General features: G+C 47.6%; 57 protein-coding genes, 2 tRNA genes and 2 pseudogenes (2 of these 61 running past the window's edge). 30 read left to right on the top strand and 31 right to left on the bottom strand.

All coding sequences use genetic code 11. The features are described 5' to 3' along the window. The 6 genes from sbcD to MJO57_RS29475 all read right to left on the bottom strand — a co-directional run. A protein-coding gene (gene sbcD, locus MJO57_RS29500) for an exonuclease subunit SbcD (RefSeq protein ID WP_252020874.1) crosses the window boundary here: on the bottom strand, positions 1–796 show its 5' portion. It extends 518 nt beyond the left edge of the window; only the first 796 of its 1314 coding nucleotides appear in the window; its start codon is at positions 794–796; its stop codon lies off the left edge, out of view. Then, on the bottom strand, positions 774–1151 hold the full coding sequence (locus tag MJO57_RS29495; RefSeq protein ID WP_252020873.1) for a RidA family protein: 378 nt from the start codon (positions 1149–1151) through the stop codon (positions 774–776). Before MJO57_RS29495 ends, sbcD begins: the two co-directional genes overlap by 23 nt. Positions 1152–1286: 135 nt before the next feature. Next, positions 1287–1661: a DUF5329 domain-containing protein gene (locus MJO57_RS29490; protein ID WP_252020872.1), complete on the bottom strand. Its 375-nt coding sequence runs from the start codon at positions 1659–1661 to the stop codon at positions 1287–1289. Between the two features lie 53 nt (positions 1662–1714). Continuing rightward, positions 1715–2194 carry a CreA family protein gene (locus MJO57_RS29485; protein WP_252020871.1) on the bottom strand — a complete coding sequence of 160 codons (480 nt, stop codon included), beginning with the start codon at positions 2192–2194 and terminating at the stop codon, positions 1715–1717. 58 nt (positions 2195–2252) lie between these two features. Further along, a complete protein-coding gene (gene serA, locus MJO57_RS29480) occupies positions 2253–3482 on the bottom strand; it encodes a phosphoglycerate dehydrogenase (protein ID WP_252020870.1) in 1230 nt (409 codons plus the stop codon). Between the two features lie 278 nt (positions 3483–3760). Then, positions 3761–4021, bottom strand: coding sequence for a DUF4404 family protein (locus tag MJO57_RS29475; protein WP_252020869.1), 261 nt, complete (start codon positions 4019–4021; stop codon positions 3761–3763). A gap of 241 nt (positions 4022–4262) precedes the next feature. Between MJO57_RS29475 and MJO57_RS29470 the strand changes: the two genes are divergently transcribed. Beyond that, positions 4263–4925 carry a fumarylacetoacetate hydrolase family protein gene (locus MJO57_RS29470; protein ID WP_252020868.1) on the top strand — a complete coding sequence of 221 codons (663 nt, stop codon included), beginning with the start codon at positions 4263–4265 and terminating at the stop codon, positions 4923–4925. Between the two features lie 91 nt (positions 4926–5016). On the opposite strand, the gene MJO57_RS29465 is transcribed toward MJO57_RS29470, so the two are convergent. Further along, complete coding sequence (locus MJO57_RS29465; RefSeq protein ID WP_252020867.1) at positions 5017–5370, bottom strand: acyl-CoA thioesterase; 354 nt, start codon at positions 5368–5370, stop codon at positions 5017–5019. A gap of 232 nt (positions 5371–5602) precedes the next feature. On the opposite strand from MJO57_RS29465, the gene MJO57_RS29460 reads away from it, so the two are divergent. Next, positions 5603–6559, top strand: a complete 957-nt coding sequence (locus MJO57_RS29460) for an IS1595 family transposase (protein WP_252017306.1) — start codon at positions 5603–5605, stop codon at positions 6557–6559. 399 nt (positions 6560–6958) lie between these two features. After that, a complete protein-coding gene (locus MJO57_RS29455) occupies positions 6959–8845 on the top strand; it encodes a hypothetical protein (RefSeq protein ID WP_252020865.1) in 1887 nt (628 codons plus the stop codon). 94 nt (positions 8846–8939) lie between these two features. Here MJO57_RS29455 and MJO57_RS29450 read toward each other — a convergent pair whose 3' ends face one another. Further along, positions 8940–9245 (bottom strand): hypothetical protein, encoded by a 306-nt coding sequence (locus MJO57_RS29450; RefSeq protein WP_256493394.1) that lies wholly within the window; start codon positions 9243–9245, stop codon positions 8940–8942. 213 nt (positions 9246–9458) lie between these two features. Here MJO57_RS29450 and MJO57_RS29445 point away from each other — a divergent pair, with 213 nt between their 5' ends. After that, on the top strand, positions 9459–10418 hold the full coding sequence (locus MJO57_RS29445; RefSeq protein WP_252020861.1) for a transposase: 960 nt from the start codon (positions 9459–9461) through the stop codon (positions 10416–10418). A 100-nt stretch (positions 10419–10518) separates the two neighbouring features. On the opposite strand, the gene MJO57_RS29440 is transcribed toward MJO57_RS29445, so the two are convergent. The 9 genes from MJO57_RS29440 to MJO57_RS29400 all read right to left on the bottom strand — a co-directional run bounded on the left by MJO57_RS29440 (position 10519) and on the right by MJO57_RS29400 (position 20441). Further along, entirely contained in the window at positions 10519–11823 is a 1305-nt protein-coding gene (locus tag MJO57_RS29440) for a leucyl aminopeptidase (protein WP_252020859.1), read from the bottom strand. Positions 11824–11905: 82 nt separating this feature from the next. After that, positions 11906–12913 (bottom strand): ABC transporter ATP-binding protein, encoded by a 1008-nt coding sequence (locus MJO57_RS29435; protein WP_252020857.1) that lies wholly within the window; start codon positions 12911–12913, stop codon positions 11906–11908. Next, a complete protein-coding gene (locus MJO57_RS29430; RefSeq protein WP_252020855.1) occupies positions 12910–13953 on the bottom strand; it encodes an ABC transporter ATP-binding protein in 1044 nt (347 codons plus the stop codon). The genes MJO57_RS29435 and MJO57_RS29430 overlap by 4 nt, the downstream gene beginning before the upstream one ends. After that, the gene (locus tag MJO57_RS29425) at positions 13928–14854 is read right to left on the bottom strand and encodes an ABC transporter permease subunit (RefSeq protein ID WP_371924712.1); all 927 of its coding nucleotides are present in this window, start codon (positions 14852–14854) and stop codon (positions 13928–13930) included. The genes MJO57_RS29430 and MJO57_RS29425 overlap by 26 nt, the downstream gene beginning before the upstream one ends. Next, a complete protein-coding gene (gene oppB / locus MJO57_RS29420; protein ID WP_252020853.1) occupies positions 14851–15777 on the bottom strand; it encodes an oligopeptide ABC transporter permease OppB in 927 nt (308 codons plus the stop codon). The genes MJO57_RS29425 and oppB overlap by 4 nt, the downstream gene beginning before the upstream one ends. 37 nt (positions 15778–15814) lie before the next feature. Further along, the gene (locus MJO57_RS29415; RefSeq protein ID WP_252020851.1) at positions 15815–16123 is read right to left on the bottom strand and encodes a transposase; all 309 of its coding nucleotides are present in this window, start codon (positions 16121–16123) and stop codon (positions 15815–15817) included. After that, on the bottom strand, positions 16071–17117 hold the full coding sequence (locus MJO57_RS29410; RefSeq protein WP_252020849.1) for an IS66 family transposase: 1047 nt from the start codon (positions 17115–17117) through the stop codon (positions 16071–16073). The genes MJO57_RS29415 and MJO57_RS29410 overlap by 53 nt, the downstream gene beginning before the upstream one ends. 82 nt (positions 17118–17199) lie before the next feature. Next, positions 17200–18627: an IS4 family transposase gene (locus MJO57_RS29405; RefSeq protein WP_252017676.1), complete on the bottom strand. Its 1428-nt coding sequence runs from the start codon at positions 18625–18627 to the stop codon at positions 17200–17202. A gap of 194 nt (positions 18628–18821) precedes the next feature. Next, positions 18822–20441, bottom strand: a complete 1620-nt coding sequence (locus MJO57_RS29400) for a peptide ABC transporter substrate-binding protein (RefSeq protein ID WP_252020847.1) — start codon at positions 20439–20441, stop codon at positions 18822–18824. Between the two features lie 275 nt (positions 20442–20716). Here MJO57_RS29400 and MJO57_RS29395 point away from each other — a divergent pair, with 275 nt between their 5' ends. The 7 genes from MJO57_RS29395 (at position 20717) to MJO57_RS29365 (ending at position 27249) form a co-directional block, all read left to right on the top strand. Next, positions 20717–21151 (top strand): host attachment protein, encoded by a 435-nt coding sequence (locus tag MJO57_RS29395; protein ID WP_252020846.1) that lies wholly within the window; start codon positions 20717–20719, stop codon positions 21149–21151. A 37-nt stretch (positions 21152–21188) separates the two neighbouring features. Then, positions 21189–21404, top strand: coding sequence for a hypothetical protein (locus tag MJO57_RS29390; RefSeq protein ID WP_252020844.1), 216 nt, complete (start codon positions 21189–21191; stop codon positions 21402–21404). Positions 21405–21725: 321 nt separating this feature from the next. After that, a complete protein-coding gene (locus tag MJO57_RS29385) occupies positions 21726–23087 on the top strand; it encodes an ISNCY family transposase (protein ID WP_252017318.1) in 1362 nt (453 codons plus the stop codon). Positions 23088–23201: 114 nt separating this feature from the next. Further along, complete coding sequence (locus tag MJO57_RS29380) at positions 23202–24716, top strand: IS66 family transposase (protein WP_252017330.1); 1515 nt, start codon at positions 23202–23204, stop codon at positions 24714–24716. After that, entirely contained in the window at positions 24706–25497 is a 792-nt protein-coding gene (locus MJO57_RS29375) for a DUF4136 domain-containing protein (protein ID WP_252020842.1), read from the top strand. Before MJO57_RS29380 ends, MJO57_RS29375 begins: the two co-directional genes overlap by 11 nt. A 112-nt stretch (positions 25498–25609) precedes the next feature. Beyond that, positions 25610–27037: an IS4 family transposase gene (locus MJO57_RS29370; protein WP_252017676.1), complete on the top strand. Its 1428-nt coding sequence runs from the start codon at positions 25610–25612 to the stop codon at positions 27035–27037. Beyond that, positions 27034–27249, top strand: a complete 216-nt coding sequence (locus MJO57_RS29365; protein WP_252020840.1) for a hypothetical protein — start codon at positions 27034–27036, stop codon at positions 27247–27249. Before MJO57_RS29370 ends, MJO57_RS29365 begins: the two co-directional genes overlap by 4 nt. A 161-nt stretch (positions 27250–27410) precedes the next feature. Here MJO57_RS29365 and MJO57_RS29360 read toward each other — a convergent pair whose 3' ends face one another. The 3 genes from MJO57_RS29360 to MJO57_RS29350 all read right to left on the bottom strand — a co-directional run bounded on the left by MJO57_RS29360 (position 27411) and on the right by MJO57_RS29350 (position 30809). Then, a complete protein-coding gene (locus tag MJO57_RS29360) occupies positions 27411–28841 on the bottom strand; it encodes a tyrosine-protein phosphatase (RefSeq protein WP_252020838.1) in 1431 nt (476 codons plus the stop codon). A gap of 338 nt (positions 28842–29179) precedes the next feature. Continuing rightward, the gene (locus MJO57_RS29355; RefSeq protein WP_252020836.1) at positions 29180–29707 is read right to left on the bottom strand and encodes a lipocalin family protein; all 528 of its coding nucleotides are present in this window, start codon (positions 29705–29707) and stop codon (positions 29180–29182) included. A gap of 43 nt (positions 29708–29750) precedes the next feature. Continuing rightward, positions 29751–30809, bottom strand: coding sequence for a transposase (locus MJO57_RS29350; protein ID WP_252017920.1), 1059 nt, complete (start codon positions 30807–30809; stop codon positions 29751–29753). Positions 30810–31070: 261 nt separating this feature from the next. Between MJO57_RS29350 and MJO57_RS29345 the strand changes: the two are divergent. After that, a pseudogene (locus MJO57_RS29345) lies at positions 31071–31370 on the top strand (deoxyribodipyrimidine photo-lyase); the annotation flags it as partial. Between the two features lie 44 nt (positions 31371–31414). On the opposite strand, the gene MJO57_RS32960 reads toward MJO57_RS29345, so the two are convergent. Then, positions 31415–31540, bottom strand: a complete 126-nt coding sequence (locus MJO57_RS32960; protein ID WP_256493403.1) for a hypothetical protein — start codon at positions 31538–31540, stop codon at positions 31415–31417. On the opposite strand from MJO57_RS32960, the pseudogene MJO57_RS29340 reads away from it, so the two are divergent. Continuing rightward, positions 31539–33005 (top strand): annotated as a pseudogene (locus MJO57_RS29340) (IS66 family transposase); the annotation flags it as partial. The gene MJO57_RS32960 and the pseudogene MJO57_RS29340 sit on opposite strands and share 2 nt — an antisense overlap. Before the next feature lie 34 nt (positions 33006–33039). Here the strand turns inward: MJO57_RS29340 and MJO57_RS29335 are convergent. Both MJO57_RS29335 and MJO57_RS29330 read right to left on the bottom strand, forming a co-directional pair. Further along, entirely contained in the window at positions 33040–34071 is a 1032-nt protein-coding gene (locus MJO57_RS29335) for an IS66 family transposase (RefSeq protein ID WP_252020834.1), read from the bottom strand. Between the two features lie 175 nt (positions 34072–34246). After that, positions 34247–35584: a transposase gene (locus MJO57_RS29330; RefSeq protein ID WP_252017304.1), complete on the bottom strand. Its 1338-nt coding sequence runs from the start codon at positions 35582–35584 to the stop codon at positions 34247–34249. An 896-nt stretch (positions 35585–36480) separates the two neighbouring features. On the opposite strand from MJO57_RS29330, the gene ltrA reads away from it, so the two are divergent. The 4 genes from ltrA (at position 36481) to MJO57_RS29305 (ending at position 39767) form a co-directional block, all read left to right on the top strand. Next, on the top strand, positions 36481–37743 hold the full coding sequence (ltrA, locus tag MJO57_RS29320; RefSeq protein WP_252017357.1) for a group II intron reverse transcriptase/maturase: 1263 nt from the start codon (positions 36481–36483) through the stop codon (positions 37741–37743). Continuing rightward, complete coding sequence (locus MJO57_RS29315) at positions 37740–38474, top strand: IS4 family transposase (RefSeq protein ID WP_252020832.1); 735 nt, start codon at positions 37740–37742, stop codon at positions 38472–38474. Before ltrA ends, MJO57_RS29315 begins: the two co-directional genes overlap by 4 nt. 159 nt (positions 38475–38633) lie before the next feature. Then, entirely contained in the window at positions 38634–39323 is a 690-nt protein-coding gene (locus MJO57_RS29310; RefSeq protein ID WP_252020830.1) for an IS4 family transposase, read from the top strand. 24 nt (positions 39324–39347) lie between these two features. Beyond that, positions 39348–39767 (top strand): FAD-binding domain-containing protein, encoded by a 420-nt coding sequence (locus tag MJO57_RS29305; protein WP_371924928.1) that lies wholly within the window; start codon positions 39348–39350, stop codon positions 39765–39767. On the opposite strand, the gene MJO57_RS29300 is transcribed toward MJO57_RS29305, so the two are convergent. Next, positions 39768–40592: a 23S rRNA (adenine(2030)-N(6))-methyltransferase RlmJ gene (locus MJO57_RS29300; protein ID WP_252020828.1), complete on the bottom strand. Its 825-nt coding sequence runs from the start codon at positions 40590–40592 to the stop codon at positions 39768–39770. 114 nt (positions 40593–40706) lie between these two features. Between MJO57_RS29300 and MJO57_RS29295 the strand changes: the two genes are divergently transcribed. From MJO57_RS29295 to MJO57_RS29270, 6 genes are all read left to right on the top strand, one after another. Then, positions 40707–42449, top strand: a complete 1743-nt coding sequence (locus MJO57_RS29295) for an ankyrin repeat domain-containing protein (RefSeq protein WP_252020826.1) — start codon at positions 40707–40709, stop codon at positions 42447–42449. A 90-nt stretch (positions 42450–42539) separates the two neighbouring features. Next, the gene (locus MJO57_RS29290) at positions 42540–42731 is read left to right on the top strand and encodes a hypothetical protein (protein WP_252020824.1); all 192 of its coding nucleotides are present in this window, start codon (positions 42540–42542) and stop codon (positions 42729–42731) included. A 56-nt stretch (positions 42732–42787) separates the two neighbouring features. Next, positions 42788–44446, top strand: coding sequence for a transposase (locus tag MJO57_RS29285; RefSeq protein ID WP_252017470.1), 1659 nt, complete (start codon positions 42788–42790; stop codon positions 44444–44446). A 107-nt stretch (positions 44447–44553) separates the two neighbouring features. After that, positions 44554–45594: an IS1595 family transposase gene (locus MJO57_RS29280; protein WP_252017335.1), complete on the top strand. Its 1041-nt coding sequence runs from the start codon at positions 44554–44556 to the stop codon at positions 45592–45594. A 199-nt stretch (positions 45595–45793) separates the two neighbouring features. Beyond that, positions 45794–47071 carry an IS4 family transposase gene (locus MJO57_RS29275; protein WP_256491693.1) on the top strand — a complete coding sequence of 426 codons (1278 nt, stop codon included), beginning with the start codon at positions 45794–45796 and terminating at the stop codon, positions 47069–47071. 78 nt (positions 47072–47149) lie between these two features. Then, positions 47150–47470, top strand: a complete 321-nt coding sequence (locus tag MJO57_RS29270) for a hypothetical protein (protein ID WP_252020822.1) — start codon at positions 47150–47152, stop codon at positions 47468–47470. Positions 47471–47474: 4 nt separating this feature from the next. Here MJO57_RS29270 and MJO57_RS29265 read toward each other — a convergent pair whose 3' ends face one another. Further along, a complete protein-coding gene (locus MJO57_RS29265; RefSeq protein WP_252017470.1) occupies positions 47475–49133 on the bottom strand; it encodes a transposase in 1659 nt (552 codons plus the stop codon). Positions 49134–49181: 48 nt separating this feature from the next. Here MJO57_RS29265 and MJO57_RS29260 point away from each other — a divergent pair, with 48 nt between their 5' ends. From MJO57_RS29260 to MJO57_RS29250, 3 genes are all read left to right on the top strand, one after another. Beyond that, positions 49182–49391, top strand: a complete 210-nt coding sequence (locus tag MJO57_RS29260; RefSeq protein ID WP_252020820.1) for a hypothetical protein — start codon at positions 49182–49184, stop codon at positions 49389–49391. Between the two features lie 438 nt (positions 49392–49829). Beyond that, positions 49830–50015 (top strand): DUF2256 domain-containing protein, encoded by a 186-nt coding sequence (locus tag MJO57_RS29255; protein WP_252020818.1) that lies wholly within the window; start codon positions 49830–49832, stop codon positions 50013–50015. Then, positions 50002–51588, top strand: a complete 1587-nt coding sequence (locus MJO57_RS29250) for a cryptochrome/photolyase family protein (protein ID WP_252020816.1) — start codon at positions 50002–50004, stop codon at positions 51586–51588. The genes MJO57_RS29255 and MJO57_RS29250 overlap by 14 nt, the downstream gene beginning before the upstream one ends. 102 nt (positions 51589–51690) lie before the next feature. On the opposite strand, the gene MJO57_RS29245 is transcribed toward MJO57_RS29250, so the two are convergent. From MJO57_RS29245 to MJO57_RS29230, 4 genes are all read right to left on the bottom strand, one after another. Further along, positions 51691–51963, bottom strand: coding sequence for a hypothetical protein (locus MJO57_RS29245; RefSeq protein ID WP_252020814.1), 273 nt, complete (start codon positions 51961–51963; stop codon positions 51691–51693). Between the two features lie 114 nt (positions 51964–52077). Next, the gene (locus MJO57_RS29240) at positions 52078–52419 is read right to left on the bottom strand and encodes a high-potential iron-sulfur protein (protein ID WP_252020811.1); all 342 of its coding nucleotides are present in this window, start codon (positions 52417–52419) and stop codon (positions 52078–52080) included. A gap of 104 nt (positions 52420–52523) precedes the next feature. Continuing rightward, a complete protein-coding gene (locus tag MJO57_RS29235; protein WP_252020809.1) occupies positions 52524–52676 on the bottom strand; it encodes a EutP/PduV family microcompartment system protein in 153 nt (50 codons plus the stop codon). Further along, entirely contained in the window at positions 52673–53824 is a 1152-nt protein-coding gene (locus tag MJO57_RS29230; RefSeq protein WP_252020806.1) for a serpin family protein, read from the bottom strand. The genes MJO57_RS29235 and MJO57_RS29230 overlap by 4 nt, the downstream gene beginning before the upstream one ends. Positions 53825–54128: 304 nt before the next feature. On the opposite strand from MJO57_RS29230, the gene MJO57_RS29225 reads away from it, so the two are divergent. From MJO57_RS29225 to MJO57_RS29210, 4 genes are all read left to right on the top strand, one after another. Further along, positions 54129–55094: an MBL fold metallo-hydrolase gene (locus MJO57_RS29225; protein ID WP_252020803.1), complete on the top strand. Its 966-nt coding sequence runs from the start codon at positions 54129–54131 to the stop codon at positions 55092–55094. A 195-nt stretch (positions 55095–55289) separates the two neighbouring features. Further along, positions 55290–55365, top strand: a tRNA-Phe gene (locus MJO57_RS29220). Between the two features lie 49 nt (positions 55366–55414). Beyond that, positions 55415–55490, top strand: a tRNA-Phe gene (locus MJO57_RS29215). Between the two features lie 193 nt (positions 55491–55683). Continuing rightward, entirely contained in the window at positions 55684–56475 is a 792-nt protein-coding gene (locus MJO57_RS29210; RefSeq protein ID WP_252020801.1) for a DUF1810 family protein, read from the top strand. Positions 56476–56598: 123 nt separating this feature from the next. Here MJO57_RS29210 and MJO57_RS29205 read toward each other — a convergent pair whose 3' ends face one another. Beyond that, positions 56599–56877: an oxidative damage protection protein gene (locus MJO57_RS29205; RefSeq protein ID WP_252020799.1), complete on the bottom strand. Its 279-nt coding sequence runs from the start codon at positions 56875–56877 to the stop codon at positions 56599–56601. Between the two features lie 57 nt (positions 56878–56934). Then, on the bottom strand, positions 56935–57671 hold the 3' portion of the coding sequence (locus tag MJO57_RS29200; RefSeq protein WP_252020797.1) for a YdiU family protein. Its footprint extends 757 nt past the window's final position; only the last 737 of its 1494 coding nucleotides appear in the window; its start codon lies off the right edge, out of view — the gene reads right to left on this strand; it ends in the stop codon at positions 56935–56937.

Here is a 57671-nt window from a genome sequence, read left to right as displayed (position 1 = left end):
CCTTGAAGTCCACAATAATGACTTGCTTATCGGACCCGGCTTCATCAAAACTCAGGGGGATTGGTGAACCTGAGTAGCGGATATGTTCCTGCTTCGCCACCACCTGTGGCCGGTGCAGGTGGCCGAGGGCAATGTAGTGGGCTTCAGGGAATGCGGCTACCGGGAATGCTGACAGAGTCCCGATATAAATCTCACGCACGGATTCGCTCAGTTGTCCGCCAACTGTCGTTAAATGACCGGTGGCAATAATGGGCAGACGTTCCCCTGCCAGCTTTTCAGCTTCTGTGTAAATGGTCTGATAGTGGGCAGCAATCGCCTGTTGCAATGCCTGTTGTTTACCCTCACCGGTCTCTCCCGCCTGACTTTCCAGAACATCCCTTGGACGGACAAAAGGAATGGCGCAGATGACTGCACCGGGATCACCCTGACCATTGTTCAACACCAGAACCTGTTCCCGGGCGTCTTTACTGACGCCACCCACCACAAAGGTATTCAGGCAGGCCAGCAGCTCTTTCGACTCATTCAGTGTCGCTACTGAGTCGTGGTTGCCACCAATCACGATAAGCTGTTGGCAGTGGGTATTGCGCAGGCTGACAATAAAACGGCTGTACAGTCCCCTGGCATAGCTCGGTGGTGTGCCGGTATCAAAGATATCACCGGCAATAATCAGGGCATCAATGCGCTGCTCTTGCACCAGCTCGATCAGCCAGTCCAGAAAGGCCTGGTGTTCTGCTTCCCGGCTTTTGCCCATAAAGTGCTGGCCAAGGTGCCAGTCAGATGTGTGAAGAATGCGCATAATGTTCACCGGCTGCGACGACAAAAGCCATTTCTACCAGATATTCCGGGTCTGCCAGTTCGGCTTTTACACATGCCCTGCTTGGCGCACATCCTTCAGGGAACCATGCGTCCCAGACTTCATTCAATGCTGGCAAATTGGCAAAGTCAGTAAGATAGATGGTTACGGACAATATGCGTGACCGGTCGCTGTCAATTTTTTTCAGGGCCTGCTCGGCCTGATTAAAAATTTGATTGACCTGCCCTGTTATAGCTTCAGTGGTGTCCGTGTCGGCAACTTCAACAAAATGAGCGATACCATTGAAGACCGTAATATCTGACCAGCGTTTACAAGGATTAATACGGTGAATTTTCACGACTTATTGCCTTTTCAGAAACTGAACCCGGTAGAATAAAGAGCTGCTTAGCCAGCAGGGACTCTGCAGATGAAGGGATTATAGAGTGAGAACCGGGTTTTAAGAATGGCTCTATGACAGGCACAGTGACTCATATCAATGGTGGGTGGCAGTTTTGACCTCCTGCCGGTATCGCTGTAGCTCTTCGAGCAGCCATTCACGGGACTGTTGCTCTTTTGTTCCGGGGCACTTTATCCAGTAGGGTTCTCCGGAGAGGGTACTCTTACTGGCACTGAATTCGATAAATTCTTCTGCACTGTTAATCCGCTTACTGAAGTACCGGTACTTCTTGGTCATATGCTCCACTGCCTCAGATGCGGGGTGACTACTGTCGTTTCTGATAAAGCTGCACCCGGAAGCCGAGACATAGGCGATAAGATGGTCAATTTCGCTGGAGACTGAATCGGCAGAAACGGAGTTTATGCTGTTAAAGGAGACAAGTAGCGCAAAAAGGAGGCTGATAATTTTCATTGAGCAGTGACTGTTAAAAATGATGAAAACTAACCGGAAAATGAAGGTACCGGTTATTGAGGTGTGTCAGGTTGGTTTAATTGATCCCAGACAGGGTTTCCCCAAAGGGGTACGGTGGTCATGGAATGTTTTGCACTGCCGGCAGTCTCTTTTGTTGAGTAGCTCAGATAGATCAGTGTTTTGTTTTTCTCATTCCAGATACGCCGTATTTTCAGGTGTTTCCAGAGGATGCTTTTCGATGTCTTAAACACCACTTCGCCACTTTTGGACATATTGATGTTGTTGATCATGTCCAGCGTAATCGGACCTGTCTGTCGGCAGGAAATGCCCATATCGGAGGGATCAGAGAGATCAAGATTCCCCTTTACGTGTGAGATATGGCAGGTGACACCGGTGACCACCGGATCGCTGAAGGTCTCGATCTTGATATCCTTGGTGGTGAAAAGCCCCAGGCTGACATCGCCTACCTCATTGTCTGAGCAGCCGGTGAGCAGAAGCGGTGTGATCAATAAGGTGAAGGCTAATGTACGCATGATGTTAACCGTCAGGTAGCGGGCTCAGCCTGGGAGGCTGAGCATTTGCAGATGCCAATCAGTAAAGAACGCGGCAGCGGATGGTGCCTTCAATCTCTCTTATCTTCTGCATGGCCATATCACTGTGTTCAGCATCAACATCGATCACCACATAACCCACGGACTCATTGGTCTGCAGGTACTGACCGCTGATGTTGATACGGTTTTCAGACAGTATCTGGTTAATCTGGCCCAGAATACCGGGAATATTCTGGTGGATATGAAGCAGGCGGTGCTTACCGGGGTGAGCAGGCAGGGCGACTTCCGGGAAGTTTACAGACGACAGGGTTGTACCGATATCGCTGTACATAACGAACTTCTCAGCAACCTCCCGGCCAATATTTTCCTGTGCTTCCTGGGTACTGCCACCAATATGGGGCGTCAGGATGACATTATTCATGCCACGCAGGGGGCTGATGAATTCATCATCGTTACCCCGAGGTTCTTCCGGGAATACGTCAACGGCTGCACCGAGCAGCTTGCCGTTCTTCAGGTACTCAGCCAGTGCTTCAATAACCACCACAGAGCCCCGGGAAGCATTGATCAGAATGCTGTTGTCCTTCATGGCGGCAAACTGTGCTTCACCGAACATCCACTGGGTATCACGGGTTTCCGGTACATGCAGACTGACAATGTCACACATGCCCAGCAGGGTATTCAGATCATTGATCTGGGTAGCATTGCCCATGGAAAGCCGGGTCACGACATCGTAGAAATAGACTTCCATGCCCAGGGATTCTGCCATGATGCTGAGCTGGCTGCCGATATTGCCATAACCAATAATACCCAGCTTTTTACCGCGAATTTCACGGGAATTCCCTGCTGTTTTCTGCCAGCCCCCCTGATGTGCAAGCGCATTTTTCTCGGGAATTCCACGCAGCAGGAGAATCGCTTCAGCCAGAACCAGCTCAGCCACTGAGCGGGTGTTGGAATAGGGCGCGTTGAAAACAGGAATCCCCCGCCGTGTAGCCGCAGACAGTTCCACCTGATTGGTGCCAATGCAGAAACAGCCAACCGCACAGAGCTTTTTTGCCGCCGCAAAAATTTCATCGGTCAGTTGTGTCCGGGAGCGGATGCCCACAAAACGTGCATCAGCAATACGTTCCTTGAGCTCTTCCGGCAGCAGGGACGTGGTGACATAGTCGATATTGGTATAGCCCGACGCTTTCAGAATATCGACAGCAGACGGGTGGACACCTTCTAACAGGAGAAAACGAATCTTGCTCTTATCCAGGGATATTTCAGGCATGTCAGTCTCTTAATGGGTTAGCTCATGGCTGTTATTTATTTGTTAATCGTTTTCATGTCGCACTTTTAATGTCGCACTTTTCATGTCGCACCACAGGGTCAGTCCCGGCTGCGTCAGGCGGCACATCATAGCATAGGCTGTGTGCGAAGGTACTTGCTAAAAGGCGGTGAACGGGTAATTACCGACAGTGCAGTCGGCTACAGACAGTAAACCGACTGGATGTATCGGCGTGCAAGCTGTATCACGGGGCGGTCACCATGCTGTCCTAACGACAGTGTTTAAATACCCATGCTGGAGAGGGTGATCATTAGTTGCCGGATGGCTTGTGTCAGGGCCGGGTGGTCTTCACTGAAGCGAATGGCCTCCTGCTCCAGCTGATCGTTGTAGCCCTGAATGGGAATATCGCCTTCTGCCTGGGCAACGGCAATTTTAATCTCTTCAGTTATCTGCCTTAAGGCGCCTGCTGTACATTCATCGACGGGTGAGTCTTCCAGAATATCATGAAGGCTCTGGATATTGAGTTGCAGCTCTTCTGACATACGATGCTCCTTCCACTGTGCGGCCAGTGTTAATAATAGTACTACAGTATCTTGAAAGTGAGATGCTTTAACTGTGACTTTAGCCGTGGGACAATAGCTGCCCCAAGGGATGATAGGCTTGAAAATAATCACCCCGGCAAGGTTTCCGGTTCAGTAGAATTGAATAATAAAGATCCGATGATGATGATGGCGTGTATTGTATGCTCTATTTTTTATCACCGGAGTTAATAAGGGATGCACTATGAAGTACAGGCACCACTGGATCAGTGGCGATCGCATTGACCTTCCTGCTGGCAAGGTGGTTTGTGTCGGGCGGAATTATGCGGCACACGTTCAGGAACTGAATAATCCCCTGCCTGATGATCCGGTCCTGTTTATTAAACCCGGTACCGCCATGGTTAACCTTGAGCAGCCAGTGCAATTACCCCGTAATCGTGGGGTCGTTCATCATGAGACAGAAGTGAGCCTGCTGATCAGGGAGCCGCTGACCAATGCCAGTGAACATGAGGCCAACCGGGCTATCATGGCTATTGGCCTTGGGCTGGATTTGACGCTCCGGGATCTGCAAAATCGGCAAAAGTCAAAAGGGCTGCCCTGGGAAGTCGCCAAGGCCTTTGATAACAGCTGCCCACTCTCTGGTTTTGTGGCCGTTGAACATATCAGGGACCCCGCCAATCTTGAGTTTTCTCTGACGGTCAATGGAGAGCCGAGACAGAAAGGGACAACGGCACATATGTTGACCTCCATTCCCGGGCTTTTGAGCCATATCAGCAGGCATTTCACATTACTCCCGGGAGATATCGTGCTGACCGGGACTCCGGAAGGTGTCGGTCCTCTGCAACCGGGTGATACTTTAGAGCTTTCCATGAACGGGACTTTTACGACCCGGACGCGGTGTATCTGAAGGTACGTCTTACGGGATATTCCCGGGTTAGTAGCGGCTTTTGTTATAGTCCCGGGAACCATTTCAGATTAGGGCGGCTCCTGATCCTCTGCTAGATGTTCCTGATCCGCTGGGTTCGTCCACCCCGATCAATGGCAACAAACACCATCGTCGTTTCCGTCAATTTCTCCCAGCCATGGTGGTTTTCTATCCAACCTTCAACGACAACCTTAATCGATGTTTTGCCGATTTCTGTCACCCGGGTAAAGAACCCGATCAGGTCGCCGGTCTGAACGGGCCGGAGAAAGCTCATACTGCCAATACTGACCGTCACGACTCTGGCCCCATTGGAGGCTTTACGGGCGCTGACCTCCCCTGCCTGATCCAGATGCATGGCCACCCAGCCGGCAAATACATCACCACTGCTGTTGACGGAACGATGATCCGCCAGAACCTTCAATGTCATTTCCCCTTGAGGAGTAGGGACACTGTCAAGATTTTCATTTCTGGGACTCATGGAAGACTCCAAACTATTTTTATTGTTTTGTCCGGTTCGTTTGATACTGTAAGTATTCTATCGTTTTTACGATCTAATTCATATTAAAAGTATTTTTGGTTTCCTGATTACCACCGACCCTACGTCGTGAGCCAACTGCTATAATAAACGTCGATAGTCATGTGTTTTGGAGGTAAAACTGATGTGTAAAAACACCATTCAGTTCCAAAAAGGCCTTGGCATTATGCAATTTCTGGCTAATTACGGCAGTGAAGAGCAGTGTGAGAACGCGCTGTCCTCTTGGCGCTGGCCAGATGGCTTCCAATGCCCGAAGTGTGGCTCCCGCAGTTTCTGCAAGCTTCACCGGAAAGCTGAATTCCAGTGCAATTGCTGCCGTTGCCAAACCTCGCTTACCAGTAACACTATCTTTGACTCAACAAAGCTGCCTCTAGCTACCTGGTTTCTGGGTATCTATCTCGTCACCCAGAATAAAGCGGGGATTTCTTGCCTGACGCTTCATCGACAACTTGGCATTTCCTACAATGCCGCATTGCGCATGAAACACAAACTCATGCAGGTCATGATGGAAAGAGATAACAGCTGGCAGTTGAGTGGTTTTGTTCAGATTGATGACGCCTATTGGGGCGGAGAGCGCCACGGAGGCCGCCGGGGCAGAGGCTCAGAGAACAAAGCCCCCTTCGTGGCCGCAGTTCAGACAGATGCTGATAACCACCCTATCTACATGAAGTTCAATGCCGTTGATAACTTCCGGCGAAAAACCATTCAGGAGTGGGCAGAACATGCCCTGAAAAAGGGTGTCCGGGCCGTCAGCGATGGCTTGTCCTGTTTCCGGGGTATTGAAGATGCCGGATGCCAGCACACAGCCATCATTACCGGTGGTGGGCATGCATCCATGGAGAATGAGTTGTTCACCTGGGTAAATACCATGCTGGGAAACGTGAAAACAGCGATTACCGGTACTTACCATAAGCTCGACCCCAAGCATCTGGGCCGTTATCTATCAGAGTTCAACTATCGGTTTAACCGGCGTTTTGATATGCCTTCAATGATCTCAAGGCTAGGTCGGGCTGCAGTCAATACAGCACCGATGCCGGATCGACTTCTCAAACTGCCAGACGTCCAGTGGAAACCGGGTTAGCCATCAACCGATAATTGAAAGTCAGTTGACGTATTAATATCATTATTTCGAATGATGATGTGGGTCTTTGCTTGTTCGGAGCGGTTATGAAACCGAATTTAGTTGATAATCTGGAGAACAAGCCGTCATGATGCCTGCTCCACCGGTAATACTGGAGAGGTTCTATTATTTCTTTACCGGGTTATAGACATAAAGAATGAAAAGCTGCACGTATATTCTTAAATTATCTTTCCCTGTGTCATGACGTACGATCAGTGGTAATCAGGTTTGGTTTTGCCTTACATTGGTTTGTAATAATTAATCAAAATAGTTTTATTAAGTTCGAATTTATATAAAACTATTCAGTAAATATTATTCTGTGGCCAGTATAAGTTTCAAAGGTAGTCTTGGGAGGCTGCAATGAAAATAGCAGGGCGTGATACTGGTATTCCATCACATGATGACGGTTATGACGGTTATGGCGGTGAGGGGGACAGTAAAAATTTGAAAGAGACAACATTTGCCGGTATTCCCGTATCAAAAAATTGCAAAGTCGTTAACAATCATTCTGAGGTAGAAAGACTAAATGATTACCATGGAAAAAAATCACCTGAAAATATAAACGAGTGGCGTATTTCGATCGCTTCTGATGATTCAGGCTATATGTCCGATCTTGAAGAAGGTGATGGATGTTTACAGGAAAATAGCAGGCAAAAGTTAGTGAAGGAGGGAGTTTCTGTCCGGGAATGTATTGAATCATTTGAAGAAAAGACTGGCCTCGACAAAAGAGAAGAATTGAAAAGTGCACCCGGTTATGAAAGTGATTATAAAGTTTCAGTTACCAGGTTGGTTGATCAGTTTGAAAAACAAAATTTTATCCCATTTACCCCTTTTGATAGAAAAGCAGTGGTACGAACGGCTATTCGAAAAAAGAAAAATCGAGAAGTTGATTTATCCGCAATACATTCCAGACAAACCCAATCAGCCCTTGAAACAATAAATCCAGAGAAAAAAATTCAACATCAGTTAGCGCAAATATTCTCATTCAGAGCTGTTCTGAGCGGTCGGGCAACAAGATTCCATGACGTGGAGCCATATCAAAATGGTGCGCTTGACCCCGTGTTCGTCATGAGGGCTATTACGGACATACAGTCCTTTGTCAGGCTGTCTGATCCTTACAATTTGATCAGAGACGCGAATATGGATCTGGAGCAGGTTCCAGATGTGATGAGACTGGTTCTTGGGGAGGCTGGCTTTAAAACGCTGAGAGGAGAGACCCGGCGAGATGCTGTCTGGCCTGCGATTGCGGAAAACTTCTGGAAATTCCTTGATGAGTGTAACTCGCTGGAAAGCATGGCAAAAAGGAAACCTGGTTTTCAGAAGTGTGAGCATTATTTTCCATTAGCGTTTACCAAGGCTATTGCTAAATTCAATTTGGCATTTGGGCTTACTGAAAAAGGGGTGCAACGATATTACCTTAACAGCACCCTTACGGCAGAGGAAAAAGGTGCAGTCCTTGAGCTTCTCAATATGGCTGGTCATTTACAGAATAAGTTTTCAGAGTTTTATTATCATTATGAGCAACTTCCTGAAGGCTCTGTTAAGACCGTTTTGAAAACCGTGCTTGGTGATGTTCTGGCTGATGATGGCGCTATTAAAAGCAGGAAAATAGCAGAAATATATAAAGGGATTTTGAAACTATTAACAATTGCCGATCCCTCCTTTACTCCTGATGCTGAAGGATTATCACCTGTTAGCCCAAGTCAGGATCAGGGAAGTTTGGGTTTTTCAGTAAAATTGGCATTTGAAAAGCTGCGCTCAGGTCTGCAGGAAAAAGATCCGCTGATATTTTATCGACAGTTGGTTCGTCAGATTGTGAATTATCGTAAAGAGAAAGAAGGATTTCCCGGAGTCAGGGAAGTCAGGGAAAAAGTAGCCTTACCTGTGGATACAATAGTAACGTCCGACGCTCAGTGTGAGAAGCTGAGAAAATTCTATGAAAAGGTGATGATGGACTTGTATGACCAGATAGATTCAATTCTGGACACTATTTCCGATGATGAGCTTAAAATAATCTATAAAACAACCTTTGACTGTATCTGGCAGGAAATTGAGCCTGATTTGTCACAACCGGTAATATCAAAAGACAATGGTTGTTTTTTTGGATTTAAGACAAAAAAGCAAAGGCTCAAAGACGAGCGACAAAAAATACAGGAAGTGGCTAAAACAGAGTTTTCTCTGGTTGCATCCCCCATGGCGGTTAAAATTGCCAGTATGCAACTCAGGAAGCAAAACCAATCCAGATAAATAAGGGTATGGGCCGTTAGCATGTGCAGAGTGATCTTTGGGTGTCGATACGCCCCAACCGGAGGACGTATCTACACCGGGGACTGTTACATAACTATTGCTCAAAATAATCCTGAACCATCCGATCCAGTAACCTGACACCAAAGGCAGTAGCGCCTTTTGGTTTGGTTGGAAATGCTTCTTCTGTCCAAGCGGTACCGGCAATATCCATATGGACCCATGGCGTATCATTCTCAATAAAATTATGCAGAAACTGTGCTGCAACACCTGAGCCACCCAGCCTTGGCTTATTGCCATTATTGCGCATATCGGCAATATCACTGCTTGTATGTTTAACCTGTCTCTGATTACTTGTATAAGTACAGAGACGGGGTGAGGGGCATCGACTGCTTACTTGTATGTTTAACCTGTCTCTGATTACTTGTATAAGTACAGAGACGGGGTGAGGGGCATCGACTGCTTACTGCCTTCAGGACAGACTGACTGAGAAGTCCCCACCCACAAGCATGAGCGACGATTAGGAGCGTTACTGCCCTGCAGCAGACAATTTTCGCAAGCTAACGCCAGCCTGTGGTCACCCCATCCGCATAAAGATTACATCAGGGACTGTACTATGGAAATGGTAACTAACTTCGTTGGTGTGGATGTGGCTTCTCGATGGTTAGACATTTGTCTGCACAATGGTTCTGTTGAACGCATTGACAACTCACTCACCGCAATTACAGAGTGGGTCGCTTCTTTGCCTCGGGCAACAGCTATTGCCATGGAAGCAACGGGTCGTTACCACTCATTACTGGCTTCTGTTGCATTCCAGCATGGTCATACCGTTTATGTACTTAACCCAAGGGCTGTGTATCATTACGCAGCCGGAATAGGTCGTCGGCAAAAGAGCGATAAGGCAGATGCTGCAATTATTCGACGTTATCTGAGCAATGAACATGACAGTCTAAAGCCCTGGAGGCCAGCCACAGCCAACCAGGAACTGATTAAAATGCTAACGAACCATCGTGCGTCAGTAGTCAGGCATCGTCAGGCTATTTCAATGACGTGTAAGTCAATGCCTGTTGAGCTAACAATGCTCAATGATGCCCTGGAGGCCCTGAAAAAATTGATCGATGAGCTGGAAAAAAAGATCATGGAAACCATGAAAAACGAAGATCCGGAGCAACAGGAAGGCTTTAAGGCGATGAAGAGTATTCCGGGCTTTGGTGCATTGAGTTCGGCCTTTTTTTCCAACGAAATGGCCAGAGGAGACTTCAAATCTGGAGATCAATTCATTGCCTTTTTTGGACTTGATCTGCAGTTTAAAGACTCTGGCACGAAACGCGGTCGCCGCAGACTGAGCAAGCAAGGTTCAAGCGAAGGTCGCCGTTTGTTGTACAACGTAGCGATGTCAGCTTGCCGTGGCGCATTTAAACCAATGTATGAGCACTACACGTCCAGAATGAGTTGTACTCAGGCTTTGGTGGCGGTGATGCGCAAACTGCTGCGAATTGCGTTCAGCGTATGGCGTAGTAAGAAAGCATTTGATATGGCTATGTATCGTTCCCCTGTAATGCAAAGTGCTTTATAGGCTTATCACTGGGCCATCAAGGACCTGAGATAATGCAGGGAGGACCTTGAAACTGCTAACGGCTAGGGTTCTTGGCAGTGGTTTCGTTTTGTTTAAAGTTTCAACAAGGCTCTAAAATTTCCACTGATAATTGTTGAAAATTATGTTGACAAGAAACATAGAGCCTCAGTCGTTTACTGAAGTAACTGCCCATGGGCATACGCCAGACGGGTTCTGCAACCGCATCACCGGCTGCCGTTAATCTGGCAACCAGCTCATCATTATTGGAGAAAACACCGGCGATTTCTTCACCCAGGGCGATGGCAATGGCACTGGTTAACGTGGCGATGTCGATCATGGCTTTCGGTTTAAGGTGGCGCTGGGTATAAGTCAGCGCATCACACAACACCAGACGACCTTCTGCATCGGTATTCATGACCTCTACTGTCTGGCCTGACATGGTTCTTACCACATCACCCGGGCGTTGTGCCTTGCTGTCCGGCATATTTTCTACCAGGCCTAAAACACCCACCGCATTGACTTTGGCCCTGCGTTTAGCCAGAGCCAGCATCAAACCGGTAACGGTCGCTGCACCGCCCATATCCTGTTTCATGGTTTCCATAGAGGCAGAGGCTTTCAGGGACAGACCACCGGTATCGAAGGTGACACCTTTACCAATAAAGGCAATGGGTGCTTCGCGGCTATCCGCACCGTTATGTTTCAGAATAACCAATTGACTCTCTTTATCGGACCCCCGACCAACACCCAGAAGGGCGCCCATGCCCAGCTCCCTCATGGCTTCTTCACCGAGTATCTCCACCTCAAGTCCTTCGCATGTCAGAGAGCGGCAGAAATGAGCGTAGGATTCCGGATTCATAGCATTCGCCGGCTCCCAGATCAGATCCCGGGTAGTGTAAATGCCTTCGGCAACCGCCAGCAGAGGGCGAAAATAGTGTTCAGCCTGCCCCGGTTTTTCAGACCCCATGAGCAACTCAGTAAGCACAGCAGGGCATTTCTCGTTGGTTCGATACTTGTCAAAACGGTAACCACCCAGCATCACGCCATAAGCAAAATGGGCTGCCTGTTCATCAGTATCGAGCAGAATAGTGGCGGTATTAATGGCGAGATTGGCCGCTTTCACCGCAAACAGGCCGCCAGCATTTTCTACCGCAAGATGTGACGGGTTATCTTTATTGCCAAGACCAAACAGAACAATGCGCTCCAGCTCCGTGTTGGCCGGTGCCACCATATTCAGCAGTTGTTCGCTGTCGCCATTGAATCGGTCAGCTTGCAGAGCACGGCTTATGGAACCATTGCTGAGCTTATCCAGCGCCTGTGCGGCAGACGACAGTTCTCCTCCAGCGTAAATGCCCGCTGCAACGGTGCCACTGACAGGGATGGTCAGGTCAGTAAATGAAATATGCATGAATAACACCTGTACATGTAATATTGCCGGATCACTCCGGTTTTTTATGCTTTGTTACAACGCCATCCGCGCAGGCACGGGATCAGTTCTGGTTGATCTCAGCCTGTTTATGGCATGCCACCTGATGTTTACCCTTTGCTGTTGGTCCACCCAGTGTTGTTAATGGTGGTTTTTCCTGTTCACACTGATGGTCTGCATACCAACAGCGGGTTCTGAAAACACAGCCTGAGGGTGGATTGATAGGCGACGGTAGATCGCCTTTCAGCACAATCCGTTTTTTATGGGCTTCCTTGTCCGGATCAGGCACTGGTACTGCTGAAATAAGTGCCTGGGTATAAGGGTGCCGGGGAGCGTTATAGAGCTCGTCTTTCTCCGCCAGCTCCATGACATTGCCAAGATAGAGAACCATGACCCGATGGCTGATATGACGAACAATCGAGAGGTCATGGCTGATGAACAGCAACGAAAGGCCAAATTTTTTCTGCAGTTCGCCCAGCAGGTTAATGATCTGTGCCTGGATGGAGACGTCAAGAGCGGAGACAGGTTCATCACAGACAATCACTTTTGGCTGAAGGATCATCGCTCTGGCAATACCGATGCGCTGGCATTGGCCACCGGAAAACTCATGGGGGTATCGGTTGATCATTCTTGGTAGCAGGCCAACGATATCCATCATCTCTCTGACCCGGTTTTTTACCTGATCTTTTGGCATCTGCGGGTTATGGGTTACCAGCGGCTCTGCAATAATTTCACCAATGGTCATGCGTGGGTCCAGGCTGGCCAGAGGGTCCTGAAAGATGATCTGCATCTCCCTGCGCAGTGGCTGCATGGCTTTGACCGAATGACCCGTGATGTTTTCCCCCATCCAGACCACCTGACCTTCGGTATTGTGCAGCAGCTGCAGTACGGCCCGACCGAGAGTGGATTTACCACAGCCCGATTCTCCTACTACCGACAGTGTTTCCCCCTCATGCAGCTCAAAACTGACGCCATCGACGGCTTTCAGTGTTGCCTTTTTCGAGAAGAAGTTACCCACGTCGACCGGAAAGTGCACCTTGAGGTCATCTACCTTGAGAATGGCTTCGCTCATAATGCAATCTCCCGGTTCGCTACCTGTTCCTGGTTAAGTTTAATGATCTCAGTCACCCTGTGGCAGGCTACACGGCGTTGGCTGGCAAATTTCACGGTGTCTGGTTGTTCTGTACGACACTGGTCATTGGCATACTGGCAACGTGGCTGAAAGGCACAACCACTGGGTAAGGCCTGAAGGTTAGGAGGTTGACCCGGTATGGCATAGAGATCTTCACTATGGTCACCATCAATTCTTGGCATGGATTGCAGCAACCCCAGGGTATAAGGATGTCTGGCATCGCTGAAGATGTCATGAACCGTGCCGGTTTCCACCACGCGCCCGCCATACATGACCATGACCTGGTCACACATGCCGGCAATGACCCCCAGGTCGTGGGTGATCATGACGATGGACATGCCCATCTCTTCTTTCAGGTGATGCAGCAGATCCAGAATCTGTGCCTGAATGGTCACGTCCAGTGCGGTGGTGGGTTCATCCGCAATCAGCAGGTCCGGTTCACAGAGCAGGGCAATCGCTATCATCACCCGTTGTCGCATACCACCGGAAAACTCATGAGGATACATATGTACCCGCTTGCGGGCTTCAGGAATACCAACCATTTCCAGCATGCGGATTGAGCGCTCAAGGGCTTCTCTCTTATCCATGCTGTGATGCTCAATCAGTACTTCAGTCATCTGTCGTGAGACTTTCAGATAGGGATTCAATGACGTCATCGGGTCCTGAAAGATCATCGACAGTGAAACGCCCCGCACCTTGTTCAGCTCTGCTACTGGCAGTTCCAACAGATTCTGCCCGTTAAAGATAGCCTGTCCGGAGGTTCTGCCATTTTTCGCCAGCAGACCCATGATGGCCATGAATATCTGGGTCTTTCCTGAACCGGATTCACCCACGACGCCGAGGCTTTGGCCTTTTTTCAGCGTGAAATTGATATTGTTGGCCGCAGAAACTTCACCTTCCGGTGTATCAAAGCGGGTATTCAGGTTTTGTACGTCAAGAATGATGCTCATGGTGTTATCGATCCTTGGGGTCCAGTGCATCACGCAGACCGTCGCCAATAAAGTTAAAACAGAACAGGGTGACTGCCAGGAACGTGGCAGGAAAAGCCAGCATCCAGGGAGCGCTTTCCATGACTTTGGCACCTTCGGAAATCAATACGCCCCAGCTGGTCAGCGGCTCCTGGACACCCAGCCCGAGAAAGGAGAGAAAACTTTCCGTGAGAATGACCTGGGGAATGGTCAGGGTCATATAGACGATAACAGGCCCGAGAATATTGGGGACAATATGGCGGAAGATGATTTTCGCCGTTGAGACACCGCTGGCGTGTGCCGCTTCAATAAACTCTTTTTTCTTGATGGCCATGGTCTGGCCCCGGACGATACGGGCCATGGTAAGCCATTCAACGGCACCCAAGGCGACAAAAATCAAGAAGATATGACGGCCAAAAATAACCATCAGAATGATCACAAAAAACATGAATGGCAGGGAGTAGAGAATATCCACAAGCCGCATCATCAGGTTGTCGACCCGGCCTCCGATATAACCGGCAACGGCGCCATAGGTCACCCCGATAATGAGCGATACCGTGGTTGCGACCAGGCCAACCATCAGGGAGACTCTGGCACCATAAAGTGTGCGCACGAACAGATCCCGGCCATTTTCGTCAGTACCAAACCAGAAACCCTCGGAAAAGTCGGGGGCAACCTGAATAAAGTCCCAGTACACTTCGTCGAATGGGTGAGGGGAAAGCCAGGGGGCAAAAATAGCCAACAGGGTAATCATGGCAAGAATCACCATGGAGACAACCGCTGCCTTGTTGCGCATCAGACGGATACGGGCATCCTGCCAGAGTGAACGGCCAGCGACGTCTTCCATATCCACGTCTTGCTGCTGATCGGGAACAGCCGCCATTCTGTCATTGGGGTTGGCCAGAAGACTCATCCATTCACCCTCAGTTTTGGATCAAGGAAGCTGTAAATTACGTCCACTATCAGGTTCATGATGATGATCAGTGTTGCGTAAAAGATGACGACGCCCATTACTAACGGGTAGTCGCGGTTCAATGCGGCATTGACGAAGTAACGACCGACGCCCGGAATGTCGTATATGGATTCAATAACCACAGAACCTGTGGTGACGGCCGCAGCAGCCGGTCCCAGATAGGAGACAACGGGAAGAAGCGCACCTTTGATGGCGTGACGTATGACCACCAGGCGTTCACGAAGTCCTTTGGCCCGGGCAGTCCGAATATAGTTGGAGTGCAGGACTTCGACCATGGAGCCACGGGTCAGTCGGGCAATATAGGCGATCTGGGGCAATGCCAGCGAGATTACCGGCAGCACCAGATTTCTGGCAGAGCCATCTCCCCACCCTGCTACCGGTAGCCAGGAAAGATAAACACCAAAAATCAGGGACATGATGGGAGCCACAACAAAGTTCGGGATGGCAATGCCGGTCATGGCTACCCCCATGATGGCATAGTCGGTTTTCTGGTTCTGATACAGCGCGGCCAGAGTGCCCAGACTGATACCAATAAGCGCGGCAATGAAAATGGCCATACCGCCAATCTGCATACTGGCTGGTAAACCAGTGAGGATCAGCTCAGTGACGCTGAAGTCACGGAACTTGTAGGAGGGACCAAAATCAAAACGAAGGAGATTACCTACGTATATAAAGTACTGTTGATAAAGGGGTTTATCGAGGTCATAGGCTTTGAGGATATTGGCTTCAATTTCAGGCGGCAATTGTCGTTCAGCATCGAACGGTCCACCCGGTGCAATACGCATCATAAAGAATGCGATGGTGATAATGATCAACAGCGTTGGAATGGCTGCGAGCAGGCGCTTGGTTATATAGGTGAACATGGGAAACGGCGCTCTTTCCGTAAATCTTTCCTTGTAACTATTCAGCACTGAGCAAAGGCATATTACAGTAATTCCGAACAGCTCTATGAAGTGATTGATATATGTCCATTCCCTGTTTTCTGGCAGACGACAAATAGCTGCGAATCCGTGCAAACATAGAACCACCGTCTGCACTCCTGAAGCAGCCTGAGATTTTCTGCTTTAACTTGGCCATTCGAACATCCCGCTCACTGCCATTGTTATCGAAGGGAATGGTAAAATCTGACATGAAGCGCAGTGTCTCAGCCTTGAACTCAGTGAGTCGTTTGAAGAGATTGTAAGCGATTGCTGTCCCTATCAACAACACCCAAAAGCTCCCTCAGGTGATGGGCATTGCAAAGTACGTGAGTTGCCGCATATGCAAAATAGGATTTCCAATGATCATGAACCAGAACGCCTGCAAATGTTAGCAGTATGCCCATCGTGTCCATGGCCTCACGACCTCGCTTTTCAGACAAGTAGTAGAGCGTCCATTGTTCATCCCGCATAACGTGTAGCCAGTGCAAAGAGCCCTCGGCCCGCATACCCGTTTCATCGGCTCCGGCAACAGACGATTCCCGCAAGGCGTCACGAATAACCTCTTCAGTAGAAGCCAGATTTTCATAGGTTCTGGCCACAAAATTGGCGACAGTGCCTGCACTTACACTCATTTTATAGAGAGTATTAAAATACTCTGACACGCGCTTAAAAGGCAGGAAATGGTATTGGTTAAGATAGACGGCCATAGCCTGTGTGGCTGAGCCATATTGTGCGGCAGCGGTAACACCTTCCGGGAATTCAGCCTGATTCCGACAACCACAAGTGCAGATTTTTACTTCAGCTCTATGGGCCGTTACTTCAAATTCACCCGGTCTCCCTGGTTCAAACACCTGTCGTTCAATATATTTGACCGGCTCACTATCAAGAAGAGACGCCTGACATTTATTGCATTCTTTAACCGGAAGGTACTCAATATAGTCAGGGATATCGACCTGTTTAAGACAAGTGCCCTGATGCCCTTTCTTTCCACCGGCTTTATTACCAGAAGACTGTCTCAGACTTTTAGGATTGGGTTTTTCATCCGATGGATCGGTACCTTTATCTGCGGAAAGGTCGTCAGAATGATCTGGAGAATTACTGTTTTTACAAGGTTTTTGATAACCATCAGACGATGGCGGCTTGCTGCTGTTTTGACTGTTCTTGCCAACCTTTTCTTCCAATTCTCGACATCGCTCTTCCAGACAGGCAACTCTCATCCGCAGCTCTGCATTCTCTTTCAAGAGAATCTCAGCCGACATAGTTGCGGGTAGTTCTGGAATCATGCTGGCGAATATTGTGGAAAAATGGTGCTTAAGAGGATGGTATAAAAATCAGAAAATTCCAGATTTATGTGCTGACTCTTGATCACATCTCTCCAGCGCTGAACTGCCGGGCTATCTGCCAGGTTTTTACCCGATCCTGCAATTTCGCCCAGCCTTCCCATACCACTAACCAGCCGGGCTGCCCTGTATGCTTTGAATCACCCCAACCACCAAGCCGAGCAATCGTTTGAAGCAGCCAAGTGACTGTTGGCGGCTTATCGGGCAACGCTTTTTTTTCATAGGTTAGCCAGAGAACCTGCCATTCATCATCACTGACCACCTCATTCGCGAGTGTTTTTTCACTCCAAAGCTTTCTGTCTTTGTGCTGCCTGTCATTCGGTAACATTAATGCTTCACGGATTTGCATTAGTCTGACAGCGACAAACATTAATATGACCGCAAGTCGTTCAATGTTATCCGGAGATTGCAGACGAAGCCTTTCTACTCCTGCTCCCGATTTCCAAGCCTTATGGAACTCTTCTATTCGCCATCGGAGCTCGTAAAATCGAATGATAGAGCGACAGTCTTCGAATGTTTCAATATCTTCAGTTGTCAATAGTACCCAGTGCAAACGGTCTTCGGAGTCATTGCCAATCTCTTCAGCCGACACAATATTCATAGTTACCGGTTCCGGCCTGCCGCCTGGCCTTTGCGGCGCCTGTATTGTCATCTTCTTTCTTTTGACCTGCAGCGTTGCCTTTCGCTTCTTTCTACCTCCTTTTTGAGGAACCACTATCGTATATTTCCCCAACACTTCAGTCTGAGCTAAGGAATCAAATAATAAGAGTTCGCCATCCACCAGGATTCTGTTTTGTGTAGCTCTTACAACAAACCGCTGTCGGTTATCCAGTTTGTAGTGCATATATTCGTATATATCCGCCTCCCGGTCGCAAACACTGATGATGTCAGGCATTTTACCCCCCATCCTTTGTTCTGTGTTTTCAGAGGCTCTTTGCCACTTAAAGCTTTCCTTTCCCTCGTAAGGTAGCTGACGACGTTGGTTCTTTTTCCCCCGCTGAACGTCCTCTCTAACCCATCGTTCTTGATCAATAAGCCCAATGCTTCGCTCTGTATCCGCATCAACCAAGAAGACAGAGTGGACGTGGAATCCTCTGGTTTTAGAGCCTTCAGGACCTCCAAGATCACCAAGCTCGGATCTGACAGCATGTTTATAACCCAGGGTTGTTGTATCTTCGAGAGCCAGAAGTAGGCGAGACTGTCTCGCTATTTTGGCAGTTGCCTGAAAGCCTGCCTCAGCTATTGCTTCAGGCTTTACGGCCTCATTCTCAATCAGCCGGTAAGCTCCAGTTACCAGTGCGGTATAACCTTCGCATGAAGATGACAAAGAATTACCGGTATGAGCTGAAAGCTCGGCAGCAACTTTGACAAGTCGTTTTGTACGTCGAGTATCGCCCAAATCAGCACATCCAAAAGTTAGTTCTGACCATGGTTTAGGAGAAAGTGGAAGCATGACCTGTTTTATCAGTGAGAAATGATAGAACAAGGTAGCTATTTGTGATCAAGAGACAGATTTATGTGGGGGTGCTGAACAGTTACTCTTTCCTTAAAAAGTCCCTCTCTGTTATGGCTCATGGCCAACCCTGGCGCATGCATTCCCACGCAGGGCGTGGGAATGTGAGTAAGGCCATTAAAGGATGTGCAATCTCACTCAGTGATGGACAGATAGCGGGCACGATGAATATCGGAGGGATTGTCAATCCAGCCTTTTACTTTTGGGTTTACCAGGTTTTTGGAAACGTAATAAAAAATAGGGATGTTGGGCAGTTCGTCCATGGCAATTAATTCAGCCTGACGCATGAAGTCGTTGCGTTTGACCGAGTCAGCTTCCATCTCAGCCTGTTTCATTAATTGATTAAACGACGCATTATTATAATCGCTGTAGTTCTGGGAGGTATTGCGGGATTCCATCAGGTTCAGAAAGTTCTGTGGATCATTATAGTCGGCAATCCAGCCAGCACGGGCAGCCTGAAAATCACGGGTTTTCAGGCTGGCATAGTGAACTTTAACCTCTGAGTTATAAAGCTCGGTCTTCACACCCAGCGCTTTTTTCCACATGGCAGCAATGGCAATAGCAACCTTTTTGTGATTTTCAGAAGTGTTGTAGCTCAGCTTCAATGTGGGCGGATTCGCTTTGCTGTAACCGGCAGCCTCCAGCAGTTTCCTGGCTTCGGCAATTCGCTCTGCCTGTGACAGCTCTTTCCAGCTGACTTCAGCTGGTTTGCCATAGTTGCCAGTGCCGGGAGGAACGAAGCTGTAAGCTGGCAGCTCACCGGATTTCAATACCTTATCGGTGAGTATTTTCCGGTCAATAGTCATTGCCAGGGCCTGTCGTACCCGCTTGTCTTGTAATACTTCGTCGTTCAGGTTCAGAGGATAATAGTAAATGCCCAGATAAGGTGCGATACGCACGTAGTCAGGCATATTTTTTTCCAGCCATTTCAAATCAGAGGAGGCAAAGTCGGTCTGGATATCCACTTCACCTGCCCTGACCCGCTTCAGCACCGCAGAGCGATCTTCCTGGGGGTAATAAACCAGTTCGTCCAGAGAGACATTGCCAGCGTCGTAAAACTCAGTATTTTTCACCAGACGGATTCGCGAATTAGGCGTCCACTCTTCCAGTACAAAAGCACCGTTGCTGACCATGCCTTTGGTTTTAGCCCAGTCCTTGCCAAGTTCCCGGATCTTATGGGTAGGGACGGGGTAAGCTGTGTAGTGGGCCAATTGGGCGATGAAGTAAGGGGCAGGGCCGTTCAGGGTGATTTTCAGGGTATTGTCATTTAGTGCGCTAACCGCCAGAGTTTCAGGACCTGATTTGCCGGTATTGATCTGTTCTGCACCCTTGATAGTGTAGAGCAAAGAGGCATAACCAGCAGCGGTTTCCGGCTTCAGGATACGCTGCAGCGAATAGACAAAGTCCTGTGCCGTAACTGGCTCACCATCCGACCACTTGTGGTTACGCAGTGTGAAAGTATAAACAAGACCATCGTCTGATACTGTCCAGCTTTCTGCAGCACCGGGGATGATCGATCCATCCGCAGCTTCCGTAGTCAGCCCCAGAAAGAGATTTCCAACGATGCCACTTTCCCAGGTACCGGATATAAAGTGCGGGTCCAGAGATGCCGGCTCTCCCATGTTGCCAATCCGCAGTGTTCCGGCAGCCAGTGCGTTATTGTCAGGTGTTGTGTAGAGCATACCGGTAAGTGCAACTGACACGGCCAGGATGCCAACCTTAAGTCGTTTGGAAAGTTGAAATTTCACAGACATTGTTACCCTGTTTTTTACTGCTGGCTTTCCTTGTTACTTGTTATGCTGGAAACAGCAGTTTGGTGTGAATTTATACTTGTAACTGAGTTTTTTATCATTTCTGAGAAGAATAGCGACGACAATAAAATCATCTTTATCGTGCAAACGCAATGAATTATACAGACCTGTATTTACCGTAAGCTCAGTGTTAATAGACAGAAACAGGCAATTCCTGAATTGTTGAACTATCTTTGGACAGTTATCGTACTTCGCGAGCCGTTTAGAGGTGCATACTCATGGCTTCATCCTGGGTACTGGTTGCTGATAACAGCCAAGCCAAGGTCTATCGTTTTGACCGACATAAGAGAGTGCTTGATCTGGTGGACCAGATTGATCATGAAGAAGGCAGATGGAAACGGCATGAGTTCGTGACGTCAGGTCCCGGCCAGTCAGTCACTTCATCTGTGGGCGGTAATGTGCGGATGGTGGGGACGGATAACTCGCCCAAAGTCAATGAGTCTGTCAACTTTGCCCATATGCTGGCCAGGTCGATTAATCATGCCCACGACCTGCATCAGTTTGAGATTCTGCGCGTTTGTGCTCCCCCGAAACTACTGGGTGAAATATTGCCTCTGGTAGAAAAACATATACCGCTGGGAGACCACATCAATAAAGACCTGATTCATGAGAGTCCGGAACAGTTGCTTGAGCGCCTTACTGAGCTGCATTGACAATGTGGGTGGGTCATCGTTAATCGTCGGGGTTGTTATGAATCGGTACAGAGAACTGGAAGAGCTGGATATTGAGTTTCAAGAGGCCGAAAGCGCCTGGCTGGAAGCAAAAGATGATGACAGTCTTTCAGAGCAGGATAAACAGGAGTATTTGAGCAAGTTGCATCACTGTCTCGAAAAGCGCAAAGCGCATATCACCAAGCACTGGCATGACCCGGCATACTATGACAAGGGACATTTAACAGTTGACTAACACGTCATTTCAATGGGTTTGATGTTTATGATCTCTGTTTACCCAGAGCGGAGTCGACGGGTGATTGGCACAGTCTTTTTTCAGGGTATGGATTTTACGTCTTTCGATTCCGCTCAGGATGAACGGTGTGGGTCTTAAGGCTTCTCTGCACTGGTGTTTCTTCATCCCATATTATTGTTAACCAGTTCTCGTCCAAAAACACAACCAATTGAAAACTGTAGATTTTATCCTGAAAAATTAAGTGGAGCCCTACTGCTATCTGGCGACTAAACTTCCCAAGAGCAAGAAACATAAGGGATTGCCAAAAACAGAGGACTCCAAATGCGCAAAAAACGCAACCCGCAGTGTAGTATGGAACTCCATTACGTACCTCATGAAATCTGCTCCCAGCTTTCCGGTATCTCGCAATGGCTTGACGCCCATCCACAGTTCAATGACTGGATTTATGAGGACTTAAGTTCTGGTGATAAACAGAACACTGGGCGGAACGGACTATCAGCAGAATCCGTTCTTCGTGCGGCACTCCTGAAACAGTATTTGAATTGTGATTATGACTACTTGTCGTTTGTTTTGATGGACTCCATGCTCTTTCGAGACTTTTGTCGCCTCGAACCAAACCAGCGCCCCAGTCGCTCCAGTTTGCATGGGCTCATCAGCCTTCTTACTGCATCTACATGGGAACGGATTAATAACTGTCAGCTAATGACCGCTAAAGATCAGGGTATTGAAAAAGGGCGCACTGTGGCTATTGACAGCACAGTCACCGAATCGGATATCAAACCTCCTTGCGACAGTGATCTTTTAGCCAGTTCCGTTAAAGAAATTTGTCGGCTGCTGGAACGGGGACAAACACTGACAGCGACACCGCTTTATGAATATACCCATCACAACCGAGCCGTAAAAGATGCGGCCAGAAAATGCATCTACGCTGGCAAAGAAGAGCGGCATCAGCATTATAAAAAACTGCTGCAGTTGACCCGAAAATCCCGGAAGGTACTTATCGAAGCTACTGTCACGCTAGCAAACGCCCGTCAGCAGGGGCAGTGTCTCCTGGCTGATGATGCCGACAAGTGGCAGGCCGATGTGGATCACCTGTTACCCCTGGTGGATGCAATAGTCTCCCAGACAGAGCGCAGGGTCTTTAAGGGTGAAAAGGTGCCAGCCCAGGAAAAAGTGGTTAGCCTGTATGAACCCCATACGGATATCATCGTAAAAGACAGGCGGCAAGTACAGTATGGCCATAAACTGAACCTGGTTCAGGGAAAAAGTCGATTGATCCTGGACCTGGTTATTGAGGAAGGTAACCCAGCGGATTCGGACCAATTCATTCCGATGATGGAAAGACAAAAAGAAATTTATGGTCGTGTACCTCGCCAGACAAGCGGTGACGGCGGATACGCGTGTCGCGCTAATTTGGAAAAAGCCAAGGCCATGGGAATCAGCGATGTAGCTTTTAATAAGAAGCGCGGACTTGAAGTCGAAGAGATGACTAAAAGTCAGTATGTGTATAAAACGCTCTTTCGCTTCCGGGCAGGTATTGAAGCGGGAATTTCGTGGCTAAAGAGATGTTTTGGGCTATCACGTTGCCACTGCAAGGGTTCTGAGCGTTTTGATTCTCATTGCTGGTTATCGGTGGTCTGTTACAACCTGGTGATTCTGGCCAGACACCCGGCACCATCCTGATAGCCACCTCCACGCTACATGAAAGGTAACTGTTCAGCACCCCCACATAAATCTGGAATTTTCTGATTTTTATACCATCCTCTTAAGCACCATTTTTCCACAATATTCGCCAGCATGATTCCAGAACTACCCGCAACTATGTCGGCTGAGATTCTCTTGAAAGAGAATGCAGAGCTGCGGATGAGAGTTGCCTGTCTGGAAGAGCGATGTCGAGAATTGGAAGAAAAGGTTGGCAAGAACAGTCAAAACAGCAGCAAGCCGCCATCGTCTGATGGTTATCAAAAACCTTGTAAAAACAGTAATTCTCCAGATCATTCTGACGACCTTTCCGCAGATAAAGGTACCGATCCATCGGATGAAAAACCCAATCCTAAAAGTCTGAGACAGTCTTCTGGTAATAAAGCCGGTGGAAAGAAAGGGCATCAGGGCACTTGTCTTAAACAGGTCGATATCCCTGACTATATTGAGTACCTTCCGGTTAAAGAATGCAATAAATGTCAGGCGTCTCTTCTTGATAGTGAGCCGGTCAAATATATTGAACGACAGGTGTTTGAACCAGGGAGACCGGGTGAATTTGAAGTAACGGCCCATAGAGCTGAAGTAAAAATCTGCACTTGTGGTTGTCGGAATCAGGCTGAATTCCCGGAAGGTGTTACCGCTGCCGCACAATATGGCTCAGCCACACAGGCTATGGCCGTCTATCTTAACCAATACCATTTCCTGCCTTTTAAGCGCGTGTCAGAGTATTTTAATACTCTCTATAAAATGAGTGTAAGTGCAGGCACTGTCGCCAATTTTGTGGCCAGAACCTATGAAAATCTGGCTTCTACTGAAGAGGTTATTCGTGACGCCTTGCGGGAATCGTCTGTTGCCGGAGCCGATGAAACGGGTATGCGGGCCGAGGGCTCTTTGCACTGGCTACACGTTATGCGGGATGAACAATGGACGCTCTACTACTTGTCTGAAAAGCGAGGTCGTGAGGCCATGGACACGATGGGCATACTGCTAACATTTGCAGGCGTTCTGGTTCATGATCATTGGAAATCCTATTTTGCATATGCGGCAACTCACGTACTTTGCAATGCCCATCACCTGAGGGAGCTTTTGGGTGTTGTTGATAGGGACAGCAATCAACTGGCGTTGCGATTGATGAAGCTACTGAGGCTTTCCTGGCATTACTGCAAGGGCTTTAAGACCATAGGTATGCTACAGATGCCAAGTGTTGTCTGTGAACGAATCGAGAAGATTTATGACCGGTTGCTTCAGCGGGCTCTAATGAAAGAAGTCGTCTATATGGAGAAGCAACGAGAGGAGCTTAAGCGCAAGAAAGTCAAGAATACTAAAGCTTACAATCTCTTCAAACGACTCACTGAGTTCAAGGCTGAGACACTGCGCTTCATGTCAGATTTTACCATTCCCTTCGATAACAATGGCAGTGAGCGGGATGTTCGAATGGCCAAGTTAAAGCAGAAAATCTCAGGCTGCTTCAGGAGTGCAGACGGTGGTTCTATGTTTGCACGGATTCGCAGCTATTTGTCGTCTGCCAGAAAACAGGGAATGGACATATATCAATCACTTCATAGAGCTGTTCGGAATTACTGTAATATGCCTTTGCTCAGTGCTGAATAGTTACCATGAAAGTACCTTTCCAGCATGGTGGGAGGATGTTTTCTGCCTGCTTTTCGCGTTTTTCTCCAATATCCGTCCCAGATTAGAGAAAAAAAGGGAAGAGTTTTTGCGGCTCTCTGGAATTTCAGGAAATATCAAAACGAACGTACAATCTAATTATGATTGCCTGATGCGTTTTTGGACGAGAACTAACCAGGAGAGTGAAATGAGGCGGTACCTTATCCCATTTGTTCTGTTAACCATGTTCCTGGCAGGCTGTGCTGCCAAACCTGAAGTGAGCTGGGATTACAACCCACAGATTGACTGGCCAGCCATGACAACATGGGCATGGTTCCAACCGGAAAGGGATAATAATAACCAGATCATAAGCCTGATGGCGCAAAGAGTTCATCTGCAGGTTTTGCAGGATCTCGCCACCAAAGGGTTGCAGGAGGTGCCAGCGCAACAGGCCAGTATGTGGTTAAGTTGGGGATTTACTGAGAAGTCCAAGCTGGAAGGCACGGCGTACAACACTTTTTATAACGGAGGCTTTTACTATGGTCCATGGATGATGACCAACTGGCCCTCACAAGTTGTTGTCAACAGTTATGAGGTAGGACACCTGACATTGAATGTTATTGATCCGGCCAATAATCGTGTCATCTGGCAGGGAATTGCCAGTCAACGACTGACGTCGGATATGTCACCAGAAGAGCAGAGAGAGTACATTACCAAGTCGGTTAACAGTCTTCTGGAAAAGTTCCCGCCACCAGTCAATTACATTCCGCAGAGCACGCAGTAACCGGTTTGCTCCATCGAATAACGGGTATGCATTCCCACGCGGAGCGTGGGAACCTGTCTCTTGATCACAAATAGCTACCTTGTTCTATCATTTCTCACTGATAAAACAGGTCATGCTTCCACTTTCTCCTAAACCATGGTCAGAACTAACTTTTGGATGTGCTGATTTGGGCGATACTCGACGTACAAAACGACTTGTCAAAGTTGCTGCCGAGCTTTCAGCTCATACCGGTAATTCTTTGTCATCTTCATGCGAAGGTTATACCGCACTGGTAACTGGAGCTTACCGGCTGATTGAGAATGAGGCCGTAAAGCCTGAAGCAATAGCTGAGGCAGGCTTTCAGGCAACTGCCAAAATAGCGAGACAGTCTCGCCTACTTCTGGCTCTCGAAGATACAACAACCCTGGGTTATAAACATGCTGTCAGATCCGAGCTTGGTGATCTTGGAGGTCCTGAAGGCTCTAAAACCAGAGGATTCCACGTCCACTCTGTCTTCTTGGTTGATGCGGATACAGAGCGAAGCATTGGGCTTATTGATCAAGAACGATGGGTTAGAGAGGACGTTCAGCGGGGGAAAAAGAACCAACGTCGTCAGCTACCTTACGAGGGAAAGGAAAGCTTTAAGTGGCAAAGAGCCTCTGAAAACACAGAACAAAGGATGGGGGGTAAAATGCCTGACATCATCAGTGTTTGCGACCGGGAGGCGGATATATACGAATATATGCACTACAAACTGGATAACCGACAGCGGTTTGTTGTAAGAGCTACACAAAACAGAATCCTGGTAGATGGCGAACTCTTATTATTTGATTCCTTAGCTCAGACTGAAGTGTTGGGGAAATATACGATAGTGGTTCCTCAAAAAGGAGGTAGAAAGAAGCGAAAGGCAACGCTGCAGGTCAAAAGAAAGAAGATGACAATACAGGCGCCGCAAAGGCCAGGCGGCAGGCCGGAACCGGTAACTATGAATATTGTGTCGGCTGAAGAGATTGGCAATGACTCCGAAGACCGTTTGCACTGGGTACTATTGACAACTGAAGATATTGAAACATTCGAAGACTGTCGCTCTATCATTCGATTTTACGAGCTCCGATGGCGAATAGAAGAGTTCCACAAGGCTTGGAAATCGGGAGCAGGAGTAGAAAGGCTTCGTCTGCAATCTCCGGATAACATTGAACGACTTGCGGTCATATTAATGTTTGTCGCTGTCAGACTAATGCAAATCCGTGAAGCATTAATGTTACCGAATGACAGGCAGCACAAAGACAGAAAGCTTTGGAGTGAAAAAACACTCGCGAATGAGGTGGTCAGTGATGATGAATGGCAGGTTCTCTGGCTAACCTATGAAAAAAAAGCGTTGCCCGATAAGCCGCCAACAGTCACTTGGCTGCTTCAAACGATTGCTCGGCTTGGTGGTTGGGGTGATTCAAAGCATACAGGGCAGCCCGGCTGGTTAGTGGTATGGGAAGGCTGGGCGAAATTGCAGGATCGGGTAAAAACCTGGCAGATAGCCCGGCAGTTCAGCGCTGGAGAGATGTGATCAAGAGTCAGCGTGGGAACGAGGGCATGACTCATGACGTACGATCAGTGGTAATCAGGTATCCATTTACCGATAAGCATGGTCAGGAATTTGCAGCGCTGGGTCTTGCTGCCAGAACCCGACTGGTGGATGGTGAAATGTTTTGCTGGACGGGCAGCCGACTCAGGCTGGCTGCCGATTATTTCCGGATGCTGGTGGATGAGGCGAAGTGAGCCTCAAGCAGCGACGTTAATGCACTGTGCACCGGGCCTTGTGAAACTGGGCCTTGTGAAAGAGCTTTGGCTGGATGATATCAATCGTATTGAGCCACCCTTGTGGCTCAAATTGGGTTTTCTGACAGACACTATATACGTCACCAACCATAAGGCGCTTGTTACTTGATCCGGGGTATAATGTTCTCTCCCCTGCTCCGTTGATCCTGCCATGTATGAACGGTATCCATGATAAACTGGATTTGATCATCGGATTGAACAAAGGCGGGTCCCCGGTCTATTCTTCCTTGTTGAATAGCTTTGAATACTGCTTGATCCAGTTCCTTCCTATTTTGATATTTTCCGGACAGTATGTCCCGGTAGATTTCATTTAACACAATAAGTGTTCCGGTTCTGCCAACGCCTGCCAGGCAATGCACCATTGTGTTGTCTGAATACTCTTTCTTATTTTCCTGATGAGTGCGCAGTGCTTCTATAAACTTGAGCAGAGAGTCTTTACCCTTTGTTCCATTGGGTACTCCGTGATCCGGCCAGTCAGTATAATGATATCTTCGTATCAGGTGGGTTTTGCCAGTAAGGGGATCAGTCACCTCATATCTTATTTTTGCATACCCATCTGCTTGTAGTTTTGACTGGCATTTCACTTTAATCCCATTATCAAATACGATTTCTCTGTCGATTTTTTTGTCTACTTTGGAAATTTCTCCGGTTGGGTAATACGAATCAATAGGTCCTCCCTTCCCTACCCCGAGCTTGTCTTTTTCTCCGGTCAGATCACAAATTACACTGCACCCCGAGTCAAGGGCTGCTCGCCAGATATCACCTCTACAATTTCCTGCTTGAGGTGCCTGAATGGCGACATACCCGGTATTGGTCAACTGGATTTTATTGGCGGGAATATGTTTTTCATCAATTGATAAGGCTGTTTTTTTCGGCAAAGGTACATATCCTGTTTTCTCATCGCTAAAGGGAAATCTCTTCCATCGTGTTTTGGCTTTAGTAATATGTTGACCTTTTATGGCCGCCAGACTCTCATTACGCATTTGAATATGTGCGCCTCGATAATTTTCTTTGTCAATTAATTCAGCAACTTTTTCTGATAAAGGCGAAGTTGTTTTATCCCGGGGGAAATCTTCATCAGTGTTTAGGGATTCCGTGCTGCCATAAACACTGCTGTAGCCACTATCGAGACTGGTTGTTGACCCCGAGTCAGAATGCAATGTATTGGATGAACTTCTGCTCTCTTTAACGCTATCAGCGACGTGTTCCCTAAGGAAGGTAATATCCCTCATGTCGACGAAGATTACATCTTCCGGTGCTGTTCTTTTATGGGCCTGAATGAGCTTGTTTGCTAATGCGGGTGAGACTTTCCGATCCTTTAAACCCAGAGTTTGTACCGCTAAATCAGAACCTTTCACAGGTTTTTCCTGATTGGCATCAGAGCCGGCCCTTGGTCTGATAGCAGTAAACGTAATTTCCTTACCGTTGAATTGAGCCACCAGTACATCTTTTTCGGAACCTTGATTGGATGCTAATTGGTTGATTTGATTGATTTGTGATGTGGTAAGCGAACCTAATCCGTTGCTGCTCATAATAATCTTCCGTGATCTTTAAATGATCTGAAAATTATAGCATCGTGCCGGTTAGTAATTTTGACTGGAAAATGAACAGGGGCTCATGGAGACTCTGTTATTGACAAATAAATGTTATATCAAAGGGCATTTTCAAAGATCTGAAGTGGTTAGGGCATGGCTCTCACTCCGCCAGAACAAAATCAGGTATGGTCTAGAATGTGACTTGCCAGGATAATGATCCACCTCAGTGAGGGTCAGTGTCAGAGGCAGTACGGACCAGAGTATATGACAATAAAAAGAGGGGGATTGCATTCCGTAGATATACCCTGATTATCGACGGAATGCGGGGAGAAAGCCTATTTGAGAGGACTGCTCTGATCAACAAAGATCAATTGCTCGGTATCAAATCCAAGTGCTTTGGCTTTGTTGATGAACTGTGATTTAACCTGATCACTGACAGTGGGCGTCCTGGCCAGCAACCAGAGATAGTCTTTATCGTTTCCTGAAATAAAGGCGTACTCATAGCCTTGCTGGTCAAGCTCAAAAATGATGTATGAACCGTAGAAGGGGCCAAAAAAGGAAACCTTAAGATAGCCTTCGTCATCGTCTCTGACGAATTTCGCTTTGCCCTCGGCCTGCTTACGCTCACCTGCCTCAGTGGAGTATCCTGAGTTGATGACACGAATACTGCCATCAGGGTTACTTGAGTATTCTGCGGTGATATGAGAAAGACCCCGTTCAAAGCGATGATCCAGTCGGGCTATTTCATACCATTTACCGGTATAGCGGTTTACCTCAAATGGCTTTACCGGTGTAATGCCTTCAGGAATCCCTGTGCAACCGGTCAGCAGTGCTATCAGTGAAATAATTTTAATGATTCTCACGGTAATTTACCCTTATCAGGTTTGCGGTATTTAATAACTGAAGTTACGCAGCTAACAGCTCTCTCAGCTGCCCCAACGAAGCTTTCAGCCCTGCCATATAGATTTTGGCTCTGAGCTGAAAGTGATTCAGATTTACTTTCAATGACAATACTTCCAACCTGAAGGCTGAGTAAATTGAAAGAAAGATATGATTACTCTGTGTTCTCACAGTATGCGCCGGTGACTTGGCCATTGACGCATTCGATTTCAGCGTTTTATGGAAGACCTCGACTTTCCACCGTTTCTCGTAGATTGCCTTGAGAGTCTCGGCATCACAGTCAAGATCGCTGCAAACCAGATAGAGAATGCCTGTGCTTCCGTCTTTGTTTTTAAAGACCTGACGGTATAGCAGAACAGGGAAATCGACACCTGCTATCCACCCTTGTACAGGCTTATCTTCTGAAAAATCAACAGTATCTATACGCTGTGAACGGCCTTGTAATTTGTCGTCCAGACTGAGGGATACCTTGCGGTTTGACTTCATCGCCATCAGGAAATGTTTATTACAGTCGTGTCGAATAAACATCATATTGTCGTTTGAGCAAAACCAGCTATCTGCAAGGACATAGCGGAACATAAGCTGGTTATGGCAGCAAATCATCAGCATCTCCCGCATCATTTCATTTTTGGTTTGCTCTGCATATCGTCTTACCTTTTTTGTCTTCAAGTCGGTGTACAGGATGGTTTTCTCGATCAATTTATAGGCGACAGGAATCGACGCATCTCCGGCATGGTAGTGTGCATTGAGCAGATTTATACCTTTCACGGTGCGATTTTTTGTATGATCAAAATGCCAGGTGTTCAGGGCATTCTCTTTGCTGAACTGCTTTTCCTGAATCGTATCGTCAAAGATCAAAACCCCATCACTGCACTCAACCTGTCGCACGACGGGTTTAACGTAAAGCCATAAGTCACGACTGGTAAACTCATTGTTTGAAAGCAATCGGGTGAATTGGTCATGACTGTAGACATTATCCAAAAGCTCTGACACTCCCGTTGCAGTGGTCTTCCCAGACGACGACAACAGGTAGTCAGAATAAAGTTCTATGAGATCATTTTTCATGCCACCAATAATGGCTGATTTTCAGCAAGGTGCGTAACTTGAGTTAATAATAAAACCATGAAATTTCTATTAATGACATAGCGTTATCGGTCTTAAGGCCATGTTTGCCGTGGTTTGGAAAAAGTAACGTATAAAATGCACAGATCGCATAGAATTTATCAAAGAGTGCAGGGCTAACCGGTTTGGAGGGTATCACTTTTGCAGGGAACAACGCTGTTTCTGTTTACCAATGATCTGAGACTGAGTGACAACCGGGCCTTTATGGCAGCGGCGGGTAGCTGCAAACACTTGCTGTGCGTCTATTGTGTTGATCCTTCGTGGTTCAAACCGGGCCGTTATCAGTCAAGGGTTATGGGGGATCATCGCTGGCGTTTCCTGAGGGAGAGTATCCGGCATCTTGAATCAGAGCTTGAACAACGGCGGCAGAAACTGCTGATTCGTTTGCAGAATCCGCTTCAGGTTATGGAGCAACTGTTGCGAGCCCATGGAATTGATACCGTCTATCGCAGCCAGAATGTGGGTTATCAGGAGCTTGTGTACTGGCAATCCCTGAAGCAGCGCTTTCCCTCAGTGACCTTCAACGAAGTGGCCACATATACCCTGTTTCAGCAAGAAAAACTGCCTTTTGAGTTGGCAGATCGTAACTGTTCAGCACCCCCACATAAATCTGGAATTTTCTGATTTTTATACCATCCTCTTAAGCACCATTTTTCCACAATATTCGCCAGCATGATTCCAGAACTACCCGCAACTATGTCGGCTGAGATTCTCTTGAAAGAGAATGCAGAGCTGCGGATGAGAGTTGCCTGTCTGGAAGAGCGATGTCGAGAATTGGAAGAAAAGGTTGGCAAGAACAGTCAAAACAGCAGCAAGCCGCCATCGTCTGATGGTTATCAAAAACCTTGTAAAAACAGTAATTCTCCAGATCATTCTGACGACCTTTCCGCAGATAAAGGTACCGATCCATCGGATGAAAAACCCAATCCTAAAAGTCTGAGACAGTCTTCTGGTAATAAAGCCGGTGGAAAGAAAGGGCATCAGGGCACTTGTCTTAAACAGGTCGATATCCCTGACTATATTGAGTACCTTCCGGTTAAAGAATGCAATAAATGTCAGGCGTCTCTTCTTGATAGTGAGCCGGTCAAATATATTGAACGACAGGTGTTTGAACCAGGGAGACCGGGTGAATTTGAAGTAACGGCCCATAGAGCTGAAGTAAAAATCTGCACTTGTGGTTGTCGGAATCAGGCTGAATTCCCGGAAGGTGTTACCGCTGCCGCACAATATGGCTCAGCCACACAGGCTATGGCCGTCTATCTTAACCAATACCATTTCCTGCCTTTTAAGCGCGTGTCAGAGTATTTTAATACTCTCTATAAAATGAGTGTAAGTGCAGGCACTGTCGCCAATTTTGTGGCCAGAACCTATGAAAATCTGGCTTCTACTGAAGAGGTTATTCGTGACGCCTTGCGGGAATCGTCTGTTGCCGGAGCCGATGAAACGGGTATGCGGGCCGAGGGCTCTTTGCACTGGCTACACGTTATGCGGGATGAACAATGGACGCTCTACTACTTGTCTGAAAAGCGAGGTCGTGAGGCCATGGACACGATGGGCATACTGCTAACATTTGCAGGCGTTCTGGTTCATGATCATTGGAAATCCTATTTTGCATATGCGGCAACTCACGTACTTTGCAATGCCCATCACCTGAGGGAGCTTTTGGGTGTTGTTGATAGGGACAGCAATCAACTGGCGTTGCGATTGATGAAGCTACTGAGGCTTTCCTGGCATTACTGCAAGGGCTTTAAGACCATAGGTATGCTACAGATGCCAAGTGTTGTCTGTGAACGAATCGAGAAGATTTATGACCGGTTGCTTCAGCGGGCTCTAATGAAAGAAGTCGTCTATATGGAGAAGCAACGAGAGGAGCTTAAGCGCAAGAAAGTCAAGAATACTAAAGCTTACAATCTCTTCAAACGACTCACTGAGTTCAAGGCTGAGACACTGCGCTTCATGTCAGATTTTACCATTCCCTTCGATAACAATGGCAGTGAGCGGGATGTTCGAATGGCCAAGTTAAAGCAGAAAATCTCAGGCTGCTTCAGGAGTGCAGACGGTGGTTCTATGTTTGCACGGATTCGCAGCTATTTGTCGTCTGCCAGAAAACAGGGAATGGACATATATCAATCACTTCATAGAGCTGTTCGGAATTACTGTAATATGCCTTTGCTCAGTGCTGGAATAGTACGCTGTCCCTATCAACAACACCCAAAAGCTCCCTCAGGTGATGGGCATTGCAAAGTACGTGAGTTGCCGCATATGCAAAATAGGATTTCCAATGATCATGAACCAGAACGCCTGCAAATGTTAGCAGTATGCCCATCGTGTCCATGGCCTCACGACCTCGCTTTTCAGACAAGTAGTAGAGCGTCCATTGTTCATCCCGCATAACGTGTAGCCAGTGCAAAGAGCCCTCGGCCCGCATACCCGTTTCATCGGCTCCGGCAACAGACGATTCCCGCAAGGCGTCACGAATAACCTCTTCAGTAGAAGCCAGATTTTCATAGGTTCTGGCCACAAAATTGGCGACAGTGCCTGCACTTACACTCATTTTATAGAGAGTATTAAAATACTCTGACACGCGCTTAAAAGGCAGGAAATGGTATTGGTTAAGATAGACGGCCATAGCCTGTGTGGCTGAGCCATATTGTGCGGCAGCGGTAACACCTTCCGGGAATTCAGCCTGATTCCGACAACCACAAGTGCAGATTTTTACTTCAGCTCTATGGGCCGTTACTTCAAATTCACCCGGTCTCCCTGGTTCAAACACCTGTCGTTCAATATATTTGACCGGCTCACTATCAAGAAGAGACGCCTGACATTTATTGCATTCTTTAACCGGAAGGTACTCAATATAGTCAGGGATATCGACCTGTTTAAGACAAGTGCCCTGATGCCCTTTCTTTCCACCGGCTTTATTACCAGAAGACTGTCTCAGACTTTTAGGATTGGGTTTTTCATCCGATGGATCGGTATCTTTATCTGCGGAAAGGTCGTCAGAATGATCTGGAGAATTACTGTTTTTACAAGGTTTTTGATAACCATCAGACGATGGCGGCTTGCTGCTGTTTTGACTGTTCTTGCCAACCTTTTCTTCCAATTCTCGACATCGCTCTTCCAGACAGGCAACTCTCATCCGCAGCTCTGCATTCTCTTTCAAGAGAATCTCAGCCGACATAGTTGCGGGTAGTTCTGGAATCATGCTGGCGAATATTGTGGAAAAATGGTGCTTAAGAGGATGGTATAAAAATCAGCTCGACTTTAGAGTCTGTATAAAACGATAATTCGGTCAGCTTTTTATAGTGAAGCAAGCCGAAATCAGTGAACTGTTTTTCCAAGTTCGTTATTACTTCCGTTTTTTGCCTAAAAGCCTTTAGTTATGCTGCTTCTGAATTATCCGGTATTAACTGGTCGATCAGATCGCGAAAATTGAACTCATATTTTTGCTTATATCTGTTCCAGCCCTTGCGAATAGAGAACCTCGGAATAATTCCTGAAAGAGCAATTTTCATCATGCCTGCAGTGGTTGTATCCGGGCTTCTCCAGGGTATCCGAGAAATATTCAGACATGCCTGATTTTTACAAACGGTTAATAACTGCAATAATGCATAGCCTGCCATTTTCAAATGCATCCATCGAAGCAGTGTTCGCAATTTCTGCTGCCATAAATGGCAACAGCCAAAAGCATGTTTGAGTTGGTGAAACATTGGCTCTACCGGCCATCTCCGGGAATAGGCACGAAGCACCTCCAGTCCCTCAAGTTCCGGATTGGTCGAGATGAATATTCTGCTTTCGGTCAGACCTTTGTCATTTTCAAAGCGACTCCAGACGACGCGTACTTCACGACCTTTAAGGAATCTGGCGCGACAGATCAGGGTACGATAACGTATTTTGCGAAATTTGCCGTACATCCATACTGTTGCTTTTTCTTCCGGCAGTTTCTTAACCTGTTCTGTCGTCATCTTGATGCCGTACTTTTTTGGGCGCCCTCGCTTCTTTACGGTGGGTGCTGGCGGCAAAGCATAGAGGGCCCGATTTGAAGGTATCTGACCAACAACTTCTATGTTCATTTCCAGAGCTGGCTTTATCAGTGTCCAGTTCATATACCAGCAATCGGTTAGCAGGCGTAGCACTCGATCCTTCACTTCATTGCGTACCACCCTGAGCATGGCCACGGCAATTTTCAGTTTGCTGGTGTTACCTGAAGCTGGTGTCGGAAATGAGATCACCGGTATGGCGGTAAATACTTCATCTGCAGCCCGCTCAAATATGATGGCCAGGGAAACCCAACACTGCCCCCAGATGTACGTCGGCCGATTGCGTTTCTTGCTGTGTTGATGATGTGTACGACAAGCAGGGGCTTTGTCGGAAAACCGTTCGATTACCCAGTCATCAAGCCCCAGGACCACAGGTTGATTCTCAGGAGCTTTGGAGCAGACCAGACGGATCAAGTGGCGTGCCAAGTTCTTCCATTGCCACTTGCCCTGAGATAGCCAGTGGTGGTAGCTGCTCCACACACAATGAAAATCAATTGTTAACAACGCCTGTGTAACAAAGCCGTCGGCTGAAAGCATGCAACCGAACAGCAGTTCGCAGAACGTTGGTACTGCAGTTGATGATAGCGCTCCAGCAAGAAAGGTTGTATATGAAGCGAGCTCCCTGAGGATTACTTGATGATCTGAAGTGAGCATGGCAACCATCTCGAATTTCGTCATTGGGGATGGTTGCTTTTAGCAGATTATGCGCCGGAACTATTGTGCTCTTAAAACTCTAAAGTCGAGCACCTACTGGATTCGCTTTGAATTGCTGTGGCGTGAATATTTTCAATGGTACGCCCTGAAGCATGGTGTCCGGCTGTTCTCCTCCAGCTGTCTCTTGATCACAAATAGCTACCTTGTTCTATCATTTCTCACTGATAAAACAGGTCATGCTTCCACTTTCTCCTAAACCATGGTCAGAACTAACTTTTGGATGTGCTGATTTGGGCGATACTCGACGTACAAAACGACTTGGTACGCCCGGCATGGGCATGAACTGATGGGGTGAAAGTCCCCTGTGGGAGAACCTACATCTGACTGGCGGTAAAGACGCCTGCTGATGACAACCACTAGCTTAAGGCAAGTGCAGTCCCGCGAGGGGCTGTGCGGAGGCAGTCTGAGTGCAAAGGTGCGAGCCGACGTACAGAAATCGCATATAAGGCTGAGTCTCTGGGCGAGTGAGCCAAGGATCACAAAGCCCTATGGTTCGTGAGACACGGTAAATGCGGCGGTTGTGCACTGAAAGTTCATGTCCTTATCCGGGGAGATCTGTTCAACATGCGATTGGTAATTCCCAGTTCTCAGCCACTGGTTACAACAGGCTCGGCGAACAGGTCTCATCATCCTGTTCGAGCAAACCCGATGGCAACCAATAGCGCCAGCAGAGGTAACTCCGCGTGGTGATTGGACAGAAGTCAGCAGAGGCCATAGTAGCTGTACGACAGAAGCCATTAACGGATGGGAAGTCGTTAGCGAAGGGCCGAACATCGACGACAAAGAGGAGACTGATTCCCTCAAGGCGATGCAGCCGTCCGGCGACTCACCGTACTTGGCGACAGAATCTTTAACCAGCTTTGAACCATGATCTACTAAATTGCGTACTTGAACCGGCTAATCTGGCAAGTGCATGGAAACAGGTCAAAAGCAACAAGGGTGCTCCGGGTATTGATGGAGTCACTATTGAAGCTTATCCAGACTTTGCCAAACAGCATTGGCCTTCAGTGCGTCAAGCCTTATTGGACGGAACCTACCAGCCATCACCCGTGCGCCGACATGTTATAGAAAAGCCGGACGGCGGTGAGCGTTTGCTGGGAATCCCTACCGTGATGGATAGGGTCATACAGCAGGCCATTGTGCAGGTGCTGACCCCTGTCTTTGATCCGGGTTTCTCTCCAAACAGCTTCGGCTACCGACCGGGACGGTCAGCACACGACGGAGTCCGTCAGGTTAAGCAGTTGATCAACCGGGGGCTTCATTACGCTGTTGACGTTGATCTGAGTAAATTCTTTGATACGGTTAATCACGACGTTTTGATGTCGAGGGTCTCCCGTAAGGTCCGCGACAAACGCCTTCTGAAACTGATTGGTAGCTACCTGCGCTCCGGTGTCATGATTGAGGGCAATGTCTACCCGACCAGGGTTGGCATGCCACAGGGTGGGCCTTTATCACCCTTGCTGTCTAATGTGGTCCTCGACGAACTCGACAAGGAGCTTGAATATCGGGGTCATTGCTTTGCAAGATACTGTGATGATTTTGTGATTCTCGTCAAAAGTCAGCGTGCAGGGGATCGGGTGATGCACAGCATTACCCAATTCATTGAACGCAAATTGAAACTGAAGATTAACTCCCGGAAAAGTAAAGTTGTGAAAGCAACAGAAAGCGAATTCCTGAGTTTCACCTTCACAGGGAAGAAAGTTCGCTGGGCCCAGAAGTGTCTGGACCGATTCAAATACCGGATACTCAAGTTGACCAGTCGTCGCTGGGGTGTCTCAATGCAACATCGGTTACGCAAATTGGCACAATATATCCGGGGTTGGATGGGGTATTTCCGGTTATCGGAATATCACCGACCAATTCCCCTGCTGGATCAATGGATACGTCGGCGAATCCGTTGCTGCTTTCTGAAGCAATGGCGCAAGCCGAAAACCCGTTTTAAGAATCTGGTCAGGTTAGGCGTTGATAAAATTAACGCCGCCAAGATCGCAGCCAGCAGCAAAGGGTATTACCGTCTGAGTAAAACCTATGCGGTACAACAGGCACTGAATAACAGTTACCTCGCGAAAATTGGGCTTGTTTCATTGAAAGACTTATGGATCAGGTTTCACCATCATCGTTGAACCGCCCGGTGCGGACCCGCATGCCGGGTGCTGTGGGGAGGGCTGGAGAAAGACCGGCCCTTACCCGATTCAAAGTTGCTGCCGAGCTTTCAGCTCATACCGGTAATTCTTTGTCATCTTCATGCGAAGGTTATACCGCACTGGTAACTGGAGCTTACCGGCTGATTGAGAATGAGGCCGTAAAGCCTGAAGCAATAGCTGAGGCAGGCTTTCAGGCAACTGCCAAAATAGCGAGACAGTCTCGCCTACTTCTGGCTCTCGAAGATACAACAACCCTGGGTTATAAACATGCTGTCAGATCCGAGCTTGGTGATCTTGGAGGTCCTGAAGGCTCTAAAACCAGAGGATTCCACGTCCACTCTGTCTTCTTGGTTGATGCGGATACAGAGCGAAGCATTGGGCTTATTGATCAAGAACGATGGGTTAGAGAGGACGTTCAGCGGGGGAAAAAGAACCAACGTCGTCAGCTACCTTACGAGGGAAAGGAAAGCTTTAAGTGGCAAAGAGCCTCTGAAAACACAGAACAAAGGATGGGGGGTAAAATGCCTGACATCATCAGTGTTTGCGACCGGGAGGCGGATATATACGAATATATGCACTACAAACTGGATAACCGACAGCGGTTTGTTGTAAGAGCTACACAAAACAGAATCCTGGTAGATGGCGAACTCTTATTATTTGATTCCTTAGCTCAGACTGAAGTGTTGGGGAAATATACGAGGCTCTTGTAGGATTTCAGACTGCTACTGGGTTGAACATTGCTGAAGCCCTTTATCTACAAAGGTTGTCAGCATATTGTCCGGTAATGTTGCTCAATCCTTGTTTTTCGTGACCTACAGTCAGTTTTCACTGTAGAGCAGTTCGTAATCAAAATAGAGCCATATACGATAGTGGTTCCTCAAAAAGGAGGTAGAAAGAAGCGAAAGGCAACGCTGCAGGTCAAAAGAAAGAAGATGACAATACAGGCGCCGCAAAGGCCAGGCGGCAGGCCGGAACCGGTAACTATGAATATTGTGTCGGCTGAAGAGATTGGCAATGACTCCGAAGACCGTTTGCACTGGGTACTATTGACAACTGAAGATATTGAAACATTCGAAGACTGTCGCTCTATCATTCGATTTTACGAGCTCCGATGGCGAATAGAAGAGTTCCACAAGGCTTGGAAATCGGGAGCAGGAGTAGAAAGGCTTCGTCTGCAATCTCCGGATAACATTGAACGACTTGCGGTCATATTAATGTTTGTCGCTGTCAGACTAATGCAAATCCGTGAAGCATTAATGTTACCGAATGACAGGCAGCACAAAGACAGAAAGCTTTGGAGTGAAAAAACACTCGCGAATGAGGTGGTCAGTGATGATGAATGGCAGGTTCTCTGGCTAACCTATGAAAAAAAAGCGTTGCCCGATAAGCCGCCAACAGTCACTTGGCTGCTTCAAACGATTGCTCGGCTTGGTGGTTGGGGTGATTCAAAGCATACAGGGCAGCCCGGCTGGTTAGTGGTATGGGAAGGCTGGGCGAAATTGCAGGATCGGGTAAAAACCTGGCAGATAGCCCGGCAGTTCAGCGCTGGAGAGATGTGATCAAGAGTCAGCTCCTCCAGGGGGATCAAGGAAAAGTGCAGGCTGTCCTGCTTTTATCCGGAACGGTTTCAGAAATGGTGCGCCGGCAATACACCCTGGCCGATCGTGAATGCCTGCATGAAAGACCTACAGGCCACCGGCTATCTTTCCAACCGTGGGCGGCAGTTGGTGGCCAGCTGCTTTATCCACGAACTGGGGATGGACTGGCGCTACGGCGCCGCCTGGTTTGAGCAGCAGCTGGTGGATTATGATGTGGGTAGCAACTGGGGCAACTGGCAGTATCTGGCGGGCGTCGGCGCGGATCCGCGCGGGTGTCGCCATTTTGATCTGGATAAACAGGCCCGGCAGTACGATCCTGATGGCAGTTATGTAAAACGCTGGGAAGGTAATAAAACCTACCCTCTCGACAGTGTCGATGCCGCTGACTGGCCCATCATGCCGTAATCATTCTGCCACCAACAGCTGATGTCGCCAGCGGGCCTGATGGTCTTTTGCCAGATGGGCTGAAACATCGGGCATGGTTCGGATAAAGTCATCAGCCAGTGTCCAGGGAGGATTCACAACCACCATGCCTGATGCGGACATGCCGGGTGTACTATCGTCGGCAATACCCATTTCAAACAGATGCACATTACGCATTCTGCCGTTGGCAAACCCCTTTTCCATCGCCCGAATCTGATGCCTGTCCACCACGGGATACCACAGCAGCAGCATTGCCTGAGGCATTTTCAGATAAGCGGCTTCCATAACCTTCACTACGGTCTGATAGTCCGACTTGATCTCATAAGAGGGATCGATCAAAACCAGGGCACGACGGCTGGCGGTAGGCAGAAGAGCAGCAAGTCCCTTAAAGCCATCTTCCGGCCGAACATGGCACAGGCGACGATGTTCGCAATGCCTGCGTAATTCTACGATGGTTTGCGGATGCATTTCATAGAGCCAGGCTTTGTTGCCGGGCCTTAACAGGCGCTTGACCAGCAATGGCGAGCCCGGGTAACGTCTGGCACCGAGATCATCGGCAATCTGGCCGTGATAGTCCTCCAGACCTTGCAGCTGTTGCCAGTCCAGTTTCAGGACACCCTCATCGCTCTCAGCCGTCTTGCGGGCCATGGTGGAGTCCAGTCGGTAGAGGCCTGCGCCGGCATGGGTGTCAATATAATCAAAAGGCTTGTCTTTCTTCTGCATGTGACGCACACAGGCCAGCAACAGCCAGTGCTTGAGAACATCGGCATGATTGCCTGCGTGGTAGTGGTGTTGATAGCTGAGCATGGGGTTCTGAAAGCCCTGAGATGGGTGGATGTCGTGCCTTTTGGGAGGGACGGGCAAATATAGCAGATTCCCGCGTCTTGGTTAAATCGGAGGCATTACCCGGTTGGACCGGTTGTGGTTAGTACAGCTGACCATGTTGTCAGTTATCTTCTGAGTATTTTCAGCAAGAATATCAGCATTTTAGAAGCGTGCAAATTAGCTGAGAGTTATCTCAAAGGAATTATGATGAATATGTCAAATTCTTTAACTGCTATAACCCCAAAGGTGACAGAAAGCGGGGCGTGGTCTCCTGATAACGGGCGCAATGCGGCCATAAAAAGTTACGGTATGACCTGTTCAGTAACAACCCACTCCTGTGGTAAGTTCCTGCCCACCGGGATTGATACTTCCCATCCTGATTCCACTGGAAACGTGTTCCGGCAGGCAAAAAGTTTTGGTCGTAAATCTTTTCGCCACTGGCCTTTGCTGGGCGTCTGGAAAGTCATTAAAAGTAATGTGTCAGATCTTTTTGAAAGCAAAAGGTATTTCAATAATTTTAATACCATTAAAAAAGCCATGGACAATAAGAAGCATGGTGTTTTTCCGGAAAATATTGATCAGTTTAAAAAAATATGTTCACAAAGAGCCGCTGAAATCATTGATGAGTGTCAGCCGGGCTCCTGCCTGACCATTGATTTTGCCAATGGGCGTCATACAGCAATGATCATTTATCCTGTTGATGGCGAACCTGAATATTTTTCTTACGGCTCTTCCCATTCCAAGTGGATACGGATCGAAAAAAATCTAGCCTGGGATATTGATAAGGAAGCAGGGGAGACCGACAGTCGATTTGAGCTCAGAAAATATATATTGAAAGACCTTGTTGATCACTTTGATTATGTGGCTGATCGAAACACTGTCCTGCTGACAGGGCTTAACGTTGAAAAGATGTTAATAAAAGCCAGAAAGATTTATGAAAACGGCCAATATAGTTATGGTTTCAACTGTGCCACATTTGTTGCCGATGTTCTCAAGTCTGGCTATCAACATATCCATAAACCGTTTAAGAATAAACGAAGCTGGCAAACTCCGGAAAATACAATAAAACTTGCCCGAGAAATCCACTATCTGAATACAAAATCAGCAGAAAGTAACCCTGATGCAGAAATTGAAAGGAAAATCGACCAATGTCGTGATATCGACAGCATCCGTCAGCTACACAAGGACAATGTCGTCGATATCAAGAGCCGTTTCTGGTTCCGGTTGAAGCATTTTCTGTATTGCCTGACCGGGCTTAAATCCGCAGAAGAATACCGGGTTAATCAGCTGGAAAAATACATTACCCGACACATTATGGGCAGCAGTGTTGTTAAGAGTGCACTGCTTGAAGCACTTGAAAATGAGCAAGTGGATGATAAGCAGATTATGAGTTTGCTGTCCTTATTGAGGCTGGACGCAGAGTCCGTTGAGCGTGTTGTAAAACTGAATGACCCGGCACTTCTGGCGTTTTATCTCAACTACTTCAACGAGGATGTTAACCGAAGGATCAATAAGCGGCAGGAAAGCCTGTTGCTGTGTGCCATCCGGAATCACTCAAACCATATAGTGCGTGCCCTGTTAGTCAGGGAGGATATCGATAAGCACATTAGTGACAAGGATGGGAATTCGCTACTGATACTTGCCGCTAAAAAAGGCAATGAAGAAGTCGTCAGCATGCTGTTGCCAACATACCCTGACATCAGTGGAACCAATAACTACGGCAAAACCGCGATGGATATGGCCAGAAAATATCATCATCATAAAGTTGTTTACTTATTAGCAACGAAAAAGAGCCAAAGGGTTATAGAAAACGTGCAAAGTAAAACATTAATACATTAATCAAGGGCGAGAAATGAGATGCATACAATACAAGGAGCCACTGCGAATCTTCATTCACTAATCAATCCAGATTTTGATTCACAACAGTGTGTGGAAAATACAAAGTTTGGTGACCGATTCGTAAGAATTCACAAGGCATTTAATCCTGAAACGCTGAATGCTGCTAATGAACTTTTGAATAGAGATGAATATTTTTTTGATCCACTTCCAGAAGTTAGCACTAGTATGAAAATTTGCTTCGATGCCGGAGAAAGAATTCCTTTTACACCAGAATCAAAGTAATTTCTCAAAAAGTGCTGGAAGCAGGATAATTTCGGTCAGTCGTCTATCCTCTCACCATGGCTTTTCTAGAACACCAGCAGTTACAACCTGAAGATCTACTGAGATTCATCACTCAGCAGCAAGAGCAGATCATTCAGCTCAAAGAGCAGATAGAATTGCTTGAAGCAGAGATTCGTCGTCTAAAAAAACTGCCCGCAAAGCCTGACATCAAACCAAACACCAAACCTCCCGATGATGACACCGGCAGCCCTGATGGAGATCCATCCGCTCCTGAGGGTAACGATGGAGCCAGCCCAGACACCTCGTCAAAGCAGAAGGTTAAGAAGCCCAACGAGAAAACCAGAAAGCAGCGTAAACAGCCCCGAAAGCCATCGGCGGAAAAATCCATACCCATTGCTGCCACTGATGTTCCGGAGGGATCAATCAGGAATGGAACCACCCCTTTTCATGTTCAGGAACTGACAATACAAACATCCAGTATTGAATATCTTTTAGAGCAATGGGTGACACCCGATGGACAAACCATTACGGCCAAACCGCCAGCCAGCCTTCATGGACATCATTACGGGCCAATGCTGCAGGCCTACGTTCTGCACCAGTATCATGGTTGCTCCGTTACCCAGCCAGAACTGCTGGACTGGCTATGGGACATTGGAATCTCTATTTCCAGCGGGGAACTCAGCCAGCTTCTGACGAAAGGACACGAGCAGTTCCATGCTGAGAAAGATGAGCTGTTGACTACAGGTATTCGCTGTTCAAGTTATATCCAGACAGACGACACGGGAACAAGGCATAAGGGGAAGAACGGTTACTGCACCATCATCAATAACGAGTCCTTTGCCTGGTTCGAGAGCACAGACAGCAAAAGCCGGGAAAATTTCGTAAGCCTACTGCACCGCCCATGGTCAACTTACACGTTCACCGACGATGCCTTGATCTATCTGGAAAAACTGGATTACCCCAAAAAGTGGCTACGCGTTCTTAATCCATACAGAGGCGTCACCTTCCTGAGCCATGAAGCCTGGGAAGAATGTATGAAAGACCTGAGACTAACTGGTAGACGGCGCCAGCAGGCCAGTGAAGCCATGATTTATGGCAGCCTGATACAGCATGGAGCAGGACATCTTACCACCTTCAGTGATGGGGCAAGGCAGTTCGACGTTTTCAAACACAGCCAGTGCTGGATACATGCAGAGCGAGGGCTGGCAAAAGTTCATCCGGTCAATGATCAGCAGGCCATGGCTCAGAAATGGCTTCGGACATGGTTCTGGGCCATTTACGATGACCTTAAAGACTTCAAGACAGAGCCAACTGAAAAAAAGGCAATAAAAGTACGACAGGGGTTCCAGGCGCTGATCCAAACCCAAACGTGCAGTGGGCTTCTTCAGGATGCTCTGTCAGGGTTGGCTGTAATCAAGGAAGAGCTATTACTGGTTCTGGATGACCCGAGCTTACCGCTGCACAACAACCTGAGCGAGAGTCAGATACGAGAATATGTTAAACGACGAAAGATCAGTAGTGGGACGCGAAGCGATTTGGGGCGGCAATGTCGCGACACCTTTGCCAGCCTGAAAAAAACGTGTCGCCTGTATGGTCTCTCTTTTTGGGATTATCTGAAAAGCCGACTAATGGGCGATGGGTTATTTCCGAGATTGAGTAACCTGATTGAGGAGGCTTCACGTCATCTTCCGTGTGGTGCTGCCAGCAGTTTTTGAGAAATTACGAATCAAAGAGCAAAGTCTTTAAGTCAGTTGGGGGCTAAGTTACCGTTAATGGTTGAATCAGCTAAACTCCCATAAAATCTACGTTGTAGGGGAGTGATATGCAATCTGAACTCTTCCAGAATTTTATTGATTCCATTTCAACATTAACCAGTGAACAGCGAGACATTCTTAACAACTCGCTCCTTAGTACTCAAATAGAGGTTACCGAGGTAGTAGAAACCACTGACTCTGAACCTGTTTACAGTGAATCTATACCCAATAACGATAATGCAACACCTGACGTAGAAAAGAGCATACTTGCCCAATTTGCCGAAAACCCCAGGTGCCCCAAATGCAAAAGCCATAGCGTTGGTCGCTGGGGCATACGAAATGGCCGACAGCGCTACCACTGCAAGACTTGCGACTCAACGTTTAACGCCTTTAGTGGAACGCCTTTGGCAAGGCTCAGGCACCCTGAAAAATGGAACAAGTACCTCGCAGGTATGACTCACTCTATGGTCTTGCGACCAGCTGCTGCTGAGAATGCCATTGACTTGAAAACTGCGTTCCGCTGGCGTCACCGCTTTCTTGAAGTGATTAATAATGATCAAGCAGAAGAGCTTTGTGGCATTACTGAGCTTGATGAAACATTTTTCCGTGAATCCTTCAAAGGGCAAAGAGAAGGCCTTCCACGGCCAACCCGAAAGCGGGGTAATGATCCCAACAAAGCCCGAAAAGTCCCGGTAATGGTGGCTCGGGACCGTAATCGAAATACCGTTGACGGTGTATTAGAAAACGAAAGTGCTAATGAATTGTGCAGGCATTTAAATGGCCGCATATCGATACAGGCCACGGTCTGTGCGGATGCACACCTCGCTCACGAAAAACTTGCTGACAAGCTTGGATTTGTCTTCAAGGAGCTGGTGACATCAGCAGGTCAACATGTTGTTGAAGGCATCTACCACATCCAGACTGTAAATTCTTATCACAGTCATTTAAAACGCTGGATTGGCGGCGTATTCCAAGGGGTTGCAACTCGTTACCTTCCCCATTATCTGGCCTGGAGGCGAGAACTGACGGCAGCAAAAAAATTAACTGTTGGCCGGTTGATCAGCAGAATTACTGAACATTGGTGCTTCCAACCATTAACGGTAACTTAGCCTCAGTTGGGCATGTACGCCTGGTAGAAAATACTGCTGTCCGTTATATAGCCCTCCTCTTAGGGTAGACATTAAGCTCAAAAAAGGTTCGTTTCCGGCGGCAGAACCCACCTTGAACAGCCACAATAAAGCTTCGAAACCATTATCAATGGCTGAACAAGATGAGTACTGCAAATAGTAGATTAGTTGAAAAAAACTGTTGACCTGTTTCGACCGGTCAGAACTCCTAAGTATGGCGGAACAGCTTGGTTTTACTATACGACAGCGAGATATCCGTCCTTTGGATTTTATCCTCTCACTGATCGATGCCCTCGCTGGTGATGGAAACTGCGATACCCAGGCGGATCTACACCGTAAATTTAACGAGTTGACGGGGCTGAATGTCTCTTATCGTTCTTGGGCAAATCAAGCTAAAAAGGACGCGCTGCCTACTCTTATCCTGTGGCTATGGGTGCAGTGTCTGGAAATATTTTCCCGCAAAGTCATGGCGTTTGATGAAGACAGTCCATTTTCAGAGTTTGAGCACATTCTGATTCAGGACGGTTCGTCACAAGCTGTCTATGATGCCCTGAAAGAAGCATTTCCCGGCAGGTTCTCAACGGTCAGTCCTGCTGCCGTCGAGCTTCATACGACAATGGATCTTCTCACCAACAACCTGGTGCGGGTGCAGCTGACTGAAGATACCCGTTCAGAAAGAGACTGTCTGCCACCACTGCCAACATCCATGGCCTATATCCTGATGCTAATGGATGCCGGTTATTTTGAGCTGGAACTCTTTGCCGCTATTGATGACAGGGAGGGTTCTTTTATCTGCAAGGCACCTCAGAGTATCAACCCGACGATACTCAGCGCGGTACGGGAGGATGGCAAGAATCTCAATCGCTACAAAGGACAAAAACTGAAGGATGTACTGTCTGGCTTCCCCAAAGACCAGTGCCTCGACCTGGATGTAGAATGGCCGGGATTCAAAGCCTGGCCATTCCGCTTGGTTGTCCGCTGGAATGACAAAAAACAGAAGTGGGTTTTCGTTGTGACCAACCTGAACCGGGTGGAGTTCACCTTGAGTGATGTGCTCCAGGCCTATCGTCTACGGTGGCAGATAGAGCTGATTTTCAAAGAGATCAAATCCTATTCAGGGTGGCATCGTTTTAACACCAAATCAGCGACACTGGTGTTTAGCCTGATTCTGATGTCCTTTGTGGTTGTGACGTTGAAAAGGTACCTTGCCCATGCTGCACAGGCGAACCTCTGTGAAAGTGGGAGCATTGAGGAAATCTCGACGCACAAGGTGATGAAAAGTGGGACTCACCTGTTTGGTAATGTGATTTCATCGTTGATGAATGCAGGAAAGTCATTGGTCTCATGCATTAAAAAGCTACTGGACTTCTGGGGAAATAATGCGAAACGAGAACACCCTGCACGGGATGGTTGTTCAGGGCGTACAAGATTAGGCCTTTGTGCGGTGGGTGGGGCTTAATGTCTACCTTAAGTAGCCCTCCTAACCAATGGCTCTGTTAATAGAATATGTGCAGAATTTGATGGCAAAGGCAAACTCATGAAAAAAGCAGAAATATGTGAAAAACTGCTTGAAAACCTTCATCCAGGCTGCGACGTGCTCGCCGATCTTGCGACTGAAGCATTGGAACTCATGGCTGAAAAGAGTTCATGGGCTGGTCGCCGTGTGAATATTGATAGGGTAGGCGTTGTTCGATATCGTATTACCGACGAAACTCCCTGCTCCGGATTAAGATGGCATCAAGACCCCGGTGATACCAGTTTGGTGGTGCAAATGAATCGTGGTGTGGGCTATCAAGGCGGCGGACTAAACACTGGCCAGCAAGGTGAGATTCCCCTCAGGGTTGTGGAAGAGACGTAATTTCTCAAAAACTGCTGGCAGCACCACACGGAAGATGACGTGAAGCCTCCTCAATCAGGTTACTCAATCTCGGAAATAACCCATCGCCCATTAGTCGGCTTTTCAGATAATCCCAAAAAGAGAGACCATACAGGCGACACGTTTTTTTCAGGCTGGCAAAGGTGTCGCGACATTGCCGCCCCAAATCGCTTCGCGTCCCACTACTGATCTTTCGTCGTTTAACATATTCTCGTATCTGACTCTCGCTCAGGTTGTTGTGCAGCGGTAAGCTCGGGTCATCCAGAACCAGTAATAGCTCTTCCTTGATTACAGCCAACCCTGACAGAGCATCCTGAAGAAGCCCACTGCACGTTTGGGTTTGGATCAGCGCCTGGAACCCCTGTCGTACTTTTATTGCCTTTTTTTCAGTTGGCTCTGTCTTGAAGTCTTTAAGGTCATCGTAAATGGCCCAGAACCATGTCCGAAGCCATTTCTGAGCCATGGCCTGCTGATCATTGACCGGATGAACTTTTGCCAGCCCTCGCTCTGCATGTATCCAGCACTGGCTGTGTTTGAAAACGTCGAACTGCCTTGCCCCATCACTGAAGGTGGTAAGATGTCCTGCTCCATGCTGTATCAGGCTGCCATAAATCATGGCTTCACTGGCCTGCTGGCGCCGTCTACCAGTTAGTCTCAGGTCTTTCATACATTCTTCCCAGGCTTCATGGCTCAGGAAGGTGACGCCTCTGTATGGATTAAGAACGCGTAGCCACTTTTTGGGGTAATCCAGTTTTTCCAGATAGATCAAGGCATCGTCGGTGAACGTGTAAGTTGACCATGGGCGGTGCAGTAGGCTTACGAAATTTTCCCGGCTTTTGCTGTCTGTGCTCTCGAACCAGGCAAAGGACTCGTTATTGATGATGGTGCAGTAACCGTTCTTCCCCTTATGCCTTGTTCCCGTGTCGTCTGTCTGGATATAACTTGAACAGCGAATACCTGTAGTCAACAGCTCATCTTTCTCAGCATGGAACTGCTCGTGTCCTTTCGTCAGAAGCTGGCTGAGTTCCCCGCTGGAAATAGAGATTCCAATGTCCCATAGCCAGTCCAGCAGTTCTGGCTGGGTAACGGAGCAACCATGATACTGGTGCAGAACGTAGGCCTGCAGCATTGGCCCGTAATGATGTCCATGAAGGCTGGCTGGCGGTTTGGCCGTAATGGTTTGTCCATCGGGTGTCACCCATTGCTCTAAAAGATATTCAATACTGGATGTTTGTATTGTCAGTTCCTGAACATGAAAAGGGGTGGTTCCATTCCTGATTGATCCCTCCGGAACATCAGTGGCAGCAATGGGTATGGATTTTTCCGCCGATGGCTTTCGGGGCTGTTTACGCTGCTTTCTGGTTTTCTCGTTGGGCTTCTTAACCTTCTGCTTTGACGAGGTGTCTGGGCTGGCTCCATCGTTACCCTCAGGAGCGGATGGATCTCCATCAGGGCTGCCGGTGTCATCATCGGGAGGTTTGGTGTTTGGTTTGATGTCAGGCTTTGCGGGCAGTTTTTTTAGACGACGAATCTCTGCTTCAAGCAATTCTATCTGCTCTTTGAGCTGAATGATCTGCTCTTGCTGCTGAGTGATGAATCTCAGTAGATCTTCAGGTTGTAACTGCTGGTGTTCTAGAAAAGCCATGGTGAGAGGATAGACGACTGACCGAAATTATCCTGCTTCCAGCACTTTTTGAGAAATTACGAAGAGACCATAGAAAACCACGATTATTCCCAAAATAGTGGATTCCTGTTCACGAATAGGCACAACCTGTTACATCAAGGCGCTGATGCTGAGTATATTGGTGAAGCAGTCGGTGTTGCAGAAAAACGTCTATTCATTTTGTTTGCTAATCCCGAATGGCTCTATTTTGATTACGAACTGCTCTACAGTGAAAACTGACTGTAGGTCACGAAAAACAAGGATTGAGCAACATTACCGGACAATATGCTGACAACCTTTGTAGATAAAGGGCTTCAGCAATGTTCAACCCAGTAGCAGTCTGAAATCCTACAAGAGCCTCCCGAATTAAGACAGTGACAAACATCAATAGTCAAGAAAACCAGCCCTAATAAAGGGTGGCTCTATTTTGATTACGAACTGCTCTACAGTGAAAACTGACTGTAGGTCACGAAAAACAAGGATTGAGCAACATTACCGGACAATATGCTGACAACCTTTGTAGATAAAGGGCTTCAGCAATGTTCAACCCAGTAGCAGTCTGAAATCCTACAAGAGCCTAAAGGGTTATACTATTCTCGGGCGACCTGCTGCTGCCAGGTAGCGGGATAACCGATATACGGCGATATATCGCAATCAATCTGACTGATGTAAAAAGGCATGAAGTACTCTCGAAGGCCAAAAACTGCCGACAGCAAGGTGGATCGATCCGCACAAAAGCAGTGTCCTGTTTGCCATCGCCCTTTTTCCTGGCGAAAAAAGTGGGAGCGTTGCTGGGATGCAGTTCGCTACTGTTCAAGGCGTTGCCGATCTCAACGACACCGGGTGACGGATGAAGCACAATAAACACTATTCTACCCTCAGGCTGATTCTCGGAGATCAGCTCAATGCCCGTCATAGCTGGTTCAGCAAGCAGGATGACGAGTGTGTTTATGTGATTGCCGAGCTGCTTCAGGAAACTGGTTATGTTAAACACCATGTGCAGAAGATCTGTGGTTTTTTCCTCGCCATGGAACAGTTCGCTACGGCATTGCAGCAAGCGGGGCATCAGGTACTTCACCTAACGCTGGATGAAACCAAGGACTTTAACGACCTGCCTTCGCTGATCGTCCAACTGTGCCGACAATATTCAGTGACCCGTTTTGAATACCAGCGGCCTGATGAATATCGTTTGCTGGAACAGCTAAGAGACTTTGAGCCCGATAAGTTAATTAAGAAAACCATTGCTAAAAACATCTCTAAAAAAGAATGGGATACCGAACATTTTCTGGTCCCTTTTGATGAGCTTGCCAAACGGTTCAAGCCTGGTAAGCCTGGCAGAATGGAAACGTTCTACCGAAAGATGCGTCAGCAACATAATATCCTGATGTGTGATGGCCAGCCGGAAGGAGGGCAATGGAATTATGATGCGGATAATCGCTGTAAGCTCAAAGTGGCTGACCTTGAGCAGATTCCGGAACCGTTAGTATTTGCCAGTGCAACAGCAGCAGTACTGGAACGGCTGAAACGCCATAAGGTGCAGAGTTTTGGTGAGGTTGGTACTCATTTGCTCTGGCCAATTACCCGTCAGCAGTCATTAAAGTTACTGAATTATTTTTGTACCCATTGCCTGCCGTATTTTGGCCAGTTCCAGGACGCGATGACTGCAAACAGCGACCATCAATGGAGCCTCTACCATTCCCGGCTCTCCTTTGCCCTGAATACCAAAATGCTCCATCCGAAACAGGTGATCAATAAGGCCATTAAAACCTGGCAGGAAAATCCGGACGTGATTTCTCTGGCGCAAATAGAGGGCTTTGTTCGTCAGATTCTGGGATGGCGTGAATATATCCGGGGTGTTTACTGGAGCAATATGCCGGGTTATGAGTCCATGAATTTCCTGAACGCAAATGGTGATCTTCCTGGCTGGTTCTGGACCGGACAGACAGATATGAACTGTATGCGCCACGCCATTACCCAGTCATTGCAGTATGCCTATGCCCATCATATTCAGCGGTTGATGATCACTGGCAATTTCTGCCTGCTGGCGGGTATTGATCCTGACCAGGTCGATCAGTGGTATCTGGGAATTTATATCGATGCGATTCAGTGGGTAGAACTACCCAATACCCGGGGCATGTCACAGTATGCCGACGGTGGTATGGTGGCTTCGAAACCCTATGCAGGCAGTGGCAATTATGTACAGAAAATGAGTGACTATTGCCCAGACTGTGTCTACAGCGTGAAGGAAAAAGAGACTGAAAGCGCCTGTCCCCTGAACAGTTTGTACTGGCACTTTATGGAAAATCACCGGGGGGTATTGCAGAACAATCCACGGACTGCACTGGTATATAAGGGGTGGGACAAAAAGGGCGCAGCTGACAGGGATGCCATCCTGAAACGGGCCCGGTGGTGCATTAATCATTTGAACACGCTTTAAACATTTGAAAGCCTGAGCAGCTGGGGGAGGAACTCAATGAGGGCATTGTAGTCGTCGCAGGTTATGCCTTCTCAAGAAGGACCCAAAATTGTTGGAACGAGATCATGGCTTGAGGTGGTTTACAATGATAGCGAGTGTCTCTTCAACCTTATCAAATCGGTTATCGATGTTATCAAGTCGGTTGTCAATCCTGTTAAAGCGTTCACGATTTTCCTGCTGGTTGGCATCCACCTTTTTGTTCAGTGTCTCAATCGCTATTTCATGGCGCACACTGTGCAGGAACAGTTTTTTAATATCATTCTGTGCGTTTTTAACGCTGGTTTCTATTTGATGAATGGCATTCCAGAGCGCATCACTGTCTTTATCGTGGTTCATGAGGACAACTTCTGATTATTCTTGATGGGTTGAGAATAGCAGATAATTACCTCGTTCCCGCGAGGACCCGTGGGAACCAAGTGTCTGTGTGTAATGAAGCTTGATTGCACTATTCTATCCGGCAGGTTTTGGCACCCAGGCTTTACACCACCCTTCCGGTTCTACGGAGTTTGCCGGGAATAGCCTGCAACCCTGGTTTTCAGGGGTATAGAGTGCGCAATTCTCACACTTTCGACCGTCCTGATAACCATCTATGGATTTAGCGGCCTCCTGCGTTTTTTTGTAGGAGAGACCCATTGCTGTCGGGCTGGACTCATCAAGGGCCGGAAGTGCATCGGCACGGGCCTGACGACCGGGAATATCAAGAAGAGGAATAAGCGCAGAAGCAACAGCCAGTTGTAAAAACCGACGCCGGGTGGGTCCGCGCTTCTCAGAATCGAATGATTTCTCAGACATGGGATGACCTCATCGTACTTTTATGTTTTTTAAGCCTGATGATATCAGGGCTTAAAACTTTTTTTCTTATACGAACGGGTATATCTCACGGATCATGCGAAAAATCAATTCTCTAGCCAGGTTTTCAGTGCTTCCAGGCCGATACCAGAGTATGCGCTGATCTCGAATATCGCGGAGATGCCCGCAGCCTTCAGCACTTTTCGGGAGAATACCGGGTCTGCTTTTTCGCTATCGATCTTGGTGATGATGCCAATCACTTCCAGGGCTGATTAATCCGGGCCATACCAACTACTCTGGGGTCTTTGGCATTTTGCTGGTTAATCATGGCAAAGTAGAATGGACGATCAAAATTAAACTGGAGACGTTCATTATGAGGGATAAAACAATCGGATACCATCATACATGATGCTGCAGCTACCTGTGCACCCTGTTCATCAATAGTCAATGCAGCCTTATGTGTGCCGCTGGCTAAAGCCCCTGGGTATTCTGTTGTAAATTGATAGTCGAATGTGAATTTGGGCAGAGTGAGTTTTGCCTGATCCTCTTTTGTTTTGCCCAGAATGAGCGTTAGTCCATCTGTCAAAACTCGATTGAGATCTTCACTGTTTTGATCCGTTGCATCTTGTGGGGGTAGAACAAGTACGGCCTTAATCCCTCTTTCCTCAACAGGAACAGCTACAAAATCATAGCCTTCTGAATTAATGTGGGTGATAGAGCTGGTATTATTGCTGCTTTCCATCCACTGTATTTCAGGGTGGATGATTTTATTCCATGTCATTGCTGAACTATTTACGCCATCCATCAATTCAAATGGCTCACGCCATGAAAGATGTTGTAATAACCATGTGACCAGTCGAAAGGCAAGGTTTGGATTTTCCAGGCTTCCGGCATCAAGAAAATCAGTAATCATGCCTTGTGTGTCTTTTGTAATTTGTGCATTGAGTTCTGCTGTAGCCTGTTCATATCCCTTTTGCCTTAACTCTGCACTGGTAGTATGTGGAATCTGTAGTCGTGCCAATGCTTGATCAACATAGACTCTTTTTGATTGAATATGTATGCCCTCTGCAGTGTTCTTGATATTGAGTCGATTTGGTTCCGACTCGATAGCATCACCTTTTAAACCCGCTTCATTCATTACTCTGGCGGTAATTTGCTCCGTTGTTTTTACCAGTAGCGGTGAAATAATTACGTTAGCCGATCGGTTATATAATGTCTCTTGAACAAATTGCTGCACATCACTTTGAAGACTTTGACAATAGAGTGTGACAGCTTTCGGTACTATCTTGTGAGTACCTGAAAAGCCAATACCCTGTGCTGGTGACAATGATGGTGATGTTAAAGAGTATCTATCAGCAGTTGCAAGATTTTGAGTTACATTATTTGGTGTAGGCGTTAGATTTTGCATTTTTCTTTTAAACCTCCAAGCTCAATATTTCTTGTTTGAACCTGCGCATTCCCTCTCATCCGAATAAGGCAAGTCCAGAATACTTCAGGATAGAAGATGTAGTGGTGCTGTAAACCATTGGTTGAAAAAATTATTATTAATTACTGATTTTTTGAATTATGTTACTGATCATTGGTTTTTATTAGTGTTTTTTGATGTTGAGATTCCGGGTGGCTTTTATTTGGCTATGGTGATTTTCAGACTGTTTATTTAATGCTTTTCTGCAGCAAAGCCAATTTATTTTTGACAGTGAAGGCTAACTAGAATGACGACTAAAAAAGCGTTTGCATCTTCAGGCGATCTGGAACAAAAAAAAGAGACACTGGAAGTGCTGGCAGACGGTGTTTATGCCTTCACTGCTGAGGGTGATCCTAATGTTGGCGCCATTGAGGCGGAAGACTTCCTTATTGCTTTTGAGGCTCGGGCAACCCCAAAGGCGGCTTCTGAGTGGTTAAATGAACTCAGAAAGCATACAACTAAGCCTGTTAAATATCTGGTGTTGTCTCACTACCACGCAGTACGGGTGTTGGGTGCATCCGCCTTTTCTGCTGAATCGATTATTACCCATGAGAACACCAGGTTGCTCATAGAAGAACGTGGTATGGATGACTGGGAAAGTGAGTTTCGCCGCATGCCCAGGCTGTTTCGTGAACCCGGGGGAATCCCGGGGCTGACCCATCCGGATATTGTGTTTAACGATCGATTGGAAATTCCGCTGGGTGGGCTTCGGGGAAGTCTGGTGCTTGAATACTGTGGGCGAGGTCATACGGCCGGAGACATTTGTGCCTGGTTGCCCCGCCACGGCATTTTGTTTACCGGTGACCTTGTCGAAGCACAGGCTGCGCTGTATACCGGTGATGCGTTTCATTTTGACTGGTCCACCACAACACTGGATAAGGTAAAAGCATACGGTGCAGAAGTTTTGGTCGGTGGCCGGGGAGCGGTGGTTCATGGCCGGGATCGTGTTGATGCGGCTATCGAGCAGAGTCGTACGTTCCTCAATACCATGATTGATCAGGTAGGAGCGGTTTTTAACAGCCAGGGAACGTTAAAAGAAGCGTTTGTCGCATCTCATAAAAGCCTGGCTCCTCAGTATGGTGCCTGGCCCATTTTTGAGCACTGCCTGCCGTTTGATGTTCAGCGCCTCTGGGATGAGTTTGAAGGTATTGAGTGGCCCAGAATCTGGACTGCAGAGCGGGATCAGGAAGTTTGGGCTCAGTTGCAGGGCTGATAGCATGGTAATAGGCAATGCCTAACGATTGGCAGGGTAGAGATGCGAAGAGTTGATAAACAGATGAAGACCCTTGTCTTGCGTACTTTCCGGCTGACCATAAAAATTTATATATGACTTGACTCTCCCCGGTGAAATCCGTTTAATACGCCTCGCACATCGTTTTCGTTATTTTGTATTTGTCGTCTGAATAGCGCCTGGGTAGCTCAGTTGGTAGAGCAGCGGATTGAAAATCCGCGTGTCGGTGGTTCGATTCCGCCCCTAGGCACCACGCTTAAACAACGTCAAAACCAACGTCAAAACATGGGCGCATAAATTTAGCCTGGGTAGCTCAGTTGGTAGAGCAGCGGATTGAAAATCCGCGTGTCGGTGGTTCGATTCCGCCCCTAGGCACCATTCAGAAAGCCTTGAGTGTTTGCTCAAGGCTTTTTTTCGTTATGGGTTGGCTATTTAGAAAGCTGAGTGACAAGCAAGTGTAGGGTATTTGCGTTGGAACTTTTTTATGAAAAATTGTACTAATTAATATATGTAAAGATAAAAATTACCCGGGCGCCCGATTGATTTTCAGGACGTTAAGGAGATCATTCCCATGACTGCAGCAGGTTCGATTCAGACAAGCATATCCAGCAGTATTGCCCGAGCCGTTGATGCTTTTGAGGCTGACCGGGGAAATGATCACTGGTGGAAGTCCCGTACTGTTCAGGCTGTCGTTGTCGGTGTTGGCATTTTGACCACGTCTGCCTTGATATCCGCAACCTGTGTCGTTGCAGCCACCGTCGTTGGGGTGTTAACCGCAGCCATAGCGATCGGCTGTACAGTGAAATATCTTTATGATCGGTCTGTTGCACCAGCAGCGTCTCTGGCAGAAGCGGTTCCTGAGCCATTTGATCCACGCCATCTTCAGCGCTTTCTGGATGCCCAGGCCTACGGATTTCAGGGGCGGACTGCCCCATACCATCAAGCGTTGAGAGAACTGCAGCAGGGCAGAAAAGAAGCTCACCATATCTGGTATACGCTGCCAGTGGTTGTCGGAGTTGGTGTTTCACCAACTGCCCGACATTTTGCATTGAAGAGCCTGGGAGAAGTCCGTGCGTATTGTGCTAACGAGACGCTTAACGCTCGCTTGATTGCCATGTTACAAGCCATTAACAGCCACCAGAAAGGTGAGCCGATCGAATATATTATGAATGGACCCTTTGATACCGGTAAATTATGGTCCTGTGCAACGATTTTTTACCTGGCAACCGAGGGGGTAATCAGCCAGCGTGCTCTGAATCAGGCTTGCATGGATACACTGAACCGGTATTTTGGTGGCGTTAAGCCGGGTAATCTCTGTCCAATAGCTTCAAGCTGTTTTGACCAGTGGCAACAACAAAAATAAATATCATCCGGGTGGTGTTGTCCTTGGAACATTCGGAGGTACTGCGAAACCGGATCACTGACATTACTGGCTATCCCCGATACGGTTCAGTGATCGTTGGGAATAGCCCAAAGGATGGGATTGTCAGGATTTTTTGTCTTCCGGCACATAGCCTTCAGCGGTATCAATAGCTTCACCGGAGAAGTATTTATCCATTTGTTCCATCAGGTATTTCCGCGTTTCCGGTACCAGCAGGTTCAGGTGCTTTTCATTGATCAAACGGGTCTGGTGAGCCTGCCATTCAGTCCAGGCTTGCTGAGAAACGTTTTCAAAGATCCACTGACCTTTTGGGCCGGGTAGTGGAGGAACCATCAGGCCTTCCGCTTCTTTTTTCAGTTTTACGCATTTAATCATTCTGGCCATTGTTATCTCACCGCTTCAGTATCTGTGGATTGAGGGTATCATAAAAATTCCCGCCACTCAGGAAGAGCAGCTGACCTCCAGTTTTTTGCCCCATTCAGGGGGCTTCTGTGCATAGTGCTCAAAGTCAGGATGTTCCTCGCAGGGAGAAACCAGGACATTCATCAGATTTTCAATTTCCCGGTAGTCATCTTGCTCTGCCTTTTCGATTGCCTGTTGTGCCAGATAGTTTCTGAGGATGTACTTCGGGTTCACCTGTTTCATTTGTTGCTGTCGGGTTTGATCATTCAGGGGGTTTCTCTTGAGTCTTTTCTGATAGATGTCCAGCCAGGGGGCAAGTGATGAATTGCTGGTTAACTGCGCCAGTTGTTCACTGGTTTGCTCCGAAGGAAAACTGCTGAGGATTCGGAAGAATCTAGTGTAATCACAACGACTGTCGTGCAATAGCTGAAGCAGATTACGAACCAGTTCAGCGTCGTCTTGCTCTTCTTCGGCCAGCCCCAGCTTGTAGAGCATCAAACGGGTGTAGGTTTGGGTGTAGATTTTCGGGTATTGATCCAGGGCTTTCTGGATTAACTCACCATCATCAAACAGGGGGACCAGTGCCTGGCCCAGCCTGCCACAGTTCCAGTAGCCAATGTCGGGTTGCTGGCTGAATGCATAGCGACCAGAGTGGTCTGAATGGTTGCAGATATAGTACCAGTTAAAATCATCCATAAAACCATAGGGGCCATAATCAAACGTATCCCCGATAATGCTCATGTTGTCGGTATTCATAATGCCGTGAGCAAAACCGG

Origin of the sequence: Endozoicomonas sp. SCSIO W0465 (genome assembly GCF_023716865.1) — a bacterium.
Lineage (GTDB): Bacteria > Pseudomonadota > Gammaproteobacteria > Pseudomonadales > Endozoicomonadaceae > Endozoicomonas.
This window is presented reverse-complemented; position numbering and strand designations above follow the sequence as displayed.

Coding starts and splice junctions, on each gene's coding strand:
- MJO57_RS29490 (WP_252020872.1), bottom strand. CDS start 1,661: ATGAAAATTATCAGCCTCCTTTTTGCGCTACTTGTCTCCTTTAACAGC.
- MJO57_RS29485 (WP_252020871.1), bottom strand. CDS start 2,194: ATGCGTACATTAGCCTTCACCTTATTGATCACACCGCTTCTGCTCACC.
- serA (WP_252020870.1), bottom strand. CDS start 3,482: ATGCCTGAAATATCCCTGGATAAGAGCAAGATTCGTTTTCTCCTGTTA.
- MJO57_RS29475 (WP_252020869.1), bottom strand. CDS start 4,021: ATGTCAGAAGAGCTGCAACTCAATATCCAGAGCCTTCATGATATTCTG.
- MJO57_RS29470 (WP_252020868.1), top strand. CDS start 4,263: ATGAAGTACAGGCACCACTGGATCAGTGGCGATCGCATTGACCTTCCT.
- MJO57_RS29465 (WP_252020867.1), bottom strand. CDS start 5,370: ATGACATTGAAGGTTCTGGCGGATCATCGTTCCGTCAACAGCAGTGGT.
- MJO57_RS29460 (WP_252017306.1), top strand. CDS start 5,603: ATGTGTAAAAACACCATTCAGTTCCAAAAAGGCCTTGGCATTATGCAA.
- MJO57_RS29455 (WP_252020865.1), top strand. CDS start 6,959: ATGAAAATAGCAGGGCGTGATACTGGTATTCCATCACATGATGACGGT.
- MJO57_RS29445 (WP_252020861.1), top strand. CDS start 9,459: ATGGAAATGGTAACTAACTTCGTTGGTGTGGATGTGGCTTCTCGATGG.
- MJO57_RS29440 (WP_252020859.1), bottom strand. CDS start 11,823: ATGCATATTTCATTTACTGACCTGACCATCCCTGTCAGTGGCACCGTT.
- MJO57_RS29435 (WP_252020857.1), bottom strand. CDS start 12,913: ATGAGCGAAGCCATTCTCAAGGTAGATGACCTCAAGGTGCACTTTCCG.
- MJO57_RS29430 (WP_252020855.1), bottom strand. CDS start 13,953: ATGCACTGGACCCCAAGGATCGATAACACCATGAGCATCATTCTTGAC.
- MJO57_RS29425 (WP_371924712.1), bottom strand. CDS start 14,854: ATGAGTCTTCTGGCCAACCCCAATGACAGAATGGCGGCTGTTCCCGAT.
- oppB (WP_252020853.1), bottom strand. CDS start 15,777: ATGTTCACCTATATAACCAAGCGCCTGCTCGCAGCCATTCCAACGCTG.
- MJO57_RS29410 (WP_252020849.1), bottom strand. CDS start 17,117: ATGATTCCAGAACTACCCGCAACTATGTCGGCTGAGATTCTCTTGAAA.
- MJO57_RS29405 (WP_252017676.1), bottom strand. CDS start 18,627: ATGCTTCCACTTTCTCCTAAACCATGGTCAGAACTAACTTTTGGATGT.
- MJO57_RS29400 (WP_252020847.1), bottom strand. CDS start 20,441: ATGTCTGTGAAATTTCAACTTTCCAAACGACTTAAGGTTGGCATCCTG.
- MJO57_RS29395 (WP_252020846.1), top strand. CDS start 20,717: ATGGCTTCATCCTGGGTACTGGTTGCTGATAACAGCCAAGCCAAGGTC.
- MJO57_RS29390 (WP_252020844.1), top strand. CDS start 21,189: ATGAATCGGTACAGAGAACTGGAAGAGCTGGATATTGAGTTTCAAGAG.
- MJO57_RS29385 (WP_252017318.1), top strand. CDS start 21,726: ATGCGCAAAAAACGCAACCCGCAGTGTAGTATGGAACTCCATTACGTA.
- MJO57_RS29380 (WP_252017330.1), top strand. CDS start 23,202: ATGATTCCAGAACTACCCGCAACTATGTCGGCTGAGATTCTCTTGAAA.
- MJO57_RS29370 (WP_252017676.1), top strand. CDS start 25,610: ATGCTTCCACTTTCTCCTAAACCATGGTCAGAACTAACTTTTGGATGT.
- MJO57_RS29360 (WP_252020838.1), bottom strand. CDS start 28,841: ATGAGCAGCAACGGATTAGGTTCGCTTACCACATCACAAATCAATCAA.
- MJO57_RS29350 (WP_252017920.1), bottom strand. CDS start 30,809: ATGAAAAATGATCTCATAGAACTTTATTCTGACTACCTGTTGTCGTCG.
- MJO57_RS32960 (WP_256493403.1), bottom strand. CDS start 31,540: ATGCTGGCGAATATTGTGGAAAAATGGTGCTTAAGAGGATGGTATAAA.
- MJO57_RS29335 (WP_252020834.1), bottom strand. CDS start 34,071: ATGATTCCAGAACTACCCGCAACTATGTCGGCTGAGATTCTCTTGAAA.
- MJO57_RS29330 (WP_252017304.1), bottom strand. CDS start 35,584: ATGACGAAATTCGAGATGGTTGCCATGCTCACTTCAGATCATCAAGTA.
- MJO57_RS29300 (WP_252020828.1), bottom strand. CDS start 40,592: ATGCTCAGCTATCAACACCACTACCACGCAGGCAATCATGCCGATGTT.
- MJO57_RS29285 (WP_252017470.1), top strand. CDS start 42,788: ATGGCTTTTCTAGAACACCAGCAGTTACAACCTGAAGATCTACTGAGA.
- MJO57_RS29280 (WP_252017335.1), top strand. CDS start 44,554: ATGCAATCTGAACTCTTCCAGAATTTTATTGATTCCATTTCAACATTA.
- MJO57_RS29270 (WP_252020822.1), top strand. CDS start 47,150: ATGAAAAAAGCAGAAATATGTGAAAAACTGCTTGAAAACCTTCATCCA.
- MJO57_RS29265 (WP_252017470.1), bottom strand. CDS start 49,133: ATGGCTTTTCTAGAACACCAGCAGTTACAACCTGAAGATCTACTGAGA.
- MJO57_RS29255 (WP_252020818.1), top strand. CDS start 49,830: ATGAAGTACTCTCGAAGGCCAAAAACTGCCGACAGCAAGGTGGATCGA.
- MJO57_RS29250 (WP_252020816.1), top strand. CDS start 50,002: ATGAAGCACAATAAACACTATTCTACCCTCAGGCTGATTCTCGGAGAT.
- MJO57_RS29245 (WP_252020814.1), bottom strand. CDS start 51,963: ATGAACCACGATAAAGACAGTGATGCGCTCTGGAATGCCATTCATCAA.
- MJO57_RS29240 (WP_252020811.1), bottom strand. CDS start 52,419: ATGTCTGAGAAATCATTCGATTCTGAGAAGCGCGGACCCACCCGGCGT.
- MJO57_RS29230 (WP_252020806.1), bottom strand. CDS start 53,824: ATGCAAAATCTAACGCCTACACCAAATAATGTAACTCAAAATCTTGCA.
- MJO57_RS29225 (WP_252020803.1), top strand. CDS start 54,129: ATGACGACTAAAAAAGCGTTTGCATCTTCAGGCGATCTGGAACAAAAA.
- MJO57_RS29210 (WP_252020801.1), top strand. CDS start 55,684: ATGACTGCAGCAGGTTCGATTCAGACAAGCATATCCAGCAGTATTGCC.
- MJO57_RS29205 (WP_252020799.1), bottom strand. CDS start 56,877: ATGGCCAGAATGATTAAATGCGTAAAACTGAAAAAAGAAGCGGAAGGC.